The 46881-nt window shown below is 58.2% G+C and carries 34 protein-coding genes, 4 tRNA genes and 1 rRNA gene; 4 read left to right on the top strand and 35 right to left on the bottom strand.

The genetic code is table 11. The features are described from left to right. Window positions 1–438: 438 nt before the first annotated feature. From ACTM82_RS06520 to uvrA, 31 genes are all read right to left on the bottom strand, one after another. Window positions 439–514, bottom strand: a tRNA-Gly gene (locus ACTM82_RS06520). A 42-nt stretch (window positions 515–556) separates the two neighbouring features. Then, window positions 557–630 (bottom strand) — tRNA-Cys (locus tag ACTM82_RS06515). A gap of 35 nt (window positions 631–665) precedes the next feature. After that, window positions 666–741, bottom strand: a tRNA-Gly gene (locus ACTM82_RS06510). Window positions 742–846: 105 nt separating this feature from the next. After that, entirely contained in the window at window positions 847–1593 is a 747-nt protein-coding gene (locus tag ACTM82_RS06505) for an anti-sigma factor antagonist (protein WP_441055276.1), read from the bottom strand. A gap of 81 nt (window positions 1594–1674) precedes the next feature. Continuing rightward, window positions 1675–4020, bottom strand: a complete 2346-nt coding sequence (locus ACTM82_RS06500) for a SpoIIE family protein phosphatase (RefSeq protein WP_441055278.1) — start codon at window positions 4018–4020, stop codon at window positions 1675–1677. A 59-nt stretch (window positions 4021–4079) separates the two neighbouring features. Continuing rightward, window positions 4080–4169, bottom strand: a tRNA-Leu gene (locus ACTM82_RS06495). Window positions 4170–4759: 590 nt separating this feature from the next. Next, entirely contained in the window at window positions 4760–5788 is a 1029-nt protein-coding gene (locus tag ACTM82_RS06490) for an ABC transporter ATP-binding protein (protein ID WP_441055280.1), read from the bottom strand. Beyond that, window positions 5789–6880 carry an ABC transporter ATP-binding protein gene (locus tag ACTM82_RS06485; protein WP_154517437.1) on the bottom strand — a complete coding sequence of 364 codons (1092 nt, stop codon included), beginning with the start codon at window positions 6878–6880 and terminating at the stop codon, window positions 5789–5791. A gap of 2 nt (window positions 6881–6882) precedes the next feature. Further along, complete coding sequence (locus ACTM82_RS06480) at window positions 6883–7773, bottom strand: ABC transporter permease (RefSeq protein WP_441038768.1); 891 nt, start codon at window positions 7771–7773, stop codon at window positions 6883–6885. 59 nt (window positions 7774–7832) lie between these two features. Continuing rightward, window positions 7833–8870: an ABC transporter permease gene (locus tag ACTM82_RS06475; RefSeq protein WP_304212150.1), complete on the bottom strand. Its 1038-nt coding sequence runs from the start codon at window positions 8868–8870 to the stop codon at window positions 7833–7835. A gap of 157 nt (window positions 8871–9027) precedes the next feature. Continuing rightward, complete coding sequence (locus tag ACTM82_RS06470; protein ID WP_441055282.1) at window positions 9028–10704, bottom strand: peptide ABC transporter substrate-binding protein; 1677 nt, start codon at window positions 10702–10704, stop codon at window positions 9028–9030. Between the two features lie 294 nt (window positions 10705–10998). Beyond that, window positions 10999–11253 carry a preprotein translocase subunit SecG gene (secG, locus tag ACTM82_RS06465; protein ID WP_006236144.1) on the bottom strand — a complete coding sequence of 85 codons (255 nt, stop codon included), beginning with the start codon at window positions 11251–11253 and terminating at the stop codon, window positions 10999–11001. A 164-nt stretch (window positions 11254–11417) separates the two neighbouring features. Continuing rightward, window positions 11418–12971: a 2,3-bisphosphoglycerate-independent phosphoglycerate mutase gene (gene gpmI, locus ACTM82_RS06460; protein WP_427718639.1), complete on the bottom strand. Its 1554-nt coding sequence runs from the start codon at window positions 12969–12971 to the stop codon at window positions 11418–11420. Window positions 12972–12976: 5 nt separating this feature from the next. Then, the gene (tpiA, locus tag ACTM82_RS06455) at window positions 12977–13744 is read right to left on the bottom strand and encodes a triose-phosphate isomerase (RefSeq protein WP_441055284.1); all 768 of its coding nucleotides are present in this window, start codon (window positions 13742–13744) and stop codon (window positions 12977–12979) included. Next, window positions 13737–14927: a phosphoglycerate kinase gene (locus tag ACTM82_RS06450; protein WP_304212190.1), complete on the bottom strand. Its 1191-nt coding sequence runs from the start codon at window positions 14925–14927 to the stop codon at window positions 13737–13739. The genes tpiA and ACTM82_RS06450 overlap by 8 nt, the downstream gene beginning before the upstream one ends. A gap of 140 nt (window positions 14928–15067) precedes the next feature. Further along, window positions 15068–16093, bottom strand: a complete 1026-nt coding sequence (gene gap, locus ACTM82_RS06445) for a type I glyceraldehyde-3-phosphate dehydrogenase (RefSeq protein ID WP_154517458.1) — start codon at window positions 16091–16093, stop codon at window positions 15068–15070. A 193-nt stretch (window positions 16094–16286) separates the two neighbouring features. Continuing rightward, window positions 16287–17216: a DNA-binding protein WhiA gene (gene whiA, locus ACTM82_RS06440; RefSeq protein ID WP_441048567.1), complete on the bottom strand. Its 930-nt coding sequence runs from the start codon at window positions 17214–17216 to the stop codon at window positions 16287–16289. A gap of 6 nt (window positions 17217–17222) precedes the next feature. Then, window positions 17223–18143: an RNase adapter RapZ gene (gene rapZ / locus ACTM82_RS06435; RefSeq protein ID WP_441055286.1), complete on the bottom strand. Its 921-nt coding sequence runs from the start codon at window positions 18141–18143 to the stop codon at window positions 17223–17225. Between the two features lie 98 nt (window positions 18144–18241). After that, complete coding sequence (locus ACTM82_RS06430) at window positions 18242–18928, bottom strand: N-acetylmannosamine-6-phosphate 2-epimerase (protein WP_154517496.1); 687 nt, start codon at window positions 18926–18928, stop codon at window positions 18242–18244. A gap of 70 nt (window positions 18929–18998) precedes the next feature. Next, complete coding sequence (locus ACTM82_RS06425; protein WP_427728775.1) at window positions 18999–19964, bottom strand: ROK family protein; 966 nt, start codon at window positions 19962–19964, stop codon at window positions 18999–19001. Window positions 19965–20134: 170 nt separating this feature from the next. Then, window positions 20135–21055 (bottom strand): dihydrodipicolinate synthase family protein, encoded by a 921-nt coding sequence (locus tag ACTM82_RS06420; protein ID WP_427718650.1) that lies wholly within the window; start codon window positions 21053–21055, stop codon window positions 20135–20137. Window positions 21056–21123: 68 nt separating this feature from the next. After that, a complete protein-coding gene (locus tag ACTM82_RS06415; protein ID WP_441055288.1) occupies window positions 21124–21975 on the bottom strand; it encodes an acetylxylan esterase in 852 nt (283 codons plus the stop codon). Further along, window positions 21968–22945: an acetylxylan esterase gene (locus ACTM82_RS06410; protein WP_441055290.1), complete on the bottom strand. Its 978-nt coding sequence runs from the start codon at window positions 22943–22945 to the stop codon at window positions 21968–21970. The genes ACTM82_RS06415 and ACTM82_RS06410 overlap by 8 nt, the downstream gene beginning before the upstream one ends. Before the next feature lie 80 nt (window positions 22946–23025). Next, window positions 23026–23853 (bottom strand): ABC transporter ATP-binding protein, encoded by an 828-nt coding sequence (locus ACTM82_RS06405; RefSeq protein ID WP_154517508.1) that lies wholly within the window; start codon window positions 23851–23853, stop codon window positions 23026–23028. After that, window positions 23854–25869 carry a dipeptide/oligopeptide/nickel ABC transporter permease/ATP-binding protein gene (locus tag ACTM82_RS06400; RefSeq protein WP_154517511.1) on the bottom strand — a complete coding sequence of 672 codons (2016 nt, stop codon included), beginning with the start codon at window positions 25867–25869 and terminating at the stop codon, window positions 23854–23856. Between the two features lie 3 nt (window positions 25870–25872). Further along, the gene (locus ACTM82_RS06395) at window positions 25873–26829 is read right to left on the bottom strand and encodes an ABC transporter permease (RefSeq protein WP_370450641.1); all 957 of its coding nucleotides are present in this window, start codon (window positions 26827–26829) and stop codon (window positions 25873–25875) included. Window positions 26830–26986: 157 nt separating this feature from the next. Continuing rightward, window positions 26987–28594 carry an ABC transporter substrate-binding protein gene (locus ACTM82_RS06390; RefSeq protein WP_441015871.1) on the bottom strand — a complete coding sequence of 536 codons (1608 nt, stop codon included), beginning with the start codon at window positions 28592–28594 and terminating at the stop codon, window positions 26987–26989. A 364-nt stretch (window positions 28595–28958) separates the two neighbouring features. Beyond that, window positions 28959–30845, bottom strand: coding sequence for an excinuclease ABC subunit UvrC (gene uvrC, locus ACTM82_RS06385; protein ID WP_154517564.1), 1887 nt, complete (start codon window positions 30843–30845; stop codon window positions 28959–28961). A gap of 60 nt (window positions 30846–30905) precedes the next feature. Beyond that, complete coding sequence (gene murJ, locus ACTM82_RS06380; protein WP_441055292.1) at window positions 30906–33203, bottom strand: murein biosynthesis integral membrane protein MurJ; 2298 nt, start codon at window positions 33201–33203, stop codon at window positions 30906–30908. Window positions 33204–33206: 3 nt separating this feature from the next. Continuing rightward, window positions 33207–33707, bottom strand: a complete 501-nt coding sequence (gene ybaK, locus ACTM82_RS06375) for a Cys-tRNA(Pro) deacylase (protein ID WP_427718664.1) — start codon at window positions 33705–33707, stop codon at window positions 33207–33209. A gap of 134 nt (window positions 33708–33841) precedes the next feature. Beyond that, complete coding sequence (gene uvrA / locus ACTM82_RS06370; protein ID WP_427728763.1) at window positions 33842–36721, bottom strand: excinuclease ABC subunit UvrA; 2880 nt, start codon at window positions 36719–36721, stop codon at window positions 33842–33844. A gap of 193 nt (window positions 36722–36914) precedes the next feature. Here uvrA and ACTM82_RS06365 point away from each other — a divergent pair, with 193 nt between their 5' ends. The 4 genes from ACTM82_RS06365 (at window position 36915) to ACTM82_RS06350 (ending at window position 43037) form a co-directional block, all read left to right on the top strand. Continuing rightward, window positions 36915–39068: an LTA synthase family protein gene (locus ACTM82_RS06365; RefSeq protein ID WP_441055294.1), complete on the top strand. Its 2154-nt coding sequence runs from the start codon at window positions 36915–36917 to the stop codon at window positions 39066–39068. Window positions 39069–39213: 145 nt separating this feature from the next. Then, window positions 39214–40044, top strand: a complete 831-nt coding sequence (locus tag ACTM82_RS06360; RefSeq protein WP_441055296.1) for an Mrp/NBP35 family ATP-binding protein — start codon at window positions 39214–39216, stop codon at window positions 40042–40044. Next, window positions 40045–41316: an NAD(P)/FAD-dependent oxidoreductase gene (locus ACTM82_RS06355; protein ID WP_441055298.1), complete on the top strand. Its 1272-nt coding sequence runs from the start codon at window positions 40045–40047 to the stop codon at window positions 41314–41316. 80 nt (window positions 41317–41396) lie between these two features. Further along, on the top strand, window positions 41397–43037 hold the full coding sequence (locus ACTM82_RS06350; protein WP_441055300.1) for an NAD(P)/FAD-dependent oxidoreductase: 1641 nt from the start codon (window positions 41397–41399) through the stop codon (window positions 43035–43037). 65 nt (window positions 43038–43102) lie between these two features. On the opposite strand, the gene uvrB is transcribed toward ACTM82_RS06350, so the two are convergent. From uvrB to rrf, 4 genes are all read right to left on the bottom strand, one after another. After that, on the bottom strand, window positions 43103–45343 hold the full coding sequence (uvrB, locus tag ACTM82_RS06345) for an excinuclease ABC subunit UvrB (RefSeq protein ID WP_441055302.1): 2241 nt from the start codon (window positions 45341–45343) through the stop codon (window positions 43103–43105). Between the two features lie 51 nt (window positions 45344–45394). Next, a complete protein-coding gene (locus ACTM82_RS06340) occupies window positions 45395–45976 on the bottom strand; it encodes a lytic transglycosylase domain-containing protein (protein WP_154517536.1) in 582 nt (193 codons plus the stop codon). Further along, window positions 45969–46610 carry a dephospho-CoA kinase gene (gene coaE, locus ACTM82_RS06335; protein ID WP_154517538.1) on the bottom strand — a complete coding sequence of 214 codons (642 nt, stop codon included), beginning with the start codon at window positions 46608–46610 and terminating at the stop codon, window positions 45969–45971. The genes ACTM82_RS06340 and coaE overlap by 8 nt, the downstream gene beginning before the upstream one ends. A 192-nt stretch (window positions 46611–46802) precedes the next feature. Then, a 5S ribosomal RNA gene (gene rrf / locus ACTM82_RS06330) occupies window positions 46803–46881 on the bottom strand; the annotation flags it as partial.

Genomic DNA, 46881 nt, shown 5'->3' with positions numbered 1-46881 from the left:
GCCGGGGGCGGACCGGGACGGGTTAACGGCAGGCCCCGCCGACCGATTGCAAGCGGTCGGCGGGGCCATTGTGGCTCTTGACAGCGGATTGGGTCATATGAGCGAGCGGGCTCCGGGTGCCCCAGGTTGCCGCGAAAGAGGAGGGAAGCGTACTTTATGTACGCGACCGACGATTGAGGGGCAAGATGGGGTGCCCGGGGCTCGCGCAGCGTCAACAAAAAACGCGGTTCGTTAGAACCGCGTAAGATAGTTGGAGCGGACAACGGGGCATCCGCGTATCCGCTTCGCGGATACGCATCGGCTTCGGCCGCCTGCCGGCGACCTCGCCAGCTCGCTACAAACGCTCCGCGTTTGCTTAACGCTCGCTCCCTCTCGGGTTCGAGCCTCTGCAATGGGTACGAAAAAGCCCGGCTACCGTGGTAGTCGGGCTGTTGTGCTTGGAGCGGACAACGGGGCTCGAACCCGCGACCCCAACCTTGGCAAGGTTGTGCTCTACCAACTGAGCCATGTCCGCATATGTAAAACAAAACGGGCGCCGGAGCGCCCGGATGTTGCCTGGAGGCGAAGCCCGGATTCGAACCGGGGGTAAAGGCTTTGCAGGCCTCTGCCTTACCACTTGGCCACTTCGCCGAAAAAGGACCGTTAAGAACGGTCCGGAAATGCAATGGAGCGGACAACGGGGCTCGAACCCGCGACCCCAACCTTGGCAAGGTTGTGCTCTACCAACTGAGCCATGTCCGCTTGCGGGTTATTAATTTACGCGAGTTATCCAAAAGACGCAAGTACTTTTTTCAAAAAAGTTGCCCAAAGCAAGTTCACGCAGGAAAATCATGTCAACCCAAGGCGCTAAGCGCACGATTCCAATGCCGAGCTAAACAGCTTCACCATCCGAACGCGTGTGCCGGCACCATCCGTGCGACGGGCAACCTCCACATTATCGACGAGCATGCGCATAAGCTTGATACCTCGTCCGCGTTCCTCGGATGCCATCGGTTCGCTCGCCCCATCGATAGAATAGCCAGCGCCTCGATCAAGCACCTCAAGCACAACACGGTCCCCATAGGCCTGAATCGTCAGGATGCAGCCAACACCGCCCGCATGGTCATATGCGTTACCCAATGCCTCCCCCAACGCTAATGCGACGTCATAGCGCTCATCACGCCTCAGGGGAAGCGATTCGAGAATCTCGGCCACACGGTGCCGATAATACGGGAGATTCTCGATGCCTCGCTGCACCTTGACGCTCTTGCTCCATCGCGGCAACTCCCCCACCGGAATGGCGGGAATCGACTCCCGCACCGGACCCGCAACATGAAGTATGTCGACAAGTCGGGCAATCTCCAAAAAGCGAACGACCTCATCGGAGGCGTTAACAAGCGAAAGCAGCCCTTCTCGTCTCATAAGCTCTCTGGCACGCGTAAGCAAAAACGCCAAACCCGTCGAGTCGATAAAAGCCACGGTCTGGCAATTGATGACAACACGGCGCACGCCCCGGTCGATTAAATTATCCAACCGTCGGCGCAGCTCGGGCACCGAGGCGATATCGATATCGCCCGGTGGCGTCAAAACCGCTATGTCATTCCACTCATTCATGCGACCATGGTTCCCCAAAAGAGCTCGCTCGATGCACACTTTTCTGCAACCGTTAGGATTCTGTATGCCCAACGTCGCGACCTACGATCGACCCCGTAAAAACTCAAGGGACACCAATGCAATGTCATCGTCCAGCGCCGAGTCGGTAAAGCGGTCAAGCTCGCCCAAGACCTTACCGCAGATGCCCGATACGCCCTCACCCGAAACAGAGAGTAGAAGGTCGCGCAGGCGTTGCTCGCCAAAGAAAGCACCCGAGCGGTCGCGTGCTTCGATCGTTCCGTCGGTATACATAAACAGCATGTCACCAGGATCGAACGTAAACACGCCCGTCTCGTACACCATGCTCTCAAAGGCACCGATCACGCCCGATTGGCACCCAAGGAGCTCCACTTCTCCCCCGCAGGTCTCTCCTCCGCCATGCGGCGTCGACGACGGCCTAATGACCATAGTGGGAGGATGTCCCGCAGAGCAATAGGTAGCGCGGCCCGCTTTAAGATCAATCTTGGCGATAAACGCCGTCACAAACGTCTCGACCCTCGAAAAGCCCATGAGCATGCTATTGAGCGAGCGGGCCATGCGAGCGGGTCCCGCACCCTCCCAGGCATAAGCCGTCAACGCCGTCTTGACGAGCGCCGACATCGACGCCGCCTCAATTCCTTTGCCGGAGACATCGCCCAATATCATAACGGCGCAATCGTCGGGAAGACGGACAAGCGTATAGAAGTCACCACCGACCAACGCCGAATTCGTTGCCGACAGGTATACCGAATCGGTTGCGATGCCCGGAACGTCGCCTAGCGAATTTCTCATGCCAATCTGAAGCGTCTGAGCGATATGACGCTCTTCACGCTTTTGAGACTCGCCCTCATAGATCAGCTCAAAGTCGTGTGCCAAATGCACCATGTAGTCGTATTCAAGGTCGTCGATTGGCTCCTGGCTGCCATCACGGAGCAGCAAAACGCGCCTCGTCGGTCCCTTGGCGATATCAGCGGGCACGATTGCATCGTTGCTTCGCGTACCATCCGCCTCCGAGTGGCAGCGCCCCGCCTCGATACCGGAATCGACATAAAGTCCCTGACACGGCAGGCCGTGGGCTCTCAACCATGCGCCCATAGTCGTGGATTCGTCCACGCGCGTAAGGCGCACGTGCTTGAGGTCGTCGGCGCTCGTCCCGCCCAGCACCGATGTCTCAAATCCATCGGAAATTGCCCCCAGGCGCGCCGCCGGCGTCGTGACAGAAAAGAAGAGTGACTCCGGATCGCCCGGCAATGCCACACGACTGCCACCTTCAAAATCGATGACATAGGTTTCGAGGCCCGCATCATACTCCACGGGGCAGAAATGGCAACTGAGCACAGCGCAGATTTCGGTCGAAACCGCACGCGAGGCGGCAATAGGATCATCGAGATAGGCAAACAACTCATCGCGCAGCACGTTGAGAGAACGGCCAAGCTCTGCCGTGCGACGTGAACGCAGACTCGATGCCATGCCGACTAGTTGGATGGAGAGATAATCGCAAATGACCTCGAGCACGTTGACATCATAGGCAAGCGGCGCCTGCGGACGTTTCCAACCGACCTCCAACACACCGAGCACCTGAGTGCCATAAAACACAGGAAGACATATCTCGCTGCGGTATGGAGGCATATCTTGCATGCGTAGCAGGTGCTTAGAACGATTGTCCAGGTCCATGAACATACCCGAGGCAATCCTATCGCCCTCGAGGTCCTGCTGAATCGACAGGCGGCAGGCACGAGACTCACGGAGCACATACGTCGGGATACCCGCACCATACGGCATAAACTCGGGCAGGTAGCTGTCATACAGCTCCTTGGAAACACCGCGAAGCTTAAAACCGCCGCTCTCAGAAAAATAGATGGCAGCACCCGAGGCATCGAGGGTTCCTACAAGCTGGTTCAAAACGGTATCCAACAAACTAGGCAGCTCATCGGAGCCCATCGTGCTCATAATGACCGACAACGTGCCCGAGAGGCGCTTATTCGCCACTCTGAGCTCCGAAAGCGCACGCTTGAGCTGACGGTCATGCGAATACTGCTCTTCGATACTATGGAGCGCCACGAGAACACGCGGCGCACGGCGGCCAAAGATACGAGGCGGCGTAACCGAGCCGGCACAAACTAGGACGGGAATAAAGGAGCCGTCACTGAGCTTAAGCATCAACTCGCTCTCGGTACCATTGGTCTCAAAAGGAAGACGATGTTCTGTCGCGCGTTCAAATGCTGACGAGTACAAGAGATCTTTAACGTCCCCGTTGATCACATCGGAACGTTCCTCGCAGATCAAGTCGAGCAAGCGATTGTTTACATGCAAAATGGTTCCGTCGAGCTCGCAGATAATGACAGCATCGCTCGTAATATCGACCAATTGGGCAACGTCAACCCACTCATTGCGCTCAAGCGTTTCCATCGTGAACCTCACCGTCTATCGGTAACAAAAAAGCCTCCGAAGAGGCTTCTCAAATGCGATGGTGTCGGAGGCGGGACTTGAACCCGCATGACCAAAAAGCGGTCACTAGCACCTCAAGCTAGCGCGTCTGCCAATTCCGCCACTCCGACATGCTATGTTGTTGATTCGCAGTTCGTTTTGTTGGACCCGCGCTTTCAACGAGGAAGATAATAACCTATGATTCGAGAACTGTGCAAGCACTTTTTTCAAAAAAGTTTACGAATTTGAAAATGCGCAGGTAGATCTATATGTCCGGGCCGGAATGGGGGCAACTTCCCAACGCGTCCTCGGGCATGCGGTACATTTTGATTCGCGCTTCGCGCTACAAAATGTACCGCCCCCTGCGGAATGCGTTGGGAAGTTGCCCCCATTCCGCCCCTACAGCCACATACTCCAAGTACGATTCTCAAACATATACTGGGGCTGATGCAAATTTGGTGGCTCGGCTTTGCCGAGCCCTTATATAAGGAGGCCGGAGCTAAAGCTCCGGCCTCGCTATCTTTCCCATTAGATTAAGTGAGCGATCAGGGAACCGCATTCCACCTGCCGAGTTGCCGCAGGGCCTGCCCTGGTGTTGCTTTTCAGAACATTCCGCAGGACGGAGGAAGCCCCGCAGCGCGTAGCGCGCAGCGGGGCTTCCGACATGTCCGAGGACGTTCTGAAAAGCAACACCAGGGCAGGCCCGGACGATAACAACCGACTACAGGTCGATATGCGATTCCTTGATCGGGAACGGCTCGGCGAAGTGGCAGGCGCAGCAGTGGCCCGGAGCAACTTCCCTAAACTCGGGAAGCTTCTCGGAGCAGATGCCCTGCGCGATCGGGCAGCGCGTGTGGAAACGGCAGCCAGTCGGCGGATCCAGCGGTGACGGCGGATCGCCGGCAAGGATGATGCGCTTACGAGACTTTTGGATATCCGGATCGGGAACCGGCACGGCAGACAGCAGCGACTGCGTATACGGGTGGTGAGGCTCGCTATAGAGCGTCTTCCAGTCAGAAACCTCGACCACCTTACCCAGATACATAACGGCAACGCGATCGGAGATGTGCTGAACGACGGACAGGTCGTGGGCGATAAACAGATACGCCGTACCAAACTTGTCCTGCAGTTCCTTAAGCAGGTTCAGAACCTGGGCCTGAATGGACACATCCAGAGCGGATACCGGCTCGTCACAGATAATCAGCTTGGGCTTCAGCGCAAAAGCGCGGGCAATGCCGACACGCTGACGCTGGCCACCCGAGAACTCATGAGGATAGCGGTTGATGTGCTCGGGGTTCAGTCCGACAACGTCGAGAAGCTCGCGGACGCGCTCAATGCGCTCATCCTTGGTTCCCACGCCGTGAATGGTCATGGGTTCGGAGACGATCTCGCCGATGGTCATGCGAGGATTCAGCGAAGCATAAGGATCCTGGAAGATAAACTGCATCTCGCGACGCATATCCTTGATCTCATGCTTGCTCATTTCGGCAACATCTTTACCCTGGAAGAACACCTTACCGGCGGTCGGCTTGGTCAGGCGCATGATGGTGCGACCCGTAGTGGACTTACCGCAACCAGACTCACCAACCAGACCAAAGGTCTCACCAGGATAAATCTCAAAAGAGATGTCGTTTACAGCAGAGACGACGCGCTTGGAAAAACGCTTGGCGAACATGCCGGACTCTGCGGGGAACTCCTTAGAGAGGTGCTCGACCTTCAGTAGCGGAGTGCGCTCGTTATTGTCTGCCATTTACGCCTCGCCTCCCTTCTTGGAATCCTTACGCGTGCGGGACGTCTCAGGGGCGTTCTTGAGGAACTCGGGGTCACCGGAATAATGGCACGCAGAATAGTGGCCGGACTCGGTAACAAAACGCTCGGGGCGCTGCTTGCGGCACTTATCGGTCGCATAGGGGCAACGAGGCGAGAACACGCAACCCTCGGGCAGGTTCATGAGCGAAGGCGGGTTGCCGTGAATCGGCGTAAGCGGCTTCTTCTCATCGATGGCCTGCTCCGGGATGGAGCGAATCAGGCCCCAGGTATAGGGGTGACGGCTCTCGTAGAAGATTTCCTCAGCAGTACCGAACTCGACGGGACGGCCGGCGTACATAACCATGATCTTGTCGGCCATATCGGCGACAACACCCAGGTCATGGGTAATCATGATGATGGCGTTGCCGTTCTTCTCCTGCATTTCCTGCATAAGCTCAATAATCTGAGCCTGAATGGTAACGTCCAGGGCAGTCGTGGGCTCGTCGGCAATCAGAATATCGGGATCGCAGGCAAGGGCCATGGCAATCATGACGCGCTGGCGCATACCACCAGAAAACTGGTGCGGATACTCATTGACGCGTTTCTCGGGCTCGGGAATGCCAACGAGGTCCAAAAGCTCGGTGGCGCGCTTGAGCGCCTCCTGCTTGGAGTAGCCACGGTGCAGACGAAGGCCCTCACCCACCTGCTTGCCGATCTTATAGACCGGGTTCAAGGAGGTCATAGGGTCCTGGAAGATCATCGCGATATCGTTGCCACGAATGTGCTGCATCTCTTCCTCGGTCATCTCGAGGATAGAACGACCGCGATAGCGAACGTCACCGCCCTCAATCTTTCCCGGAGGCATCGAGATAAGACCCATGATGGTCATGGCGGTCACGGACTTACCGGAGCCGGACTCACCGACGACACCCAGGGTCTCGCCACGATCGAGCGTGTAGGACACACCATCGACAGCGCGAACGACGCCATCCTCGGTGTGGAAATACATCTTAAGGTCATCAACCTCGAGCAGATGCTGGCCCTCGGGAACCGGCTGGTCCTTCAGGTCCACATAGTTCTTGTTCTTCTTCATCCTTATGCGTCCTTCATCTTGACGTCGAGGGCGTCGCGCAGACCGTCACCCAGCAGGGTGAAGGCGAGCACCGTCGAGAGAATTGCCAGACCGGGCATGATCATCATCCAGGGAGCAGTCAGAAGATACTGCTGACCGTCCTGAATCATGGAGCCCCACGAAGGCGTAGGCGGAATAACGCCCATGCCGAGGAAGGACAGAGCGGACTCGGTCAGAATGGCGCCACCAATGTTCATAGTCGCGTAGACCACGATGGAGGCAACGGAGTTCGGGAAGATGTGACGCACGATGATACGAACATCAGATGCACCCATCGCGCGCGCAGCGTCAACATAGTCGTTTTCCTTGACCGTCAAGATCGCGGATCGGAAGACGCGCGCAATCGAAGGCCAGCCAAGAATACCGATGGCGATAAAGACGTTCTGAAGACCACGGCCGATAACGGCGATCATGGCGACAACGAACAGCACGTACGGGAACGCAAGGAAGATGTCCGCACAGCGCATGATGATCGTATCCCAGATGCCGCCGTAGAAACCGGCCAGAGCGCCCATAACCAGACCAATCACCGTGGAGATCGCAGTGGCCATAATGCCGACGGACAGCGAAACGCGTGCACCGTAGATAACGCGGACGAGAATGTCACGGCCAAGGGAGTCGGTGCCAAACGGGTGCTCTGCACACGGAGCCAGCAGCGACGTCTCGGCCATGGTGGTCGAATCGGAAGCCGTCGGCGAACCGAGCCAGGGCTTAGCCCACAGATCTGCGGTCAAGGCAACCACAACGACGATAATGATCCAGCAGACACCGATAACGGCGAGCTTGTTCTTACGAAGACGCTTAAAAGCGTCGCCCCACAGCGTGCGAGACTTGGCGGGAGCAGATGCGGCCATGGTGGCGGTAGCCTGCTCCTGAGACTGAGAATCAGTTTCCTGCATGAGACGTACCTCCCTTAGGCCTTATCCGACGGACCGCCAAGGCGGATGCGCGGGTCGAGGAATGCATAGCTAATGTCGACGAGCAGGTTGATCACCATGACGACGACGACGATGAGCGTAACGCCGCCCATAACGATGGGCCAGTCACGCATGCTAATGGCGCGATAGACCTCATAGCCGATACCGGGCCAGTTAAAAACCGTCTCGGTCAGGATGGCGCCCGAAAGCATGGCACCAAAGTCGACACCAATATAGGTAACGACGGGGATGAGTGCATTCTTAAGCGCATGCTTGATGATGATCGCGCGATTGGAGAGACCCTTGGCCTTTGCCGTACGGATGTAATCCTGGCTCATGACGTCAAGCAGCTGCGAGCGCATAATGCGGGCGGCATAAGCGGTCGAAACCGAAGCCAGCGTAATGGTCGGAAGCACATAGTGCATCCAATCCTGATACTGAGAACTGGAACCACCGGCACCCGAGATCGGCATGGAGAATGCACCGCCCGTGGCGTCCTTGAGAATGACGCCAAAGAACAGCTGCAGCAACATACCGAGCCAGAAGGCCGGGACGGCAACGAGGATCGACGTGGTGAGCGTTACCAAAATATCCCAGAAGGAATAACGCTTTACCGCCGAAATGATACCCGCACCGATACCCATGATTGCCTCGAGTACGATGGCGCACGCGGCAAGTTTGACCGTATACGGATACTTCTGGGCAAAGATTTCCGTAACCGGCAGCTTGCGCTGATAGGAATTACCCAGATCGCCATGAAGCAGGCCGTTCATGTAATACAAGTAACGGTCCACGAGCGACGTTTGAACGGGGTCGCCGTTCTCGTCAAGGATCGCGTTGCCGTCCTCGTCCGATTGGACCAGGTGATAGCGGACGCGAAGCTGAAGCTCCACCTCGGGGGACAGAGCCTTGTCTCCACCGATCAGCTTGATCGGATCTCCCGGCACGATATTCTGGAGGGCGAACAGAATCAGCGTAACGCCCAAAAATACCGGGATGAACTGAAGCACACGTTTAACGATGTACTTACCCATACCACTCCCCTATCTAGGGATTAACTTAAATGGGATGCCGATCGCCAGACCGGCATCCCAAAATTACCATCAGCCAGTTTACCCCAGGTTAGGGAGAACTGTATGTTTCCCATGAGGTCTACGTAAATACTTGACCCTCACGGAAGCTGCAAAACTCTTAGGCGAGCTCAGCGGTACCCAGATCGGCGTGCTTCTGCGGATCGACATAGAGGTACTTGATGCGATCGGAGCCGGCGATGGTGTGCGTGTAGAACATCAGCGGGATGACCGGGCAGTCAGCAGCGACCATTGCGTCGGCCTCCTGCATCTTAGCGACGCGCTCTTCGTCGTCAACCGTGGTACGGGCCTCGTTGACCTTGGCGTCGAACTCGGGGTTGTTGTAACCAGAACGGTTGTCGCCACCGAGGGAGTCGGAGTGGAACAGCGGATACAGGAAGTTGTCCATGATCGGGTAGTCGGCAATCCAGCCCAGACGACCGAACTGATAGTTGAGGTTCTGGTACTGCTCGAGCAGGGCAGACCACTCGGGGGTATCGGAGACGGCGGTAATGCCAACCTTGGCAAGGTCACCGATGATGGACTCCATGATCTCCTTGTGGCCACCGTCCTGGTTGTAGGACAGAGTCACGTTAATGCCACGATCGCCGTTGGCGTCAGCGGGAGCAACCTTGTCGAGGTACTCGTTAGCCTTGTCGACGTCGTAGGCGCAGAACTCCCATGCGCCCTCCTTGTAGCCATCGATGCCCGGAGGAACAATGCCGTCAGCGGGGGTGCGGGTACCCTTGAAGATGGTCTTGCAGATGGCCTCACGGTTGATGGCCAGGGAGATACCCCTGCGCAGATCGGCGTTGTTGAACGGCTCGGCCGTGGTGTTGCAGGTCAGGTAGTAGGTGGAAGGCTCGGCGCCGAGCAGCATGCGCTCGCCGTCGCCCATGGTGTAGCCGTCCTTGGACTCGCCGCGATCCTTCTTGGCGGCGTCAATCTGAGCAACGGGAACGTCGCAGATGTCAAGGTTACCGGCCTGGAACTCCTTGTAAGCGGTCTCCACGTCCTTGATGACCTGGAAGTGGATGCCATCGATCTTGGCCTTGTCGCCATAGTAATCGTCGAACTTCTTGAGGTTGATCTCCTGACCATCCTCCCACTTGCCGTCCATCATGAACGGGCCGTTACCGATCGGGGCAAGGTAGAAGCTCTTGACATCGGACTCGGCGCACTCGGGAACCGGGGACAGAGCCGGATGAGAGGCGACGAAGGGGAAGTCGGCGTAAGCGGAAGTCAGCTTGACGACGAGGGTCTCATCGTCAGGGCAGGTAACACCGCTGAGCTCAGTAGTGTTACCGGCAAGCAGATCGTCATAGCCCTCGACCATGGAAAGGTGATAGGAGACCTCGGAAGGACCATACTCTTGAGCGACAGCGGACTTGGTGCTGACCAGACGCTCCCAACCGAGCTTGAAGGACTTGGAGGTAACGTCATCACCGTTGTGGAACTTGGCCTTCTTGATCTTGAAGGTAAACTCGGTGGCGTCGTCGTTGGCCTCGAAGGACTCGCAAGCCAGCGGAACGATCTCGCCCTTCTCGGCGTCATAAGAGGTCAGAGCGTCAAAGAGCTGGTACTCGACCTGAGTGCCCTGGTCCTCCTGGACATTGTAGGGGTCGATGCAGACCGGGTTATTGATGTAGAAGTTCAGCGTCGAACCGGACTCAGAACCGGAAGCGTCGCCGCCCTTCTTGCCGCATGCGGCAAGAAAAGCCATGGAGCTCGCAGCAAGGGTACCGCCGACAAAGGCGCGACGACCCATAACGGGCTGGTGGAACATAGAATCAGCCATGCCATCCTCCTTATGAGATAGGACAAAGAAATGTTCAGTCGGACATATGTCGAGACAATACGATCCGAACTATCGAAACGCCGCCCGTTGCTATGGCTGGTTATGCACAACAGGCCAACGTTTTCAATACAGTAGCGCATTTTATGCACGATTTGGGGCTAATTCCGGTTAACGGTCGAGAATTTCTTTAGTTGGGCGAAGTATGTGGTGATATTCTGACTCTGTTACAAGTCTGTAAACAAAAAGGGTCCCGCACTTGCGGAACCCTTTTCAATTATTTTATGCGGCTCGTGCTTAGTAGCCCACGATGCCCTGCGGGAAGAAGAACATGCACAGCACGACGCACACGGCAAACACGACAGCCATGATGACGGTCAGGCGGTCAAGGTTCTGCTCCATAACGCCCGTGGCAGAGCTGGAGTTATACAGCGAACTGGCGATCATATCCGAAACGCCGGTGCCCTTACCGGAATGCATCAGGACGAGAATCGTCAGCGCCACGGCAGAGACAGCCCAAACTACAAACAGCAGAATCTGAAACGGACCCATAGAGAAGCTCCTTAATAGAACAATTCAAACTCCAGTACTGTACCACAACCCCCGACACTCCCCACCTGCCATTTGGGGACGAGGTAGAAATGGCAGAAATACCAAAAAAGGGGGTTGCCCGAATATGGTCAACCCCCTTGCAAAGAAACGCTTGGCGTTTTCTCTTAGGCCTCGGTCGCGAGCACGCGGCCCGTCATCTCGGCGGAAGGCTCCAGACCAGCCATGGTGAGCATAGTCGGGGCGATATCGGAAAGTCGACCATCCTCGATACCGGCGAGCTGCGCCTTCTCATCAACGATGATGAACGGCACGCGGTTGGTGGTGTGAGCCGTAAACGGATGCTTGGAACCGTCGGAAGCAACGTCAAACATGTGATCGGCGTTGCCGTGGTCGGCAGTAATCAGCGCAAAGCCGCCCTTAGCGAGAATCGCCGGGACAACCTTGGACAGGGCATCGTCAACAGCCTCGACGGCCTTAACGGCCGCGTCGAAGACACCGGTGTGACCAACCATGTCGCAGTTCGCGAAGTTCACGATGTAGAAATCAGCGCGGTCCTCGTTGATGGCAGCGACGAGCTTCTCGGTAACCTCGGGAGCGCTCATCTCGGGCTGCAAATCGTAGGTAGCAACCTTGGGGGAAGCGACGAGCACGCGCTCCTCGCCCTCCTTGGGCTCCTCGATGCCGCCGTTAAGGAAGAACGTCACGTGGGCGTACTTCTCGGTCTCGGCGGTGTGCAGCTGCTTCAGGCCATTGGCTGCGATAACGTCAGCCAGAACGTTCTCGGGGAACGTCTTGGGGAAGGCGACCTCGACGTCAAACGTCGGATCGTATTCGGTCATCGTCACAAAGTGCGAGAGCTTGATCTGCTCGCGCTCAAAGCCGTCGAACTCCTTGTCCGTGAACACGCGGGTCATCTGACGAGCGCGGTCGGGACGGAAGTTGAAGAAGATGGCCGCGTCGCCCTCGTGGATGCCCTCGTTGTGGGCAGCGAACGGCTCAACGAACTCATCGCCGCGCGGATCCTTCTCGTAGTAGGCCTTGATACCGGCAACGGGGTCGGTATCGGCATCGGACGCATTGACCATGACGTCGTAGGCGCGCTCGATGCGCTCCCAACGGTTGTCGCGGTCCATGGCCCAATAACGGCCCGAGACGGTAGCAACGCGAGCGTCGCAACCAGTCTCCTCGGAGATCTTGGCCAGGAAGGCGCAGAACTCGCTCATGTAGCCGGCACCGGACTGCGGATCGACGTCGCGGCCATCCATAAAGGCGTGAACGCGAACGGTCTTAATGCCATACTGGGCAGCCATCTTGACCAGGGCCTCGACATGGTTCATGTGAGAATGAACACCGCCGGGGCTCATGAGGCCCATGAGGTGCAGGGTCTTGCCCTCGGCCTTGACGTCATCCATAGCCTTGACGAAAACCTCGTTCTTGGCGATGGAGCCGTCCTTGATGGCGTTATTGATGCGCGAAAGCTCCTGAAACACGATGCGGCCGGCACCGATGTTGAGGTGACCCACCTCGGAGTTGCCCATCTGGCCGTCGGGAAGGCCCACGTCCTCGCCCGAAGCACCGAGCGTGGTGTGAGGATACTTCTCGTACAGGCTATCGAGGAAGGGCGTCTTGGCGGCAGCGACGGCGTTCTCGCCGTCGGCCGGAGCCAAGCCGCAGCCATCCATGATGATTAGGAGTGCAGGAAGATGACGCTGTGCCATATGCCCTACTCGCCTGCCTTGACGACCATAGAGGCGAAGTCGGCAGCCTTGAGCGAAGCGCCGCCCACGAGGGCGCCGTCAACGTCGGGCTTGGCAACAAGCTCAGCGATGTTGGCGGGCTTGGCGGAGCCACCATAAAGAACGCGGATGCCGTTGGCGAACTCCTCGCCGAACATCTCCTTGAGGGTCTCACGGATAGCGCCGCAGACCTCCTGAGCGTCCTCGGCGGTAGCGGTCTTGCCGGTGCCGATGGCCCAGATGGGCTCGTAGGCGACGACGACCTGCTTGGGGCAGGTGATCTCAAGACCCTCGAGACCAGCCTTGACCTGGTTCACGACATGCTCGACATAGGTGCCGGCCTCGCGAACCTCAAGGGACTCACCGCAGCAGAAGACGGGAACAAGACCGGCGGCAACGAGAGCCTTAGCCTTCTTGTTCTGGTCCTCATCGGTCTCGTGGAAGTAGTCACGACGCTCGGAGTGGCCGATGATGCAGTAGGTGCAGCCAGCGGACTTGAGCATGTCGCAAGAGGACTCACCGGTGAAGGCACCCTTGGCCTCCCAGTACACGTTCTGTGCACCGAGGGCGATGGGGGCAGCCTGAATGCGGTCATGAACCGTAGTAATGTCGATGGTCGGAGGGCAGACGAGCACCTCGACGCCAGCCGGAACCTCGGGCAGAGCCTGGGCCAGCTCGTCGGCGAGCTTGGCAGCCTCGGCGACGTCGTTGTTCATCTTCCAGTTACCAGCGATAAGAAGGGTGCGATTAGGCATCGAGAAGCGCCTCCACTCCGGGCAGGGCCTTACCCTCGACGAGCTCCATGGAAGCGCCACCGCCGGTGGAGATCCAGCTCATCTTGTCGGCCAGGTTAAACTTGTTGACGGCTGCGACGGAATCGCCACCACCGATGATCGAGGTGCAATCAGCCTCGGCGACAGCCTCGGCGATAGCCTGGGTGCCGTGAGCGAAGTTGTCGAACTCAAAGACGCCCATGGGGCCATTCCAGAATACGGTCTTGGCGCCCTTGACGGCCTCGGCGTAGAGCTCCTCGGTCTTGGGGCCGATGTCCATGCCCTCACGGTCGTCGGGGATAGCGTCGGAAGCGACAACCTCGGGGACAGCGTCCTCGCCAAAGTGGTCGGCAACACGGTTGTCGATGGGGAGCAGGATCTTGACGCCCTTCTCCTCGGCCTTCTTGAGCATCTCGCCAGCGCGCTCGACCCAGTCCTCTTCCTTGAGGGACTGACCGACGGTCATGCCCTGAGCCAGGAAGAAGGTATAGGCCATGCCGCCACCGATAATCAGGGTGTCGGCGGAGTCGATAAGGTGATCGAGAACGCCGATCTTGGAGGAAACCTTGGAACCGCCGACGATGGCGACGAAGGGACGCTCGGGCTCGGCGAAGATACCGGTCAGCGTGTCGACCTCCTTCTCCAGAAGGAAGCCAGCGACTGCGGGCAGGTAAGCGGCGGGACCCACGACGGAACCCTGGGCGCGGTGAGCGGTACCGAAGGCGTCGAGGACGAAGACGTCGCCATAGGAAGCGAGGGTCTTGGCGATCTCGGGATCGTTCTTCTTCTCACGCTTGTCAAAACGGACGTTCTCGAGAACGAGGACCTTGCCCGGCTCGACGGCGGCGACGGCCTCGGCGGCCTTCTCGCCATAAGTGTCGGCGACAAAAGCAACATCGAGACCAGAGAGCTCGGCGAGCTTCTTGGCGACGGGCTCGAGGGAAAGCTCGGGCTGGAAGCCGGTGCCCTCGGGACGGCCGAGGTGGCTCATGAGGATAACGCGAGCATTGTGCTCAACGAGATAGTTGATGGTGGGCAGGGCAGCCTTGATACGGGTGGTGTCGCCAACGACGCCATCCTTGATAGGCACGTTGAAGTCAACGCGGACGAGAACGCGCTTGCCGTCGACATCGATGTCGCGGACGGTCTTCTTGGTAAAGGCCATGTTTGCTTCTACCTTTCGTACGTGTCTGCCTCCCATTACGGCAGACGATTTCTTATAAAAAGGGCGCGACCTTAGGGTGTAAGCCCTATAAGGCCGCGCCCTTTTTTAGACGCTCAACGAGCTATTCGCTAAAAGCCAAATTAAGCAACGAACTTCTCGAAGTACTTGATGGTGCGGACCATCTGAGAGGTGTAGGAGTTCTCGTTGTCGTACCAAGAGGTAACCTGAACGAGGGTCTGGCCGTTGCCGAGGTCAGAGCACATGGTCTGAGTGGCGTCGAAGATGGAGCCATGGGTCTCGCCGATGATATCGGTGGAGACGATGTCGTCCTCGTTGTAAGCGAAGGTCTCGGAGATGGTGGCAGCGTAGGCCTTCATAGCGGCGTTGACCTCGTCGGCGGTAACCTTCTTGTCAACGACAGCGTAGAGGTTGGTGAGGGAGCCGGTCGGCGTCGGGACGCGCTGGGCGGCACCAATGAGCTTACCGTTGAGCTCGGGGAGAACCAGGCCGATAGCCTTGGCAGCACCGGTGGTGTTGGGGACGATGTTGACGGCGCAGGCGCGGCTACGACGCTTGTTGCCCTTGCGCTGCGGGCCGTCGAGCGGCATCTGGTCGCCAGTCCAGGCGTGAATGGTGGTCATGATGCCGGACACGATGGGAGCGAAGTCGTTCAGACCCTTGGCCATCGGGGCGAGGCAGTTGGTGGTGCAGGAAGCAGCGGAGATGATGTTGTCCTCAGCGGTCAGCGTCTCATGGTTGACGTTGTACACGATGGTGGGCAGATCGCTGCCGGCCGGAGCGGAGATGACGACCTTCTTGGCACCAGCGTTGATGTGGGCCTGAGCCTTAGCCTTGCTGGTGTAGAAGCCAGTGCACTCGAGAACGACGTCGACGTCGAGGTCGCCCCAAGGCAGGTTGTTGGCGTCGGCCTCCTTGTAGATCTTGATCTCCTTGCCGTCAACGGTGATGGAATCCTCGCCAGCGACGACCTCGTGATCGCGAGCATAGTTGCCCTGCGTGGAGTCGTACTTCAGCAGGTAAGCGAGCATATCGGGAGAGGTGAGGTCGTTGATAGCGACGATCTCGGAGCCCTCATGACCGAACATCTGACGGAAGGCCAGACGACCGATGCGACCGAAGCCGTTAATAGCAACCTTTACTGCCATTGTGTCTCCTTTCGTAAGGCCCCCGCAAGCTACAGCGCCCGCCGTTGAGGCCCACAAACTAACCACTCGCCTAATATACCTTTTTTTTGACTTGAATTTCACGAGAATGCTCGAAATTGAAAATCAAATTTGCTTTAAAACGTTTTAAAGCATAAAACAGCAGTTCAAGTACTATATAAACTGCCGCTTTAAACTACCTGTTCGCTTCAATGAGCTTTTCAAGACGCAAAACACGGTGATATAGGGCCGACTTTGACAAAGGAGGGTCGGCCATCTCCCCCAAATCTCGCAGTGAGAGATCGGGATAGCGCTCACGTAAGTCACAAAAGGCCGCCAAGGCATCCGGGAGCACATCGCGCATGCCGCGTCGCTCAAGCTCCTCGATAAGCGCGAGCTGATGTTGGGCAGCGCCGGCGCTTCTCGTCTGGTTGGCCAGCTCAGCATTCACGCGACGATTTACGTCGTTTTTCACCAACTTGACCGCACGGGCTTCCTCGATTTCGGCAACGCTGCGCTTGGCACCAATCAATTTGAGCAAATGCTCAATCTCCTCGGCGCTCTTGATGTACACGGCATATGATCCTCGCCGGGCGTTGACGCGTGCATGAACCCCGACCTGCCCCAACAGGTCGCAAAGCCCCTTGGCGTATTGTTCGCCCTGCACCGCAATCTCCAGGTGAAAATCGCCACGCGGGTCTGCCACAAAGCCGCCGGCAATCAAAGCGCCGCGAATGTAGGCGAGCCTGCAGCAGGGCCGGGCGACGATATGGCGCGGCACACCGGCGACGAGCCCTCCCCTGCGGTCGAGAATGCCCAGCAGAACCAAAGCCTTATCGAGGTCGGGCTGGTCGGGCAAGGTGATGAGATAGTTTCGCACCTTATGCAAGACCGACTTGCGAACGGTAAACTCCGTTTTGAGCTTGAGGATGCGGTGCGTCAGCGTAATCATCGTGCGTGCAACGGCACCCGTCTCGGTCGCAACCGTCAAACGGTACCGACCAGAGCCCGCCAGCGAAAGCGTGCCACTCACACGTGTAAGAGCGGCAAGTGTCGACAGATCGCAATATTCACATTCGGGTTCGCAGCGCGCAAGCTCGTCACGCACCTCGGCGGTAAACGACATTCAAACCTATGCTTTCGTGTTGGCACGCGACAAGTCGCGGTGAGAAATGCTCACGTGATACTGAGCACCTTCCAGGTATCGGGCCGTAGCCTCTGCAATGGCAACGCTGCGGTGCTGGCCGCCCGTACAGCCGATGGCAATGGAAAGCTGTGGCTTGCCCTCCGCGATATAACCCGGCATGACCGTATCGAGCAACTGCGTCCAAACCTTCCAGAACTCCTGCGTCTTGGGATGGTCCAGGACAAAGTCGGAGACCTTCTTATCGAGGCCGGTCAACGTGCGCATCTCGGGGTCGTAGAATGGATTAGGCAGGAAGCGAACATCGATCATGATGTCTGCCTCGACGGGCATACCATGCTTAAAGCCAAATGAGAAGACGTGGACGTCCATGAGCTGCTGGTCGGACAGCTCTGAAAAAGCCGCACGCAGCTTATTGCGTAAAGCAGAGGTACGAAGGCGGCTCGTATCGATGATCATATCGGCTCGGTCGCGCACGCCCTGGAGTTGTAAACGCTCGCGCTGGATGGCGTCGGCCGTGGTCTCCCCCGGCTTCGCAATGGGATGGCGGCGGCGGTTTTCGCTGTAGCGGCGAATCAGCACCTCATCAGATGCATCGAGAAACACAATGTCACAGCTCATCTCGCGATCTTCCAAGGCGGCAACGGCGTCAAGCAGCTCATCAAACAGACCTTGGCTGCGAAGGTCACAGGTAACAGCAAGATGTCTACCCACACCCGTATTGATGCCAACAAGCTCTGCGAGCTGCGCAATCAGGCGCGGAGGCAGGTTGTCGATACAAAAATAGCCCATGTCCTCAAACACATGCATGGCTTGCGTTCGGCCCGATCCGGACATTCCGGTGATGATGACGATATCGGGAATGCGCTCCGTGCGCTCCGCCGCATCCATGGCATCTCCCTTTTGCATGTGCTGCCTCCTAAAAAAGCGCAGGACCCGGCCAGCGGATCCCGCACGATCAATTGCCTTAGTTGAGTATACCGCCCCAAGCGGATACGGGGCCCGTCTTACGCCTCAAGCGCAGCCTTGAACCAACTCGTAATACTTGTGGGGTGCGTAATGGCAGTGCCAACGACAACGGCCCAGGCGCCGGCGTCAATCGCGGCGCGAGCCTCCTCGGGCGTATGCACACGACCCTCGCAAATAATGGGAAGACCGGGGAACTCCTCGGTTGCCTGGCGCAAAAGCGGCAGGTCGGGGCCGTCTGCCATGGTGCAATCGATGGCGGCGACGCCATGCGAAAGCGTAGTGGAAACCAAATCGAAGCCCATGTCGACCGCGCGGCGGATATCCTCGATCGTGGCGCAGTCTGCCATCAGAAGCACGCCCTCCTCGTGCAGCGGACGAAAAGTGTCCTCGAGCGACTTGCCATCGGGGCGCGGACGATCGGTGGCGTCAATCGCCACGATGTCAGCACCGGCAGCAACGCAGGCGCGGGCGTGACGCAGCGTCGGCGTGATGTAAACGCCCTCGTGTCCATCCTTCCACAGGCCGATAACAGGAACCTCACAACGACCCTTAATGGCAGCAATGTCGGCAAGGCCCTGGCAACGAATGGCGGCGGCGCCTCCGAGTTCGCAAGCGCGAGACATTTGAGCCATGGTCTCGGGCGTACGAAGCGGCTCGCCCATATACGCCTGAACGCTCACGATGAGCTTACCCTTCAGGGATTGAATTAAAGGATCGACGGTCATAAGGCTATAACCTTTCTCAGAACAGCCTCCCGAGGCGTGTCGTCTCGGGAGGCTCCTACAGCAGATACGTTTACTTTAACGAGGCAAGAAGATGCTCGGCGGCACCGATAAGCGGTGCGTCGCCCTCCAGAGAACCGATGAGGATCGGCGTGTCCTGAAGCGGATCGAGCGCCTGGCTGGCATAGCCCTCGTGTACCGAATCCTTCCACGTCTGCGAACGCCAATCGGGTCCCTGGTGAATTACGCCACCCGAAAGCACGATGACCTCTGGATCCAGAATGTTGGCGAGCGAGCCCAAGCTAGCGCCCAATGCAAAGCCGGCATCGTGGATGACCTCGGTCGCCTTTGCGTCACCCGCGCGGCACAGGTCGTTCACGTCGCGGCCAACCGAGGGACGGCTGGGGTCAACGCGACCGAAGCGCTCGTCGTACATGCGCCCAATCGACGTACCCGAAGCCACCGACTCTAGATGGCCGGAACGCCCGCAGGCGCAGGGAATGCCGGCGGCAGCCGAGCACTCGATGTGGCCCATATGGCCGGCAGCACCATGGAAGCCCTGCATCACGCGGCCGTTCTCAACATATGCGCCTCCGATACCCGTACCGATGCCCAGACACAAGACGGAGAACTTGCCCTTGCCGACGCCCCAATGGGCCTCACCCAGAGCATGAGCCTGCACGTCGCCTACAACGGCAACGGGAAGACCGAGGTCCTCGCGCAGACGCGGCCCCAACTGAACGCCGGACCAGCCGGGCATGATCTCGTTGGCATACGCGATGGCGCCCGTCTTGGGATCGACGACGCCAGCGGCACCGATACCGACGCCAAGGACCTCGACATCGGGATTCGCCTCGAGAGCGGCCTTGATGGACGCCTCGATACGCTGGAAGACGGCCTCACCGCCCTCTTGGGCCTCGGTGGGAACCTCAGCCTCAAATACGGGATGGGGCACGCCGCCATCAGCCGGATATTCCATAATGGCGGTCGCAATCTTGGTGCCACCGATATCAACGGAGCAGATGTACTTGTTCTCCATGTCGCTCTCCTTAGGAGATAAAAACAACTACAGGAAATAAAGGCGGTGTTATCGCCGCAGCTTGCTAAAGGCTTCCCGAGTGCCCGGGGTTGGGGTGAAAGCGGTCGGGCATTGACCTAATGGGTCACGCTCGATCGCTTGAGCCCCAAGATCGGGTGCCCGGGAAAGCTTTACAGGAGACCGTTGTCCTGGAGGACCTTCCTAATCGCCTCGACGTTCTCGCCGGTCATGGCCTTCACCGGGCGCGGCATGGTCGGGCTGTCGAAAATGCCCATGAGGTTCATAGCGGTCTTGAAGGCGCCAACGCCACCGGCATAGCCCTGGACGCCCGAGGTGACGTCCCAGATGTGCGAAATCTCATTGAGGCGATCCTGCTCGGCTTTGACGGTAGCCCAGTCACCAGCCTGAGCGGCCTTCCACTGACGCACGTAGCCCTCGGGCTCAACGTTGGCGAGACCCGGGACAGAGCCGTCGGCGCCACCAAGGTAGGCACCGTCGACGACGACCTCATGGCCGGTGAGAATGCTCATCGGATGGCCGTTCTTCTCGTTCTCCTGAACGAGGTAGCGGAACGAGACGTCGTCACCCGAGGAATCCTTGACGCCAGCAAGGACGCCCTCGGCGCCGAGCTTTGCAAGGAGCTTCCAGGGGAGCTTGGTGTGAACGCACACGGGAATGTCATAGGCAAAGATGGGCAGGTCGAGCTCCTCGTGCAGGATGCGGAAATGCTCCTCGACCTCGGTCATGCCCTGCAGGGCATAGAACGGGCAGGTGGCGACGAGCGCATCGGCGCCCAGCTCCTGAGCAACCTTACCGTGCTCAATCATGCGCTCGGTCTCGGTATCGATGATGCCGACCAGAACAGGAACGCGGTGGTCGACGATTCGAACGGCCTCGGCGATGATCTGTCGACGACGCTCGTCGGTGGAGAAAACGACCTCACCCGAAGAGCCCAGGAAGAACAGGCCATCGACGCCGGCGTCGATCATGCGGTTGATGCTGCGCTCAAAGGAGGCAACGTCGAGCTGGTGATCTTCGGTATCGGGAACAACGACGGGAGGAATAACGCCGGTGAATTTCTGAGTTGCCACAAGAATCTCCTTAGTTGTCTGGCGGGTGGCCCTATGCCGCCCACTCTTGTTGGCAGTGTCCAGGCCATCTAGGCCAAAGAACACAGGTAGAACGCTTGGTTAAAGAAGTCGACGACTTCGTTTTCGAACGCATTGATGCGTTCGTGAGCATATTTGGCATAGATAATATGCCTCCGGTCACACTCAAGACCGTTGAATACGGCAAACTGGCCCTTGGGATCGCTCGCGGCATCCATGAGCGATGTACCCATAAGTACCGATCCGCGCACCCGAGACGACAGCGCTTCGAGGCCGCCGGGAAGCGGATTGGCAACCGCCGTGCAGGCAAGGCCCCGCTCGTCCAGAGCAGAAACCGCCAGCGCGACTCCACCGCCAAGGCCCTCGCCCCATGCAAAGATGCGGTCGGGGTCCATGCCGTCAAGATTGCGCGCGACCTTTGCCATTGCACAGCCCCAGCGGACGCGTTCAACAAAAACGGGCGAGGTAACCCCCTGCCTCAGCTCGCTGAGCCCAATCACATCGTCGTCCAGCGCAAGCACGGCATATCCCATGGCGGCAAACCTCGTCATGTGATGCCATCCACGTACGGGTCGGTCGATGTCGTGAAACATCAGGCATAGCGGCACAAGCTCGGATGCCCGGGCGCAACCTGAGGGCTCAATCAAACGGCCGTGTACGACTTCCCCGGCAAGTTCAAAGGAAACCTCGGAGTAGCGCGCGCACGGATTGGCGAAATCAATCGCCGTGACAGTCAGTCCGCAAACCTCAAGGTCCGAAGCGGCTGCCTCCAACTCGGAAACATCCGCCAAGGCATCGCCGCGCCAATCACGGAAATCGGAGAGCCTTGACGAAACCGTCCCAGAGATCCCCGCAAGCTCGGGGTCAATCAGCTCATTGACATTGCTCTCGCACTTAGACATGAGCCTCCCCTTCCTTGCAGAAAAACGGAATGATCAGATCGTCAAAATCCTGAATCTCCTCGTGGCCAAAGCCCTCAAAGAACTCATGGCGCTTCTCACAGGTCAGGTTGTTGTAGACCGCAAACTGCGTCGCCGGTGGACAGACGATATCAGCCGTTCCCGTGCCAAACAGCACGGGGCATTTGACCATGGGGGCAAAGTTCTTGGAATCGAAATACGCCAGCTTGGCATAGGCCTCGTCAATACGAGTCGAGTCCTCGTCAAACCAGCGAGACCAATAGCGCAGGCCCTCGTAGGCAATGTCGTCGGCATCCAAATCCCAGACCAGGCGGAAATCCGACAGGAAAGGATAGAGGATGGCGGCACGATTGATAAGCTCGCTGTTAAGCGCGCAGGTCGCAATGCCCAAGCCACCGCCCTGCGACGCACCGTTCACAAAAACACGGGCAAGATCGATGCCCTCGAGCTCGCGAACAATGCGGCACAGAATGCGGATATCCTGATGCAAGCGTACGTAGTAGAGATTGGCCGGGTCGCCGTCGATACCGGCAACGATATGCCCGGCAACCGTTGTGCCTTCAAATCCACCAATATCCGCGGAGGGGCCACCCTGACCGGGGCAGTCGAGGGCGACAAGTGCCATGCCCATACCCGCAAACGATGCCTGCTCGAACCAGCTGCGGCTTGCGCCCGGATAGCCGTGGAACTGTAGCACCAGCGGCACGGACTCGTCCGAAACCGGCTTGAGATACTTGGCATGCAGGCGGGCGCCACACATGCCGGTATACCAGAGGTCAAAAAACTGGCAGGTCGCAGCATCGGCAATCGATGCCGCCTCGACCGAATAGTCGATCTCGACGGCGTCAGCCTCGGCCATGCGGTCGTTCCAAAAGAGATCGAAATCTGATGGACGAGGCATGGCGCCCCGATAACCACCAAATTGCTGTTGTAGCTCCTGAGCGCTTGGCATGGCTCGTGAACCCAACCTTTCGAAATCGCAACGAGGGTGCGCCCGGCAAGGGAGCCGGGCGCACAGGAGGGAAAGCGAACCTACTCGCCAAGCTTGGGGTGCAGCAGCGACGGCGCAGCACCGAGCAGCATCTTGGTGTAGGGGTCCTGCGGGTTCTGGAAGACCTGCTTGGCCTCGCCCTGCTCGACGATCTTGCCGCCGTTCATGACGATGATGTCGTCAGAGATGTAGCGGACCGTCTGGATGTCATGGCTAATGAACACCATAGCCAGGCCGAGCTCCTTCTTAAGATCGGTCAGCAGGTTGAGGATCTGCGCGCGGACCGAAACGTCCAGAGCCGAGGTGGGCTCGTCGGCGATGATGGCGTCAGGGTTCAACGACAGGGCGCGGGCAATTGCCACGCGCTGGCGCTGACCGCCCGAAAGCTGGCCGGGAAGAACCTCGGCGGCAGAGCTGGGCAGACCGGTGAGCTCCAGGAGTTCCTTAACGCGCTTCTCCTGCTCGGCCTCGGTACCCAGGTTGTGGACGCGCATGGGGTCGAGCAGCTGCTCACGAACGACCATGCGAGGGTTGAGTGCCGTCGCGGGGTTCTGGAACACGACCGAGATGACGCGGCCCATGTGACGACGATCCTCGGCAGTACGCTTGGTGACGTCCTTGCCCTTAAAGTAGACCTTGCCACTCGTGGGGGCCTGCAGGCCGCACATGACATTAGCAGTGGTGGACTTGCCGCAACCGGACTCGCCGACGATGCCGATCGTCTGACCGGGCATGAGCTTAATGGTCACGCCTTGGACGGCATGAACCAGATTGGGGTGCAGGATCGAACCGGTACGGGTCCTAAAGGTGACGTGGACATCGTCAAGGAAGATAATCGGCTCGACGCCGTTGACCGCAGTCTCGCTCATCTACATCACCTCCGCATGAGGGGTCAAACCATTTGCCTTGAGCACCTCATCGGGGAGCTCGGAATAGAAGTGCTCGGTGCCGGGCACGCGCTTGAAGACCGGACGGGTGTCCAGGCCGATGTGCGGATGGCTTGAGCGGGGCGCGAAGCGATCGCCCTTGGGGAAATCGCGCGGGCTGGGGACGGCGCCGGGCACCTGGTGCAGGCGGCCCGAACCGCTCTCGATGGACAGAACGGAGCCCAGAAGACCGCGGGTGTACTCGTGAATCGGGTTGGTGAGCAGCTCCTTGGTGGGCGCCTGCTCGATAACCTGACCGGCGTACATAACCGTGATGTTATGGGCGACCTCGGCGACCAACGCCAGGTCATGCGAAACGAAGATCATGGCAAAGCCGAGCTTGGCCTGAAGATCGTTGAGCAGCTTAATGACCTGCTTTTGGACGGTAACGTCCAGAGCGGTCGTGGGCTCGTCGCAGATGACCAGCTTGGGGTCGCGGGTAAGGGCCATAGCGATCAGAACGCGCTGACGCTGTCCACCGGAAAGCTCGTGCGGATAGCTCTCGAGCGTGCGCTTGGGATCGAGGCCGACGAGCTCCAGGAGCTCCTCGGCGCTGCGGGTGCCGCCGCGCTTGGTGAGCTGCTTCATCTGGGCGGAGATGAGCATAGAAGGGTTGAGCGAGGACAGGGCGTCCTGATAGACCATGGCGATATCGGTACCGCGCAGGCCGAACCACTCCTTCTTGCTCATCTTGAGCAGGTCACGACCCTCCCAGAGGACCTCGCCGGAAAGATGCTCGTCCTCATCGGTCAGGCCCATGATGGCCAGCGTGGTGATGGACTTACCGCAGCCGGACTCGCCTACCAGGCCCATGGTCTGGCCGGGACGGACGTCAAAGTTGACATGGTCGACCACGTTGATATCGCCGTGGTGCTCAAACTGGATGCAGAAATCGCGGACCGAAAGAATCGGCTCAACGGACTCATCGGGCACATGGCGGTCGTTACGCTTAAGCTCGACATCGCGCAGGGCGCCAAGACGGGCGGACAGGGACTGGGCCTGCTCCTTGTAGGCGCGAACGGGGTCGGAGACCAGCAGGTCGGCCTCGCGGCGCTTGGAGGAATCGGTCGGATCCAGGGCGGCGGAAGGAGCAGCGGCCATAGCGTCGGTAATGCCCTCGGAGAGGATGTTGAGCGCCAGGCAGGTGATCATGATGGCCAGACCCGGGAACAGCGCCTGCCACCAACGACCGGCGAGCACGCCACCGCGGGCGTCGGCGAGGATGTTGCCCCACGTAGCAGTGGGCTCCTGGATGCCAGCGCCGATAAAGGTCAGCGAAGCCTCGAAGATGATGGCATCGGCGACCAGGGTGACGGTGAAGACCATGATCGGGGCAATGCAGTTACGAAGAACGTGCTTGATCAGAATCCACGGAGCCTTGGCTCCGGAGACGATGACCGCGCGGACATAGTCCTCACCGTACTCGGATACGATGTTGGCACGCACGATACGGGCGATCTGCGGGGTGTACATAAAGCCGATCGCAAAGATAATCGACGGCACGGAGTTGCCCAGGATGGAAACGAAGACGGCTGCGAGGGCGATACCCGGGACAGACATGATGATGTCCAGGATGCGCATAATCGTCTCGGAGACGGCCTTGCGCGAAACCGCAGCAAGAGCACCGACAACGGAGCCACAGACCAGAGCCATAGCGGTAGCACCAAAGCCGATGATCAGCGAGTAACGGCCACCGTAGAGCATACGCGAAAGGATGTCACGGCCCTTGTCGTCGGTTCCGAAGATAAACCCGTTGCCGGGAGCCTGGCGAGCCGTAAAGATCTCGACCGGGCTATAGGGGGCAAGCAGGGGGGCAAGAATCGCAGTCAGGGCGACCAGCACCAGCACGATGGCGGCAATCTTAGAAGACAGCGTCATCTTCTTCCAGCCACCGAGCTTGAGCCCCTTGGAGGCAGCCTTCTCGAGCTGCTCGGTTTGCTTCTCTCGAATCTTTACCATAATCTACACCGTCCTGATGCGCGGGTTGATGAGCAGGTAGAGCATGTCAACCACGATGTTGATGATGATGAAGGCAAGAGCAACGACGATGACGACGCCCTGAACCAGGTTCGCCTCGTTGCCCTGAACGCCCTGCAGGATCGCAGTACCCATGCCGGGGAGGTTGAAGATGACCTCGATGACGACGGCGCCGCCCATGAGATAGCCAATCTTAAGACCGAGGGTGGTGACCGGGGTGATCAGCGCGTTGCGGAGAACGTTGATGCCGACGACGACCTTCTCGGGAACGCCGGCGCCGCGAGCCATACGGACATAGTCCTTGTCGAGCTCCTCGACCATGGCGGTACGCACGATACGAGTCATCTGACCCGTCAGCGGAAATGCCAAGGCGATGGCGGGCATGATCATGCGTCCCAGATAGCCAGCCGGATTCGTGGTGAAGTGCGGCAGGGCACCCGATGCCGGGAGTACCTTAAGGTAGGAAGAGAACAGCAGGATCAACAGAACGGCAAGCCAGAACGACGGGGTTGCCAAGCCGGCGATGGAAAAGACGCGGATCACTTGGTCCGGCCATTTATCGCGATACAGTGCCGCGATGACGCCGAGCAAAAACGATACGACCGCACCGATGGCAAGACCGATGAAGGTCAGCTGCATCGTGACGGGTAGGGCCGTGGAGATGCGCTTGGCAACGGAGTTGCGAGCAGCACCATAGGTGCCCATGTCGCCATGGATCAAATTGCCCATATAGCGCACGTAGCGCACGGGCCAGGGGTCGTCCAGACCATACTTCTCATGGTACTCGGCAACCGCCTCGGGCGAGGCACCGTCACCCAACGCCGTGTAGGCGGGGTCGGTCTTGGAGAACGACATAAGGAAGAACACCAGGACGGTGACGCCCAATGCCATGATCGGCAGCGCCACGAGACGCCTTCCAATCAAACGTAGAAAGTTGTTCACGTTCTCTCCCCTTTCTTTTGTCGGTAGGACCAACTGGTATATGAGTACGGACACTCATTACAAGACCCGAGCGACATCGTTGCCGCCCGGGTCTTTGTTTCAACTATGAGGATACGGTCCCAACGGCCGACATCCTGCATATAGACTCAAGCGAGTCTTACGCCTTGACGGTCGCGACACCCTTAAAGGACATGCTCGTCGTGCCGATGCCCTTGAAGCCATCGAGGGCCTCGCCGTTGGGCGCAGTGGACGGATCGTTCCAGGAAGCGGAGACGGTCTTAACGTGGACAACGGGGTACAGAACGGCGTTGTCGGCGATGATGTCGAAGCACTCGTTCCACTTCTTCTGCTGCTCGTCGCCCTCGGCGGCAAGAGCCTCGTCCATAAGGCCGTGGAGCTTCTGCCACTCAGCGGACTCCTTCCACGGGCAACGGGTCTGCATCCAGACGTTGTCGCCGTACCACCAGTTGAGCAGCAGGTCGGGGTCTGCGCCGAAGCAGGAAGGATCGCCAGGGGCAAGGAGGATATCGTAGGCCTCGCCGCCGTCGATGGCAGCATAGGTGGCCGGCGAAGTATCGGTCTGGATGGTCACATCGAAGCCGAGAGCGTCGAGGTCGTTCTTGACCTGGGCAGCCATACCCTTGATCTGCTCGTTATCGGTGGTGCGCAGGGTAATGGCGCCCGGGGTGATACCGGACTCCTCGATAAGCTTCTTGGCCTTCTTGGCGTCGGTCTTGTACACCGTGGAGGCCTCATGATAGTTGGTGAAGCTCTTGGGCAGGTAGCAGCTGGCAGCGGTAGCAAGGCCGGCGAAGGTGTTGCTGATCATCTTCTCGGTGTCGAGCGCATACATGACAGCCTGACGGACCTTGACGTCGTTCCAAGGCTCCTTGGCGACGTTGAACATGATGAAGCGGGTGCCGAAGCCCTGGACGTTGTCGATCTTGCAGCCAGCGCCCTCGAGCTGGTCGACGGCGTCAGCGGTAACGAGCTCCATGACGAGCGTGGAGCCTTCCTGCTGAGCGGTGACGCGAGCGGTGGGGTCGGTCAGGATGCTGTACTGGATCTTCTTATCCTCGGCAGCATACTCACCGTTGTACTCGGGGTTGGGAACCAGGGTGATCTCGGTATCGGAGATAGAATCGTACATCCAGGGGCCGGAGCCGATCGGCTGCTTGGCGCGATCCTCCTCGCTCTGGGCGGCAGGAGTAACGCGAATAATGGCCAGACGATCCTTGAGCAGGGAGAAGTTGGGGACCTTGGTCTTGACCGTCACGGTGCTGGCATCCTTGGCCTCGATGGACTCGAAAGGCTGGAAGAACGGAGCGTAGGTGGCAGAAGCGGCGCAAGCGGTGTAGGAGGCGACGACGTCGTCAGCGGTAACCTCGGTGCCATCGGAGAATTTGGCGCCCTTGCGGATGGTGACCTCGAAGGTGGTGTCGTCCACGGACTTGGGATCATCGGTGGCGAGCTCGTTGAAAGTGCTGTAGTCGTGGTAATCGATGCCGTAGAGGCCCTCGACGACGTGCCAGTTAGCGCCCAGGCCCACGGCGGAGCCAGTGCTGGCGGGGTCGAAGCTGGACGGAGCGTAAGCGGAACCGGCAGTGATCACGCCGCCGCCACGGTTGGCGGAATCGGCGGGAGCGGAACCCTCGTCGCTAGAGCTGCCACCGCAGCCAGTGAGACCAAGGCCGGCGACAGCAGCGACGCTGCCGGTGAGGCCGAGGAACGAACGCCTGGACATACCCTTATTGATGATGGCCATGTCTTCTCCTATCAATAGAGAATCTTACCCGGGAGCACCTAAACTTGCCCCCCCGCAACTTGCGGACGATATATACCTTACCTACCGACAAACCCAACTGAGGTGCCGCGCTCGGCGACCGATACATACATACGCTTGAACGGTATTTACTACCGTTCACCGAATTCGTTGACAAACGATACAGCAGACAGTATGTATCGGCGAGGTGAGATATCAGTCTTCGTCAACCCGCAGGATAGCAGGGTTTTCGCTTGGGTTAGTCAAACGTTTTAGCGTTAATAAAACCCGAAACCAGCAGGCAATCATGGCGAAATAAATGGTTGAAAATCGCGCAATCATGTATATCAGTTGTTTATGCTCGTGTTTAGCTATCGGAATGGCCAGCCGCGGCCTCGGCGCGCTCGGCATTCCATGCAACGAGCGCCTCGTGGACCGCCTTGGCAACATCGGCAGGTATGCCGCGAACTTCCGCGATCTCTTGCTCACTCGCCGCGCGCAACCGCTTCATCGAGCCAAAATGGCGCATAATTGCACGTTTTCTAGTGGGTCCCACGCCTGGAACGTCATCGAGTACCGAAACCGTCATGGCTTTATCGCGCAATTCGCGATGGAACGTGATGGCAAAACGGTGCGATTCGTCGCGCACCTGCTTGATGAGATAGAGCGACGCAGACCCGGTCGGAAGTACGACAGGAGTCTCGTCCCAAGGCACGAAAACCTCCTCATCGGCCTTTGCCAAACCACAAACTGGTATATCGAGTCCAAGGGCCTCAAGTTGCTTAATTGCAGCCGTCAATTGCGGCTTGCCGCCGTCGACAACGAGCAAATCGGGGCGCGAGCCAAAACGTTCGTCGGTCATCCGCTCGGGAGCATAGCGACGCCCCAAAACCTCGGACATCGAAACGAAGTCGTTCGCCTCGTCCAATTCGGCCTGGATTTTAAAGCGGCGGTACTGGCTCTTGTCGGCGTGGCCGTTGGTAAACACCACCATCGAGGCGACCGTAAAGGTGCCATGAAGCGTAGAGATATCGAAGCACTCGATTCGCATTGGCGGCGCAGGTAGCGCCAAGGCGCTCTCAAGCTCCAGGAGCGCTCGATTGGTGCGATCGTCGGCGTATCCCGTGCGCATCATATAACGCATGAGGGCATGACGCGCATTTTTAGATGCCATATCGAGCAACCGGTGTTTTTCGCCGCGCTGAGGCCTATGGAGATGACAGGAACGCTCGCGCTTGTCCGAAAGCCACTCCCCTAGCGCCTCCGCATCCTCAAGCTCGACGGAAAGGTTCACCTCGGCTGGAATATCAGCCGTCTCGTCGTAATAGCGCTTGAGAAAACCCGACTGAAGCTCCTCTTCATCGACATCCAGGCCCTTATCGAGAATGAACTCACAGGTTCGAACCGTTCGCCCCTCGCGCACAACAAACACGCAGGCGGCCGAAATGGTCTCTTCTCGATAGAAACCAATCACATCGAGATCGACACTCGACGGAAAAACGACCTGCTGTCGGTCGTCCAGGCCCCTAATAACTTCCAAGCGACGCTTGACGCGCGCCGCCCGCTCAAAATCGAGCGCTTCGGCGGCGTCCGTCATCTCGGATGTAAGCTCATCAACGACATCTTTACGATGGCCCGACAAAAATCGCTCGACGCGTTTAACGTTTTTAGCATAGTCGGCTGGAGAGATAGCACCGACGCATGCCCCCGGGCCGCGGCCAACATGGAAGTCAAAGCAGGGACGCCCGTTTTGAGCGCAAATCATATTGACGATATCTTCTTCGCCCTTGTGGGACTCGACGATACGGCGGCATCGACGCCATTCCGCACAAGAAGCCGAGCAGATCGGGATTACCTTGCGCAGCGTATCAATGGTCTCGCGCGCCGCGCGGCTGTCGGTGTAGGGACCAAAATAACGCGTTCCCGGCTTATGACGCTCACGAGTATATTTAATAGCTGGGAACAGATCGCTCTTGGTGATAGCGATAAAGGGATAGCTCTTATCGTCCTTAAGGTCGACATTAAAGTACGGATGGTATTGACCGATCAGGTTGCGCTCGAGCACCAGCGCCTCGTGCTCGTTCTCGACAACGATATAGTCAAAGCTCGCAACCAGCTGCATCATCAGTGGAATCTTTTGGCGCTCGTCCTGCAACGTCACATATTGACGCATGCGCGAGCGCAGATTTTTAGCCTTGCCAACGTAAATGACATCGCCCTTGGCATCTTTCCAAAGGTAGCAGCCAGGCTGCATGGGCACACGCGAAACCTGTTCGGCAAGCGTTGGAATGTTGTCATGACCTGCCACGACTGCCTACCTGCGGCGAAGAAGCGCGGAGACCTCAGGCATCTTTAGAAGGACGGCAAGGCCAAAAGTCACGGCAAGTGAAACCATGCCCGCGATGCAAACATAGCCCAAGGTAATAAGAATCGATCCGCCAAGCGCTCCGACAAAACTCTCGAGCGCCCACAAAACGCCGGCACCCGCTGCGGCACCCAGGCCGCCGAGCAAAAGGCCATAGAAGCAGCCGTGCAGAATAGATTTAACCTGAAGACCCTGCAGACGACGACGCAGCCACCACAGCGAACAGCCGACCAGAATCACATAGTCGACAACATACGACATCGCAATCGCAGGCATGCCATAGCCCAGCACCACACCAAACAGCAGAACCGAACCAGCCTGACCGATGGCAGAGTATAGGCAATAGCGACTATAGGGCTTCATGTCGAGCAACGCCGAGAAGCTCTTCTGCATCAACACGACCACGCCGTAGAGTGGCAGGGAGAGCGCCAGATAAACCAGAAACTCGGACACAAGCGCCACACCCGACTCGTCGAACTTGCCGGCGCAATAAATCATGTTGAGCGGACGGGCAAACACAATGAGATATAGCGCGAAAGGAATCAGGAAGAAGAGCATCTGGGCCACGCCGCGCGAGATACCAACGCGCACGCTGTCATAATCCTTTTCCTGGGCATCGTGCGAAAGCTCGGTATAAAGCGCCGTCGAGAGCGAGGCGGCTATCAAGGCATAAGGCAGTGTGTACCAAAGGCGCGCATAGGCAATTACAGAAGGACCGGTCTCGGGCTGCACCACCAGCGCGGCTGCGTTGGTAATGGAAGTCGACACGAACATGCATACCGTAGCGAGCAACGTCGGGACGCCGAGCGCGAGCGTCTGTCGCAGTGCAGGATCCTTAAAGTCGATATGAATATGAGGCCGGACACCATGCTTACCGAGTGCGGGAATCTGGCACGCCATCTGGACAAAAACGCCAAGCGTCGTGCCGAGCGAAATCAAAACGACGCCCGCCTGCTCACCAAAGCAGGCAGATACGGGAGCGAAGCCCATAAAACTCGCAATGACAATCACATTGTTGAGTACCGGGGCGAACGTCGACCAAAAGTAGTCACGATGCGCGTTAAGAACGCCCGAGAACACCGAGCCCAAGCCGTAGAACAAAATCTGAATGGCAAAGAAACGGAACATGAATGCAGCGGTATCCATGCTTCCGCCATCGCCCGAAAGGAACGACTGCGTCCAGATAAAGCCCGGAGCAAACACGGTGCCCAACACCGAAATGCCGCCCAGCAGCAAAAGCAGGATGCCGAGCAGATTACCTACGTATTCGTTTGAGGCGTCGCGACCCTGCTCACGACGCACGCCCATGTACACCGGCAAAAAGGCGGTAACCAACATACCGCCCATCACGAGCTCATAGAGCATATTGGGCAGGTTGTTGGCGACCTGATAGGAAGACGAGAGCAGCGACATGCCGATGGCGGCAGCCATAGCCCAAGTACGGATAAACCCGGTGACGCGCGACACGATGGTCAGTGCAGTCATGAGGCCGGCAGAACGGCCAACCGTAGAGTAGTCCGACGAGCCCATATCATCTACGTCGTCCTGTGATTGGGGGCTGACTTCAGTGTGTTGTCGAGAATCAACCTCGATATCAGGCTCATCGATTATCGCGAAGGGGTCGTCGACCAAAACGGCATCATCGGCAGAAAAAGCTCCGTCAACAGGCGTGACATCGTTGTCAAACGAAGCGTCATCGTTAGCTACGGCATTATTACCAAACACCGTGTCAACTTCCCTGGCGGCAGCGGTTCGACCAGAAAACGACAATAGATCCCAATCATCGTCCTCAACAGCAACGCCCTCGACCGGATCGGTCGAGCCGAGCGGTGACCACTCGTCATCCAAAAGCAACCGCTCGCCATCACCGTCGGTTGCAGGCCTCGCGGGACGATCGGCTGGGACACCCTGCAGTGCGCCCTTTCCCTGAGCCGCCATCAAAAACACCGCCGTCTCATCGGGACGCGGCGCACGAGACGCCCCGGCGTCAGGCATCCGTCCGGCACGGGATTGAGCCGCGGCCAAAAACACCGCCGTCTCATCGGGACGAGCCGAAGAGAGAATTGTACGGGGAGGCACCGTACCGGCACCGGCGGCACGCAAATACACAGCCGTCTCCCCTGGATCTGCAGCAACGGACCAAGCGTTTCGAATCTGGTCATCGACCGAAGAAGCCTCAGGCGCGGGCGTCTGAGAAGCCGAACCCTTTGCAAAGTGAGCTCCGCGCTTCGATTCTTCCTGCGGCATCGCTCAGTCCTCTCTCGTGATCGGGGCAACCGTCGCCCCGCAAAATGCAACTAAGTCGTCGGGGGCAAGCTCAAGTTGATAGCCACGCTTACCGCCTGAGATAAAAATGGTATCCCAAAGGACGCATGTCTCATCGATCAGCGTCCGAAAGCGTTTTTTCATGCCGACTGGACTGCAGCCGCCCCGGACATACCCCGTCGCGGCAAGCAAGTCCTTGACATGCATCATGGTCAGCGACTTTTCACCAGCGGCGCGCGCTGCGGCCTTTAGGTCAAGCTCGTCGGCAACGGGAATACAGCACACAACGTGTTCGTTGGACGGCGTCACGCAAACCAAGGTCTTAAACCCCTGGCCAGGTTCCTCGCCAAGTTGTTCCAAAATTGCAACGCCTAAACCCACCGACTCATCGCCATCGTCTTCATACGTATGGAGAATATAGGAGATGCCGGCGTTTTCCAGCTCGCGCATCGCATTGGTTTTCGGCGTCTTTGCAGCCTTTGCCATGGCATGTCCCTTCCCTCGCATTCGAACGTAACGCCTAAGTATATGTCCAATTTAGCCGCATACGTCATCTCGACACACAGAAGCGCCACCGAATCGAAAGGAATCGGTGGCGCTTCTCGTACGACGGCGTCTCTTTACTGGGCGTCGAGTTGTGCCTGACGCTCGCGGTCGCGCTTGAGCAGCGGTGCCAAGAACTTGCCCGTGTAACTCTGCGAACATGCCGCGACCTGCTCCGGCGTACCCGAGACCACGACGGTTCCGCCGCCATTGCCGCCCTCGGGACCCATATCGATCAGGCGGTCGGCAACCTTGATGACATCAAGGTTGTGTTCAATCACCAGCACCGTGTTGCCCGCATCGACCAAGCGCTGCAGCACATCGAGCAGCTGGCGGACGTCCTCAAAATGAAGGCCGGTCGTCGGCTCGTCCAAAATATAGAACGTCTTGCCCGTCTGGCGTCGATGAAGCTCCTTGGCGAGTTTCACACGCTGCGCCTCGCCGCCCGAAAGCGTCGTGGCAGGCTGCCCCAAACTCACATAGCCCAAGCCAACGTCATACAAAGTCTGAAGCTTGCGCTTAATCTGCGGGATATTCCCAAAGAAGGCCAGCGCCTCGGTGACGCTCATGTCGAGCACGTCCGAGATGGTCTTGCCACGGTAGGTGACCTCGAGTGTCTCGCGGTTGTAGCGTTTACCGCCGCAAACTTCGCAGGGAACGTAGATATCGGGAAGGAAGTGCATCTCGATCTTGATCTGTCCGTCGCCCTTGCACGCCTCACAGCGCCCGCCACTCACATTAAAGGAGAAACGACCCGGCGAGTAGCCGCGCGCCTTCGACTCCGGCGTACTCGCAAACAGCGCGCGAAGATCATCCCACAGGCCAATATAGGTAGCAGGGTTGGAACGCGGTGTGCGGCCAATCGGCGACTGGTCGATATCGATAACCTTATCGATACACTCGATGCCCTCGATTTTCTTATACGGACCCACAGGGCGCGTCGAACGGTGAATAGCATTCGTAAGGGCAGGCGCAATGGTGTCGGTAACCAGGGAGCTCTTGCCCGATCCCGACACGCCGGTAACAACCGTAAGCGTACCAAACTCGATCTTGGCAGTAACGTTTTTGAGGTTGTTAGCTCGAGCGCCCGTAATTTTAAGGCAGCCGCGACCGGGCTTGCGCCGTTCATCAGGCACCCGGATCATTCGTTTGCCGGTCAGATAAGCGCCCGTCATCGACTCAGGACACGCCATGATATCGGCAGGCGTTCCCGCCGCGACTACGTGTCCGCCGTTGACGCCGGCGCCGGGCCCCATGTCGATCACGTAGTCGGCGGCACGGATCGTGTCCTCGTCGTGTTCGACGACGATGACGGTATTGCCGATATCGCGCAGACGCTCAAGGGTCTTGATCAGGCGCTCGTTATCGCGCTGATGAAGGCCGATCGATGGCTCGTCTAGAATATAGAGCACGCCCATGAGACCCGCGCCGATCTGCGTTGCCAGGCGAATACGCTGCGCCTCGCCACCAGAAAGCGTCGCCGAGGCACGATCGAGCGTCAGATAGTCGAGTCCAACATCGACCAGAAAACGCAAGCGCTCCAGGATTTCCTTGACGATGCGCCCGCCGATAAACTGTTGGCGCTCGGTGAGCTCCAGGCCCTCAAAAAACTCGAGCGACTCACGGCACGACAGGCAACAAACCTCGTAAATGGACTTGCCGCCCACGGTGACGGCGAGCATCTCAGGGCGCAAACGAGCGCCGTGGCAGCTCGAGCACGGTTCCTCGCGAATGTACTTCTCCAAGCGCGCCTTGGTGTTCTCGTTCGTCGTCTCGGTATAGCGTTCGTACAGGATGTTGCGAACGCCCGAAAACTTGGTATCCCACTGGCTACGACGTCCGTCGAGCTTTTGGTAGTCAACCGAGATCTTCGTATCGCCCAGGCCATCCAAGAATGCACGACGCACGCGAGGGGGCAAGTCCTCCCACGGCGTATCAGCGCTTACCTTAAAGTGTTTACAGACCGCAGCAAAAATCTGCGGGTAGTAGTTCGAATTGCCAAACAGGCTACCAAAGACTCCGTCGGCAATGGACTTCGAGGGGTCCTCGATCAGCGCCTCGGCATCAACGGTTTTCTTAAAGCCCAGGCCGTCGCACTCAGGACATGCGCCATAGGGAGCGTTAAACGAAAAATCACGCGGCTGAAGATCGTCGATGGAGTGTCCATGCTCCGGGCACGCCAAGGCCAACGAATACTCCAGCAGCTCGCCCTCGGTCCCCTCGGGAGCATCACGATCGGGCAGCATGTACACATTTACATTGCCGTGAGCCAGCGCGGTCGCCTGCTCAACAGACTCGGCGATACGGCCCAGAGAGTTCTCACGGATCACGATGCGATCGACCACGACCTCGATATCGTGCTTGAACTTCTTGTCCAGATCGATTGGATCGTCGAGCGAGCGCACTTCACCGTCAACACGCACGCGGCTAAAGCCCTCGGCGCGAAGGTCCTCAAACAGTTTGGTGTACTCGCCTTTTCGCCCGCGCACCACCGGTGCCAGCACAAACGCGCGGCGACCCTCCCCCGCCGCCAAGACCTTGTCGGCAACCTGGTCGGTCGTCTGGCGCTCAATGACGCGGCCGCATTCGGGACAGTGCGGGGTGCCCACACGGGCGAACAGCAGGCGCAGATAGTCATAAATCTCGGTTACGGTGCCAACCGTCGAGCGAGGGTTTTTAGACGTCGTCTTTTGGTCGATCGACACCGCCGGCGAAAGGCCGTCGATTGAATCCAAGTCGGGTTTGTCCATCTGGCCCAAGAACTGGCGCGCATAGCTCGAAAGGCTCTCGACGTATCGACGCTGGCCCTCGGCATAGATAGTGTCAAATGCCAGCGAGCTCTTGCCCGAGCCAGAAAGACCGGTAATGACCACGAGTTGGTCACGCGGAATGGAAACATCGATATCACGGAGGTTGTGCTCACGAGCGCCGCGAATAACGATAGAAGAATCAGACATGGAAGCTCCTTGCCTCCTATTGCATCGAATCATACTGCCGATGAGTTTAGCGCACTCGACGCGCACAGATGTTCGTAATACAAGATTCGCAGACCTTTAGTTTTGCGTATCGGGCGCTTTGTTTCTCGAAATGCCGTGGAAAGGTTACAGTAATCTAATACTGAGCTTAATTTGCTGTAACAGAGGAACGTCCATGACCGAAGATATCCCCCTTGAAATCACTTCGAGCGACATGGCCAATCTGCCCATATTCATCGCCGTCCTTATCGTGGCCACCGTCGTCGTGCGCGTGTATTTTTCAATCAAACACAATGAAAAGCCGCCCATTGCCCGCGTCTTTTGGTGCGCGACGCTCCTCATCCCGCTCGGCATGGTAGCTGCATGGATTACGAATCAATTGCTCGTAAATGAGGGCAGTTCCCTATGGGTCCTTTCTTATTCGGCGCTCGGTGCTGCCGCCGTCATACTTCTTGTCGAGCCCTTGGTTTCGGGACTTATCGACCAAACCGATCTTGCAACGGGAACGGTTGCCTGTATTTGCCGTGACATCCTTGTCATCGCCGCTGTTTCAGCGCTCTCGTTCGTTTCACTCGAAATTGCCTGCAACGAAACGTTCTATCGCATTCCCGCCAACTCATTCGGGTTTTCCGTCGGGCTGCTCGCGACGGTTCTGCTCTCCCTTTATTTGCTGGGACAGCGTCATGGAGGCGTCATGGTCCTCGTGCCCGTCGTCTGTTGCATCCTTGGCATTGCCGAGCACTTCGTCATAACGTTTAAAGGCGAGGCCATCCTGCCAAGCGATATCTTGGCCCTTGGCACCGCAATGGAAGTGAGCGAGGGATACGAGTTTACCTTTACCGCCGGAATCGTAACCTCTCTAGCCCTGCTAGAGATTTCCCTGGGGCTTCTTTCGCTTATCCGACCGCGAAAGGTCCGTACGCCCACCCATGTCTTCCCCGCAATCGCCGCCAACCTCTGCGCTTTTCTGCTAGTGACCGTTGTGGGGCTCTCGGGCTTTTCCAGCATCGACTTGGAGCAGGCACTGAATTTTGGATTTGACCGTTGGCAGCCCATCACCACGTATGCGTCTCAGGGTTTTATCACTTCGTTCACCGAAATGGTCAACGAGTTGCCCATTGAGAAGCCCGAAGACTATACGCCCGATGAGGCGCAGAGCATCGAGCAGGAGCTCGCCGCCACCTACGACAGCACGTATGGCTCGAGCGAGCAGCGCGCGGCGGCCGTTGCCCAGTTCAATGAAATCAAGCCGACGATTGTTGCCGTCATGAACGAGAGTTTTAGCGACCTTTCGTGCTTTGAGCAGCTCCAGGCGGCCGGGTACACCGGCCCCGCATTCTACAACTCGCTTCCCGACACACTTGTTCGCGGCACCATGCTCGCTTCGGTCGCCGGTGGCGGAACGGCGAACTCCGAATTCGAATTTTTGACCGGAGCGACAACGGCCTTTGTCGGATTAGGCAAAATCCCCTATCAGCTGTATCAGATGAATGGCGTCAACAGCCTGGCAAAGGACCTTAAAGAGCTTGGGTATACCGCTACCGCTATGCACCCGCAAAACCCCGTCAACTACCATCGAGATAAAATCTATCAGCAGCTGGGCTTTGGAGACTTTCTTTCAATCGGCGATTTCGAAGGTGCGCCCTGTTACCATGCCGGCGTATGCGACTACGCCACCTACGACAAGATACTCGACCTGCTTAGAACCGACGAAGCCCCGCAGTTCATCTTTGACGTCACGATGCAAAATCACGGCGGCTACGACTATGGCACCGTTCCCGCCGAGGAGCTGACAAACTATTGGGTCGAGGGAGCCAGCGAGGGCGCCAATAGCGCGCTCAATACCTATCTTACCTGCATCAACGCATCCGACCGGGACCTCGAGTACTTTATCAACGAGCTCCGCAATATCGGCAGACCGGTTGTTCTTGTCTTTTTTGGCGACCATCAGCCGAGCGCCGCAACGACTCTCAACGACGAGCTGTACCCTCAGGAAGATACGGCAAGCCACGCTTACCGTATCTATCAGTCGACCTATTTCGTCTGGGCTAACTATGAAATCGCCGGCAATACCGAGCTCAACGTCTACGACACCGTCGGGGCAAACGAGATTGCAGCCATTACCCTTAATAAGATCGGCGCCCCGCTCACCGACTATCAAAAGGCTCTGCTTGCAACAAGGTCAGATGTGCCCACCATCAATGTCGCCGGCTATCTTGGTGCCGACGGGCTGCGCTACGATTTGGAATCTGAAGACAGCCCATACGCCTCGACGATCGACAAGCTGCAGCGCATGCAATACCTCGAGTTCGCCAGCAAAGTTCAGTAAGCCCGCTCATTCGCTTGGGCCCATCGTATTGCAAGCACGCTCGGCCCAAATGCATCACAAATGACTCCCGCTCGCAAACGAGGGTACAATGACGCTCGTGTCACATCACGGGGCCCCGGCCCCAACATATACAAAGGAGTCATACATGGGTTGCGAGCACGCACAGGCCGCCGGCGGACAAACGTCGCCGTCGCAATTTGAGGAGAACACGCTGTCCGAGGTCAAACGTGTCATCGCCGTGCTTTCCGGCAAGGGCGGTGTCGGCAAGTCGTTTGTCACCGGTGCCATCGCCACCGAGCTTGCCCGTCACGGCCACAAGGTCGGCGTCCTCGATGCCGACATCACCGGTCCCTCTATCCCCAAGATGTTCGGTATGAGCGGACGCCACGTCCATGCCCTTGGCAACCTTATGCTGCCCGAAATCTCCGAGCACGGCGTCAAGGTCATGAGCTCCAACCTGCTGCTCCAAAACGAGACCGACCCCGTCCTTTGGCGCGGTCCGGTCATCGCAGGCGCCATTAGGCAGTTCTGGAGCGAGACCTCGTGGGGCCCCATCGACTACCTGCTGGTCGACATGCCTCCGGGAACAGGCGACGTCGCGCTCACCGTCTTCCAGTCGCTGCCCGTCGACGGCATCGTCATCGTCACGAGCCCGCAGGATCTGGTCTCGATGATCGTCGCCAAGGCGGTCAACATGGCCGAGAAGATGAACGTCCCCATTCTGGGCATTGTCGAGAACATGAGCTATATTGAGTGCCCCGACTGCGGCAAGAAGATCGAGGTCTTTGGCAAGAGCAAGCTCCCCGAGGTCGCAGAGCGCTATAACCTCGACATCTTGGGCACGATTCCCATTAATCCGGCACTCGCCGAGGCCTGCGATAAGGGCGAGGTTGAGACCGCACTGCCCGATGGCATGTTGCCCCAGGCAGTCTCTGCCGTCGAGGCCATTACCCCGCACGAGACCGACGAGGCCTAAGTGAACACGAGCGCCTTCTATGACGTCCTGGTAATCGGCGGCGGGGCTTCAGGCCTCGCCGCCGCCATTACGGCCGCACGCGCGGGTAAAAGCGTCTGCATCGTTGAGCGCGATGTCGCCTGCGGCCTTAAGCTGCTTGCGACCGGAAACGGTCGCTGCAACCTCTCCAACGAATCGATTGATCCTCAGCGGTATAACCACCCCGCATTCGTCGAATCCGTCATGGGCCCCCAGCCCGAACAAGAGCTTATGGGTTTCTTCTCCTCGCTGGGCATCATGACAACCTCCGAGGAAGGCCGGCTGTACCCGCGCTCCCTTCGCGCCGAATCGGTACGCGACGCGCTTCTCAACGTCTGCGACCGCCTGGGTATCACCTTAATCTGCGGAGCCAACGTTGCCTCGGCGCACAAAGCTTCCGAAGGCTGGGCACTCCAAATAAACCGTCCAGCGCGGGCACTCAAGGCAAAAAAGCACGACGACCGAAAATCGGAGCTCCGCTCGCTTCGGAAGGCACTCGCCGATATCCCTCGCAAGAACGAGGCCCTGCAGGCACATGCCGTAATTATCGCCACGGGTGGCAACCCCACCGGTATCGCCGATACGTTTAGCCTCCCCCTCACTTCGCTGCGCCCCATCCTCTGCCCCGTATCGGCAACGGTCGTCGGCGATCGGGCGGCACTCAAGACGTTGGATGGTCTGCGCGTCCGCGCCCGCTTGACGCTCACCCGTAACCATAGTGAGCTCTGGCACGAAGACGGTGAAGTACTGTTTCGAACCTTCGGTATCTCGGGCGTCGCTGTCTTCAACCTCTCCCGTCGTATCCAGCGCGGCGATACGATCCTGCTCGACGTTTTCCCCGACCTCTCTAAAGACGAGTTGCTCGATATGCTTAACAGGCGCCTTAAGCTGCTCGGCGGCTTTTCGCCCCGCGATCCCCGTTGGCTCGACGGCATGCTCGCCCCGCAACTCTCCCGCGTCGTCTGCACAGCGTTCGAGCAGTGCCATCCAGGCTCCAACGATGTCGTCCACCTGGTCTCGATCCTCAAGCACTTTAAGTTGCTCGTCGAGGGAACAGCCGAGGAGCGCTCGGCGCAGGTCACGCGTGGTGGCGTATCTGTCGAGAGCATCTCAACACCCAGTCTACGTGCGCGCAGCGTTGTCGACGCCCCGCTTTACGTCTGCGGCGAAGCGCTCGATATCGACGCCGATTGCGGAGGCTTTAACCTTGCGTGGGCCTGGATCTCGGGCATTCGCGCTGCAAGCAGCCTGTAGCCGCACAGTCTATAATCAAAAACGCATTCGGGCCGTCTGGGATACCGGACGGCCTCTTTCTTGCCTCTAAGGAGACCTCGATGATCGAAATCACCCAAGTCAACGCGTCACTCGATGAAGCCGGCGATGAAAATGCCTGCCTCATTGTTGGCAAGCGATTCGCCAAGCGCGTCCTACGTTGCAAGGACTCCGAGATCAAGTCCATCGAGCTCCACCGCAAGTCAATCGACGCTCGCAAAAAACGAGACGTCCATTTTATCCTGAGCTTTCGTGTTGAGCTGACTAGTCCCCACCTCGAGCGAGAAGCGGTCGACAGCGTTGCCGAGCGTGACCGCTCGCGCGTACGCGCGATAGAAGACGATGAGCCTTCATTCCCCTCCCCCGTTTCCGGCGCACCCAAAGAGCGCCCCGTCGTCGTCGGTGCCGGATGCGCCGGCCTTTTCGCCGCACTTACCCTTGCCGAAGCAGGTCTGAAGCCCTTGCTCATCGAACGCGGCGACCCGGCATTTCGCCGCTCGCAGGCGATCGACCTCTTTCTAAAGGAGCGCATCCTCGACCCCGAGAGCAATATTCAGTTTGGTCTGGGCGGCGCGGGGACCTTCTCGGACGGCAAGCTCAATACGGGAACAAAAAATCCCGCCCATCGCCTCATCCTCGAAACCTTCGTCGATGCGGGTGCGCCCCGCGATATTCTGTGGGATGCCAAGCCGCACATTGGCTCCGACATCCTTCCCACGGTTGTTACCGCTATATCCCAGCGCATCGAGCAGCTCGGAGGTGTCGTCCGTTATCGAACAAAACTCGTCGACATTCGCATCGACGCGTCTGGCGCCATCACCGGTATTGATGTCCAATCGTCCCAAGACGCCGCTTACGAGCCAATTGAGACAAAGCACCTCATCCTCGCCTGCGGGCATTCTGCTCGAGATATTTTTGAACTCCTTAAGGACCACGACGTGGCCCTCGCACAAAAGACCTTTGCCATGGGCGTTCGCATCGAGCATCCGCAGCGCGACATCGACCGAGCCCAATATGGAGCCTCGGCGGGACATCCTGCCCTCGGAGCAGCCCCCTACAAACTCGTCGCCCATCTTCCCAACGGCCGCAGCGTGTTCTCGTTTTGCATGTGCCCCGGCGGGCAGGTTGTCGCCGCCTCTTCCGAGCAGGGCCACCTGTGCGTCAACGGCGCCAGCCTCAATGCCCGCGACGGCCGTAACGCAAATGCCGCCCTGCTCGTTAACGTCACGCCTGAGGACCTTCCCGACGATGACCCGCTCGCCGGCATCGAGCTCCAGCGCGCCTGCGAGGCGGCCGCCTATCGCCTGGGCGGTTCCAACTGGAACGCACCGGCACAACTCGTCGGAGATTTCCTCGCAGGACGCGCCAGCAAGGCGCCCGGAAAGGTAAAGCCCACCTATCCGCTCGGTGTGACTTGGACGGCAATTGACGAAGCCCTGCCGCAGCATATCGTCGAGTCGCTCCGCCTGGGACTTCCCCTACTCGGAAAAAAGCTACGGGGCTACGACCGCCCCGATGCCGTTCTTACCGGCGTGGAGACTCGTTCGAGCTCACCGGTCACTGTCACCCGAGACCGAACGTGCCATGCCGTATCGACCCCGGGCCTCTACCCTTGTGGTGAGGGAGCTGGATATGCCGGAGGCATCATGAGCGCGGCCACCGACGGTATCCGTTGTGCCGAAGCCCTGATCGCAGACCTCTAGCGAACGAATTCCAGCGCGCAAAAGACACAGGCCCCGAGCTCCACAGGGAACTCGGGGCCTGTTCGCTATTTCTTAAACCGTGCACCCTGGCGTTTTCTACCCGATGCGAACGTGGAACCCTTGCGGGCCTGCGAACGCAAGCGCTCGATCGTCTCGTCCTCAGACGCACCCTCGAGCATCGCCCGAATCTGAACGACAGCATCACGCAGGCGCGCCGCCTCCTCAAAGTCCATAGCGGCAGAAGCGTTACGCATATCCTCTTCCATGGTTTCGACGATCCGCACAAGCTCGTCATGCGGTAGTTCTTCCAACTGTTCCGCAAGTGTCTGCTCGGGCGCCACTGTTTCCGGCACACCGCCCTCGCCCGACTCATCGGGCGTATAGAATGCGCCATGGCCAAGAGAGTCGCCCTTCGAGCGTCCCTTGGAGCCCACAGTTTTTTCGGCCTCGGCAATAAAACTTGAGATGTCGTTGATGGCCTTGCGCACTGTCTTGGGCACAATGCCATGTTCTTCGTTATATGCCATCTGAATCTCGCGACGACGCTGCGTCTCCTCGATGGCCGCTTTCATCGAATCGGTCACAACGTCTGCATACATGATGACTTCGCCATCGGCGTTACGGGCCGCACGGCCAATCGTCTGAATCAGCGAACGACGGTTGCGCAAGAAGCCTTCCTTATCGGCATCGAGAATTGCCACCAGTGAGACCTCGGGAAGATCCAAGCCCTCGCGAAGCAGGTTGATGCCAACGAGAACATCGATCTTGCCCTCGCGCAGCGTTCGCAGGATCTCGACACGGTCCATTGTCGCCGTATCAGAGTGCATGTAATTGACCTTAATGCCCGCATCAAGTAGATGGTCGGTCAGGTCCTCGGCCATGCGCTTGGTCAACGTGGTCACCAGCACGCGCTCCTTGCGGGCAACACGCTCGCGAATCTCATCCTCAAGATCGTCAATCTGACCGCGAACGGGACGCACGTCGATCTTGGGGTCGAGCAGGCCGGTCGGACGAATAATCTGCTCCACGTCGTTTTGGCTCACCCGCAGCTCGTAGTCGCCCGGAGTTGCCGAAACATAGATGAACTGGGGGATTCTCGCCTCAAACTCATCGAAACGAAGCGGGCGATTGTCGAGCGCCGAGGGCAGGCGAAAGCCGTGCTCCACCAGGGTCACTTTACGCGAACGGTCGCCTTCGTGCATGCCGCGAATCTGTGGCACCGTCACGTGGCTCTCGTCTATGATGCAGAGCATGTCCTTGGGGAAGTAGTCAATCAAGGTAAACGGCGGTTCACCCGGCTTACGCCCGTCTAAATGGCGAGAGTAGTTCTCGATACCGTTGCAAAAACCCATGGTCTCGAGCATCTCGAGGTCATAATCGGTCCGTTGCTGTAGACGTTGCGCCTCGAGCAACTTATCGGTCGCCTTGAGCTCCGCCACGCGCTTCTCGCACTCTTCACTGATTGACTTCAAGGCCGCCTTGACCTTGGGTTTCTCGGTAACATAGTGCGATGCCGGCCACACGGGAATAGCCTCATACTCACGAAGCATCTCACCGGTAACCTCATCGATTTCGGCGATAAGCTCGACCTCATCGCCAAAGAACTCAAATCGCAACGGATGCTCGGCATAGGGCGGATACACATCGACAACATCACCGCGCACGCGGAAGGTGCCACGCGCCAAGTCATAGTCGTTCCGGTCGTACTGAATGTCGATGAGCGCATGGATAAAGTCATCGCGCTCGAGCGGTACTTTCTTGTAGACATTCGGCGCCAGCCCCGCATAGTCCTCAGGAGAGCCGATGCCATAGATGCAGGACACCGAAGCAACGACAATCACATCGCGTCGAGAAAGCAACGAGGCGGTCGCCTGATGTCGAAGCATCTCGACTTCTTCGTTAATCGAAGCATCCTTCTCGATATACGTATCGCTTTGCGGCACATATGCCTCGGGCTGATAGTAGTCGTAGTACGAGACAAAGTAGACCACGGCGTTGTTGGGAAAGAATTCTTTGAGCTCGCTCGCAAGCTGGGCGGCGAGGGTTTTGTTGGGGGCCATGACCAGCGTTGGCTTACCGAGAGCTTCGATGGTCTTGGCCATGGTAAAGGTCTTGCCCGAGCCGGTCACGCCAAGCAAAACCTGATACCGGTCTCCGTCCCTCACACCCTGCACAAGCGACTCAATGGCCTTAGGCTGTGAACCTGCAGGCTCATAGGGAGACACGACCTCAAACGGTACCTCAGAGCCCTCAACGCCAAAACGTTTGAGCTCTCCGCCAACACGCTCAACTTCAAAATCCGCCATGGATACTCCTAACTCATACATCTGCAGTATACGCAGGCGGCAGGCATAGTCCTATACGAACCGGTCGGGATAGAGGGTCTTATAGCGAACCCAGGCATTATTGACACGAATCAAATAGGCTTGCGTCTCGGGAAAGGCAATCGCGTTATGGAGCGATGTGTTTTGCTGCGCCCACCCATCGACATTGCCCATTCCGGCATTGTAAGCAGCAATAGCGCTATCCGTCGACCCATTGAAATACGTCAACAGGTATGAGAGGTACGCGCACCCAAATTCGATATTCGAAGCGGGGTCATTCAGGTCATCGGCTGAATACTCGTCCCCGTCGACAAGGCCCTTAGCGATCATATCCTGAGCGGTTTCGGGCATAAGTTGCATGAGACCTTGGGCGCCCTGATTTGATTCCGCCTCGGGATCCCAGTTTGATTCCGACTTGATGACGGCACACACCAGATACGGATCGAGATTATGCGAAATACTGGACTGCTTTACATACGCCTCATAGTCAATCGGATAGAACGGTTTAAAGAAAGCGGCGGGAGCACACGAGTAAACGAGCGAGATAAGGCCAAAGACGAAAACGACAACCAGCGGCACAAGGCGATACCACGTAAAGAAACGCGTCTTAGGCATCTGTCGTCTCCTTATCCATAGCATCCATAAGGCCATGGCGAGCAAGCCACGCGTCCAGTTGTTCAAAGAGCGAGCTGTCGCCCGCTGCGTTATCAATCACGGTCGTGGCGAGACTGCAAAGCGAAGACTCATCGGGTTGGCAAGCACAGCGAGCATCAAAATCGGATGGCTCCATACCACGGTGAATAGCGCGTTCGCGACGGACCGCCAAAGGAGCGCTAACAACCATAATTTCATCCGCAAGGCCAAAGGCGTCCTCAAAGCCAGTCGGAGCAGATACTTCGACCGCCGCAAAGGGATAGCGGGGGGACGAAACCGTACAGCAAGCAGGATCGAGAATCCTAAGCGAAAGCTGCTCAATGAGAGCGGGGTGCACAATACTATTGAGCCTTGCAACCGTATCGGGAGAAACAAAAGCTCGAGAAGCGAGAACGTTACGTCGAACACCGCCATCCTCGTCCAAAATATCCCAGCCAAACTCTTCAGCAAGAGCATTGACGATATCCGACCCCGGCACGTACAGCGATTTGGCAAGAACGTCTAAATCGATAAGCAGGGCTCCGCGAGATTCCAGAAAGCGGCAGGCAGTCGATTTACCCGAAGCAATATTGCCCAAAACGAAAACGGTAAACATCAAGCCCTCCCTAACGTCAATGCGAGTAATTATCGCGCAAATACAAAGCGACGGTTCAAAATACAGCCAAACAGTAAGAGAGTCAAAGGAAGAGTCCGTTCACTCGACACAGCTCGATACAAACACGAAAAAGGGGGAGGCCGCGAGGCCTCCCCCTTCCCAGTCCAAGCGCACGGCTCGGTGCCGTCCACCGGTCAGCGGCGCCCTGGCCTCCCACGGGCTGGCCCCGCAGTACTCTCGGCGCGATGGGGCTTAGCTTCCGGGTTCGGAA

Source organism: Collinsella sp. HCP3S3_E5, assembly GCF_052067635.1.
Taxonomy (GTDB): Bacteria; Actinomycetota; Coriobacteriia; order Coriobacteriales; family Coriobacteriaceae; genus Collinsella.
This window is presented reverse-complemented; position numbering and strand designations above follow the sequence as displayed.

Excerpts from the sequence above, each read along its gene's own strand:
- ACTM82_RS06505 (WP_441055276.1), bottom strand. The coding sequence starts at position 1,593 with ATGAATGAGTGGAATGACATAGCGGTTTTGACGCCACCGGGCGATATC.
- ACTM82_RS06500 (WP_441055278.1), bottom strand. The coding sequence starts at position 4,020 with ATGGAAACGCTTGAGCGCAATGAGTGGGTTGACGTTGCCCAATTGGTC.
- ACTM82_RS06490 (WP_441055280.1), bottom strand. The coding sequence starts at position 5,788 with ATGGCAGACAATAACGAGCGCACTCCGCTACTGAAGGTCGAGCACCTC.
- ACTM82_RS06485 (WP_154517437.1), bottom strand. The coding sequence starts at position 6,880 with ATGAAGAAGAACAAGAACTATGTGGACCTGAAGGACCAGCCGGTTCCC.
- ACTM82_RS06480 (WP_441038768.1), bottom strand. The coding sequence starts at position 7,773 with ATGGCCGCATCTGCTCCCGCCAAGTCTCGCACGCTGTGGGGCGACGCT.
- ACTM82_RS06475 (WP_304212150.1), bottom strand. The coding sequence starts at position 8,870 with ATGGGTAAGTACATCGTTAAACGTGTGCTTCAGTTCATCCCGGTATTT.
- ACTM82_RS06470 (WP_441055282.1), bottom strand. The coding sequence starts at position 10,704 with ATGGCTGATTCTATGTTCCACCAGCCCGTTATGGGTCGTCGCGCCTTT.
- secG (WP_006236144.1), bottom strand. The coding sequence starts at position 11,253 with ATGGGTCCGTTTCAGATTCTGCTGTTTGTAGTTTGGGCTGTCTCTGCC.
- gpmI (WP_427718639.1), bottom strand. The coding sequence starts at position 12,971 with ATGGCACAGCGTCATCTTCCTGCACTCCTAATCATCATGGATGGCTGC.
- tpiA (WP_441055284.1), bottom strand. The coding sequence starts at position 13,744 with ATGCCTAATCGCACCCTTCTTATCGCTGGTAACTGGAAGATGAACAAC.
- ACTM82_RS06450 (WP_304212190.1), bottom strand. The coding sequence starts at position 14,927 with ATGGCCTTTACCAAGAAGACCGTCCGCGACATCGATGTCGACGGCAAG.
- gap (WP_154517458.1), bottom strand. The coding sequence starts at position 16,093 with ATGGCAGTAAAGGTTGCTATTAACGGCTTCGGTCGCATCGGTCGTCTG.
- whiA (WP_441048567.1), bottom strand. The coding sequence starts at position 17,216 with ATGTCGTTTACCGCCGAGGTGCGTGACGAGCTTGCGCGCTGCGAACCC.
- rapZ (WP_441055286.1), bottom strand. The coding sequence starts at position 18,143 with ATGCAAAAGGGAGATGCCATGGATGCGGCGGAGCGCACGGAGCGCATT.
- ACTM82_RS06430 (WP_154517496.1), bottom strand. The coding sequence starts at position 18,928 with ATGACCGTCGATCCTTTAATTCAATCCCTGAAGGGTAAGCTCATCGTG.
- ACTM82_RS06425 (WP_427728775.1), bottom strand. The coding sequence starts at position 19,964 with ATGGAGAACAAGTACATCTGCTCCGTTGATATCGGTGGCACCAAGATT.
- ACTM82_RS06415 (WP_441055288.1), bottom strand. The coding sequence starts at position 21,975 with ATGTCTAAGTGCGAGAGCAATGTCAATGAGCTGATTGACCCCGAGCTT.
- ACTM82_RS06410 (WP_441055290.1), bottom strand. The coding sequence starts at position 22,945 with ATGCCAAGCGCTCAGGAGCTACAACAGCAATTTGGTGGTTATCGGGGC.
- ACTM82_RS06405 (WP_154517508.1), bottom strand. The coding sequence starts at position 23,853 with ATGAGCGAGACTGCGGTCAACGGCGTCGAGCCGATTATCTTCCTTGAC.
- ACTM82_RS06400 (WP_154517511.1), bottom strand. The coding sequence starts at position 25,869 with ATGGTAAAGATTCGAGAGAAGCAAACCGAGCAGCTCGAGAAGGCTGCC.
- ACTM82_RS06390 (WP_441015871.1), bottom strand. The coding sequence starts at position 28,594 with ATGGCCATCATCAATAAGGGTATGTCCAGGCGTTCGTTCCTCGGCCTC.
- uvrC (WP_154517564.1), bottom strand. The coding sequence starts at position 30,845 with ATGCAGCCTGGCTGCTACCTTTGGAAAGATGCCAAGGGCGATGTCATT.
- murJ (WP_441055292.1), bottom strand. The coding sequence starts at position 33,203 with ATGCCGCAGGAAGAATCGAAGCGCGGAGCTCACTTTGCAAAGGGTTCG.
- ybaK (WP_427718664.1), bottom strand. The coding sequence starts at position 33,707 with ATGGCAAAGGCTGCAAAGACGCCGAAAACCAATGCGATGCGCGAGCTG.
- uvrA (WP_427728763.1), bottom strand. The coding sequence starts at position 36,721 with ATGTCTGATTCTTCTATCGTTATTCGCGGCGCTCGTGAGCACAACCTC.
- ACTM82_RS06365 (WP_441055294.1), top strand. The coding sequence starts at position 36,915 with ATGACCGAAGATATCCCCCTTGAAATCACTTCGAGCGACATGGCCAAT.
- ACTM82_RS06360 (WP_441055296.1), top strand. The coding sequence starts at position 39,214 with ATGGGTTGCGAGCACGCACAGGCCGCCGGCGGACAAACGTCGCCGTCG.
- ACTM82_RS06350 (WP_441055300.1), top strand. The coding sequence starts at position 41,397 with ATGATCGAAATCACCCAAGTCAACGCGTCACTCGATGAAGCCGGCGAT.
- uvrB (WP_441055302.1), bottom strand. The coding sequence starts at position 45,343 with ATGGCGGATTTTGAAGTTGAGCGTGTTGGCGGAGAGCTCAAACGTTTT.
- ACTM82_RS06340 (WP_154517536.1), bottom strand. The coding sequence starts at position 45,976 with ATGCCTAAGACGCGTTTCTTTACGTGGTATCGCCTTGTGCCGCTGGTT.
- coaE (WP_154517538.1), bottom strand. The coding sequence starts at position 46,610 with ATGTTTACCGTTTTCGTTTTGGGCAATATTGCTTCGGGTAAATCGACT.